The organism is Parabacteroides sp. HGS0025 (assembly GCF_000969845.1).
Lineage (GTDB): Bacteria > Bacteroidota > Bacteroidia > Bacteroidales > Tannerellaceae > Parabacteroides > Parabacteroides gordonii.
This window is the reverse complement of sequence record NZ_KQ033905.1, coordinates 1-57,671: the sequence shown is the minus strand read 5'-3', so window position 1 is coordinate 57,671 and position 57,671 is coordinate 1. Positions and strand designations below refer to the sequence as shown.

Genomic DNA, 57,671 nt, shown 5'->3' with positions numbered 1-57,671 from the left:
ACCAGGTCTACTACACCTTTGAAAGTTTCTTCTGCACCGATAGGGATCTGAATAGGACAAGGGTTTGCGCCTAATACAGCCTTCACCTGACGAACTACTTCAAAGAAGTTTGCGCCGGAACGGTCCATTTTGTTTACATAACCAATTCTGGGTACATTATATTTGTCAGCCTGACGCCAAACTGTTTCTGACTGGGGTTCTACACCACCAACAGCACAGAATGCAGCAACGGCACCATCCAAGATACGCAGTGAACGTTCTACTTCAACAGTAAAGTCCACGTGTCCCGGGGTGTCAATCAAGTTGATTTTATATTTATCATTAGCGTAATTCCAGAAAGTAGTAGTAGCGGCAGAAGTGATAGTGATACCACGTTCCTGCTCCTGCTCCATCCAGTCCATAGTTGCAGCACCGTCGTGAACCTCACCAATCTTGTGAGTCAGACCTGTGTAGAAAAGGATACGCTCTGAAGTCGTAGTCTTTCCTGCATCGATGTGCGCCATGATACCGATGTTTCTGGTATATTTTAATTGTTCGTCAGCTTTTGTTGCCATCTTTTTTTATTCTCCTAAATTTGCTAAATTAAAATCTGAAGTGAGCGAATGCACGGTTAGCTTCAGCCATACGGTGCATATCTTCTTTTCTTTTGAATGCGCCACCCTGGTTGTTGAAAGCATCTACAATCTCTGCAGACAGCTTGTCAGACATAGTCTTACCACCTCTCTTACGTGAGAAGATAATAAGGTTCTTCATAGAAATTGATTCTTTACGATCGGGGCGAATTTCAGTAGGTACCTGGAAAGTAGCACCACCTACACGGCGTGACTTCACTTCGACTTGAGGGGTAATATTGTCGAGTGCAGCTTTCCAAATTTCGAGAGCAGACTTTTCTTCGTTAGGCAATTTAGCCTTAACGTTTTCCAGAGCGGAATAGAAAATTTCGAAGGCAGTATTTTTCTTGCCATCATACATTAAATGGTTAACGAATCTCGTAACCTTAACATCACCGAAAACAGGATCCGGAAGGATCTGTCTTTTCTTTGGTTTTGCTTTTCTCATTTTGTTTTCAAAAATTTCGTTTTTGTCTTTGGTTGCCTTTTTAAACTTTGTCTTCAACGGTTCCGCTGAACCATTTACTCAACCTTGTAGCCTATCCAAATACTCAAACCAGCTTTAATACTTAATTTAAATTCTCAGTTTGAAGGGATGTAACTAATTACTTCTTCTTTCCTTTAGCTGCAGCAGCTGCCTGTCCTGGTTTCGGACGTTTAGCTCCGTATTTAGAACGTCTCTGAGTACGTCCGTTTACGCCAGCAGTATCCAAGGTTCCACGTACAATGTGATAACGTACACCAGGAAGATCCTTAACACGACCACCACGTACCAATACGATAGAGTGCTCCTGCAGGTTGTGTCCTTCTCCCGGAATGTAAGAGTTTACTTCTTTACCATTTGTCAAACGAACTCTCGCTACTTTACGCATTGCAGAGTTAGGCTTTTTCGGGGTTGTAGTGTAAACACGTACACAAACGCCACGTCTCTGAGGACATGAATCCAGTGCAGGTGATTTACCTTTTACCACCAAAGTTTCCCTTCCTTTTCTAACTAATTGCTGAATTGTAGGCATTTCTTTTCTTTTTTAAACTTTGAATGTGTTATAATTATATTTATATCTTTTCTATTTCAGGCTGCAAAGATACGCATTATTTCCGTATAACCAACGAGTTATAAGCATTTTCTGCATAATTCGCGCTAAAAACGGTGCAAAGTTACGCAATAGTTCCCGTTTGTTTCTGCTATGCAACATGCAAATTCATACTATTTATTATTATTTAACACGAAGCCCCGCCGGCTTGAAACCAACGGGGCTTGTCTTGTGTCTGCTTTCTCTTTTTACAAAAGTACGCGTACATACTATAATTAGGTAAATCATCGTTCATCCTTCAGCCCGCATAACCAGCTGATTTTCTGACAATACCACTGAACGATGATTTCTTTCTAAACAAAAAGCTTTTCCACTTGACTACCGGAAATGAACGCATTGGCTATCCTTCAGTCACGCACATTGTTTTACAAGACCGAAGGGTAGCTGAAACCTGAAACATAAGATATGCACTAAAGACTAGGGCATCGGCAGAAAACCTTCCGCTTTCACCTCCCAGCTTCCATCCTGCGGAAACCCGGGAACGTCGCCCGACGATCCGTCCCAACCGCCGGCCATCATAGCGACGGCAGTTAGCAAAGCACCGTTAGACGGGAAATAAGGGAAAGGGCCGCCTGTTGCCAACCCATGTTCATCAAACTGGAACCCGCCTGCCGGATGGAGCAGGAAGTCCACCGCTTTATCGGGTTGACCGCACCGGGCGGCAGCCATAGCCAACATCGGGAAATCCCATCCCCAGGTACGGTCGTAATTCCAGGTTGCATCGATCTTCGCCAGTGTACACGCAAGCGTGGCCTGATCGACACCATCCCCCGGTAACATACCGAAAGTGCCTATTAAAGCAGGATGTTCGAAAGCAAAGTTTGTCCACATATCCGGAATACCTTCATAAGTGATATAGACATCTTCTTCAACCGGTAGCGGAGACAGTTTGGCCAACACCTTTTCCCATGCTTCCGGCACCGGAAGCGACAGACGTTTATGCCATTCGCAAGCCATACGCAGACCATAACGCCAATAGCCCAGCTCAAAGGCAGGATTCAGTGTTGTTTCAGGTTGTGTATTTTCGGAAACAATAAAGACGGGTGGCCCTAATACATAGCGATCCTGTGCTTCGTCATACTGCGCATAGTCGGCCATAAAATCGGCAGTAGCAGAGACAACCGGTTCCCATTTCTCCAAGGTTTCGCGGGTAGGATGCAGGCGGTAGTCGAGATCGGCAAAATAGATCGGATGGGGTTGCTGCCAGATCAGGGTAGCATGGATGATATGAGGCCATTCACGGTCGAAGTCGGCGGTACACTTTGGCCAGCGGGCACCTTTATATCCTTGTTGCTCGGCACGTTTCTGCGAGGTAGGAAGAAAGTTACGGTAAACGGGCAGGCTCTTTTCCAATAACGGCCAGCGGTTCCATAAAGCATAATGCACGCCATGCCACCAGATCATTTCGAAATGAAAACGGCCATACCAACCATTATTCACCAACCCGCTTTCCTGCGGGGGAAGCGATCCGGCTTCGTTTACTTTCATCAGATATTGTGAAAGGACGATGCGGCGTTCCAGTTCTTTCCAGCGCGGGTCTTTACTGCCCGACAAATCGATAGCCGCCCCCGATTGCCAGAAAGACCGCCATTCCCTTGAACTATCGTTAAATATACGGGAAGCTGTCGGAACATCTGCCGCCTCTTCCCGCGAGAAAAGACAGGTAAAAGACAGTTCATCCGTATTTTCGGGATTCAGTTCAAAATGATGCGGATCTCCGTCACCGCCCTCTACGAAACTGGCCCGGGTATTCCACCGCAATGAAGTATAATAATGCGTTTTATCCATATCCCGTACAATCAGGGCTGCTCCGTTCTTCCGGTTCTTAACGACAGATTGGTGCAAATCCGGCTTATCGTACGTCCCTACATATTCTTTCATCTCTCCGCTCTCGGCATACGGAAAATCAAGAAAGACAGATACCTGTCCCTTGGCGAGCAACGGACTTTCCACCGTAACACCCACCGCATCCAATATAGGATGACAGGCCGTTTTTACAGAAACAGGAACTCCGTCCAACTTAAAACTACTATGAATGATGCCGGTCCACATATCCACTTCCTGACGGGTATCCGACAAATCACCGGCAGTTGCTGCCGAGCCATCCGCACGAAGCAACTTAAATCCGATACGTCCCAGGTTGAAGCGATGGGGATTGGCTGCCAGCCACGCCGATAACTCCGGCTGTTCCGGGTTAGGTATATCGTAAGGAATCTGCCTGCCGTATGTATCCATGAGCGGCTTTTTAAAATCCTCTACCTGCTGTCTTTCCGGCAACGGGAAACTATGCCAGCTCCATTGAGCCATCGTATTGAAGGGAACAAAGGTTTGTAGCCCCGTAATATCTACCCCGAAAGCAAACTCACCATTTCCCACCTGAGCCGGACTGCGGGGATCTGTTTTGGCGCTTACAATACGGTGCCTGTCCACCAAAGCCTTCCGGTCGATACGTGACTGATTACATGACACAAACAAGAATATGCTCCCTAAAAAGAGGATGATAACGGATGCCGGCTTTTTCATATACCAATGATTTAAATCTAACTGCCTCAAATATACAACATTTCCATCCTATCCGCTTTCCTTTCTATTCTCCTGTTAACAATATTTATCAACAAAAAGAATTACCATCTACTTAATTTAAGTAGATTTGCGAAAAGATAGTAGACTAAAATTCAAATAATTGAAGAGACATGGAAAGACTGACAGCACAAGAAGAAGACGTTATGCTCTATATCTGGAGACTAGGTCCCTGCTTTATCCGGGATATCCTGAACGAAATGCCGGAACCCCGTCCGCCTTATACCAGCGTGGCATCCGTAATTCGTAATCTGGAAAAGAAAAAATATGTCACACCGAAAAAGTTCGGTACTATCACACGATTCTCTGCCAAAGTTAAAGAGGCAGACTACAAGCGGACGTTCATGTCGAACGTCGTAGAGAATTATTTCACCGGCTCTTATAAAGAGATGGTATCCTTCTTTGTCCGCAACCGCAAACTGACGAAAAGCGATTTGCAGGATCTTATGAATCAAATAGAAAATGAAGAATAGGTAAATACGAATCAATATGGAAACATCGATACTGCCCTATTTCCTGAAGGTAAACCTGGCGTTGGCAATCCTTTATATCTGCTACCGCCTGTTATTCCGGAACGACACGTTTTTCCGGCTACGCAGGGCTGTCCTGCTTTCCGTTTACCTGATCGCATTCCTTTATCCGTTACTGGATATCAGTATCTGGCTATCCACCCGTGAAAGTGTAACGGAAATAGTGAATTACTATTCAACGATCCTCCCCTTGAAAACGGTTGTAGCGGTCGATGATACTCCACTTTCTACCGAAGCGGATTGGCTGACAATTGCAGAGAGTTATATGTTACTGATCTACTTGGCAGGGATAACATTATTATTCCTCCGTTGCATAATAGAATTATTCACTGTTATCCGACTCCGGCTCAGAAGCCCCAAACAACTGATAAACGGGACTACTATCTACGTATTACCCTCTCAAGAGGAACCTTACTCTTTCTTTGGTTGGATATTCGCATCACCGGAGTCACACACTCCGCCGGCTTTGGAAGAAATACTGGTTCACGAAAAGACACATGTCCGCCAACTTCATTCGATAGACATAGTACTCGGCGAGATCGTATGTATCCTGTGTTGGATCAATCCGTTTGCCTGGTTATTAAAAAAAGAGATCAGCAGCAATCATGAATACCTGGCAGACGAGCAGGTGATGCTTGCCGGATATAACAAAAAAGAATACCAGTACCACCTGATCGGACTGGAACACCCCGAAATGGCTATAGCAAAACTATATAACAATTTCAGTGTCTTACCATTAAAAAAGAGAATTACTATGTTAAACAAGAAAAGAACCGGCAGGGTTGGAAAAGTAAAGTACCTGACTCTGCTACCGCTGGCAGCCGGCTTATTGCTGCTCAACAACATCGACGCGATGGCACGGATCGTCAGCCGGCAAACGACAGTTCCTGTACCCGCAGAAAAGGCAATGATTGCACCTGCACCGGAAGCGGTTCCTGTCGAAGTTGCCACTCCGCTACCACCGGACGATGACAAAGTATATGAGGTGGTAGATGTGATGCCAGAATTTCCCGGAGGGGAAACTGAACTTTTAAAATACATGGCCAGAAATGTCAAATACCCGGCCGAATCCATAAAGAACAAAGAGGAAGGCAGTCTATCGCTTTCCTTCATTATCAATAAAGACGGTAGTCTATCAGATATCAAAGTAGTAAAAAGCCTGACTCCATTATTGGATGCAGAGGCAGTACGAGTGGTTAAAAACATGCCCAAGTGGACGCCCGGTAAGGTAAAAGGCAAAGTAGTACGGGTAGCCTATACCACTCCTATCACTTATAAATACCAGTAAATCGGTAGCTTAAACATACTAATTCCCTTTTTGAGACAGACACAAAAAAGGCATGAAACTTTCCCTAATGCTGGCAGGCGATCAGGAAAGTAACATGCCCATAGCCCTTCTCAAAAAGGGATATCTTTTTTCTCTTCCGGTTACTTAAACCGTTTCTCCAGTTCCTCGTCGGTCAACATCGAAACGATTGTTTTCCCGTCAGGTGTCAGGTTTGAATCCGGGCAGGAGAAGAGAGTCGCTATCAGGTGATCCATTTCATCGGCAGACATCACTTTCCCCGGACGGATGGCAGCGGCTTTAGCCAGAGCCAAAGCAATCGACTCACAAATCTCCTCGTGTACTTCGCAGCCTGTCTCTATGGCACGGCTGACAATATCCTTTATCAAAACGATCTGATCTACATTTTCGAGTCCCGCAGGCAGGCCATTGATGGCATAGCTGTTATTCCCCAGGTTAGAAAGATCGAAACCGATAAAACGCATATCCTCCAGCAATACCGGTAAGACAGCGGCCTCTGCTGCCGTAAACTCGATTATTTCAGGGAACAACACTTGCTGGGATGCTCCTTTCTGCTGACGGATATTATTCAGGTACTGGTCGAACAGGATACGGACATGCGCCCGGTGCTGGTCGATCAACGCTAAACCCGATTTGAGGGCTGTGATAATATAACGTCCCTTATACTGATAACAGGGTGTAGCCGTTTCTGCAAACAAAGTTTCTCCACCGACAGCCATTTTAACGGGTTCCGCCAACTCATCCTGTTCCGTGTCCAACACTTCTCCCATCATTTCAAGGTCTTTACGCACGGCATCCCGGTCGCTCTCAAACCCCTGATAGAGTTGAGACCAATCGAACTCCGACTTCTTTGGAGAAGAAGATGATCCCGAGGGAGTGTATGATGACGAAGAACTCTTGAACGGATTATAACCGGAATCGAGTTGCACGGAAGGCGCTTTGAAACCATCCGCTTCTTTTACCGGATTATAAACCGGTATATCGATCGCGTCCTCCACATCAAAATCGATGGTAGGGATGGCACTCGACTTAGCCAGTGCCTCACGGGTTGCAGCCATCAGTATCTGCCAGATAGGTTGCTCGTTCTCAAATTTAATCTCGGTCTTGGTCGGATGGATATTTACATCGATCGTAGAAGGATCAAGCGTGAAATAGATAAAATAATTGGGTTGTTCGCCGGGAGGGATCAACTGTTCATAAGCCTGCATGACAGCCTTATGAAAGTATGGGTGCTTCATGAAACGTCCGTTCACGAAGAAATATTGCAGGGCTCCCCGCTTCTTGGCAGAGTCGGGACGGCCTACAAAACCGGAAATGGTAACCAACGAGCTTTGTGCATCCACAGAAAGCAACTTTTGGTTCAGGCTTTTGCCATACACGTTTATAATACGCTGGCGCAAACCGGATTCCGGCAGATTAAATATCTCGGTATCATTATGATTCAACCCTAACGCCACCTGGGGATTGACCAATGCGATCCGTTCGAACTCATTGATTATATTACGGAACTCAGTCTCGTTCGATTTCAGGAACTTACGCCGGGCCGGCACATTAAAAAACAAATTCTTTATAGAGAAGATACTACCTTCGGTACAGGCATCGGGCTCGATATCCTGCAGGGTCGAACCTGCCATAGAAAGCTTCGTTCCCAGTTCGGAACCTTGCAGGCGGGTGCGCAACTCCACATGGGCGACAGCGGCAATCGAGGCCAGCGCCTCCCCACGAAATCCCATTGTATGCAAGGAAAAGAGGTCTTCAGCCGAAGATATCTTCGAAGTGGCATGCCGTTCGAACGCCATGCGGGCATCCGTTTCGGACATACCTTTCCCGTCATCGATCACCTGGATCAATGTACGTCCGGCATCCTTGATATTCACTTGTATATGACCGGCTCCCGCGTCGATCGCATTTTCAACCAGTTCCTTTACAACGGAAGCAGGCCGTTGAATAACTTCACCGGCCGCTATCTGATTGGCTATACTATCGGGTAGTAAATGAATTATATCGCTCATGACCAGAATAAATACCAGAATAATGCACCTAATACAGCAATTGCAACGATCAGCTTAACGCTCTTATACGTACGGCTACGTGCATTGTCACCCCTGTCCAGGCTTTTCTTCAGATGTGAAGTACCTTCGACAAAGGTTCCTTTTATCTGCGGCTTATATTCTTCCAGTGATTCCTCCACTCCCATCTCGCGTTTTATTTTACGCACGCGTTCCTCCATAGCCTCTTTATGGGGATCCCAATAAATCGGCTTATGCTCATATTGACGGGGCTTACGCATATTATAAAATGAGAAAAGTGCCATAACTTAACTAATTTAATAGTGAATACTATTGCTCATGCCTGAATTTACTGTTACCTCTAACCGGTGCATCTTCCACTTTCTTCTTCACTACATTATAGATATCATCTTTATTTTTCGGACGCAGGTAGTCATACCAGTAAAAATCCTTCAGTGTTTTCTGTTCCGGCTTCAGGTCGGGTATCGGTGTAAGATTACCTAGCGGAGTAGGCCATATCTTCAACTTCTCGAGCTTATTCTCTTTTACCCAGATCGTGAGGAATCCACTCTTGGTTTCATTCAGACCGATCTTGGCCCCATCACCTTCCAACGGGTAATAGATCGACTCCGCATTCCCCTCCACATCGATCTGCCGGACAGTCTGACCTTCAAAGTAAGCTTTGAGGTCATTCCCTTTCAGTTGATTATAATAACTCGAATCGAGATGCTGCACGGCAAACGCGAATTGTATAACGTGCGCATAATCGATCGTACTGTCATTCATATAAATTTCAATCGTATCTCCGTATAACTGATACTGCTCATTCCACAAAACCGGATTATCATACATATATAATACGGAATCGCGGGTATTGAACTGCATCGAGTCGCAAACGCCCTGCATATCGATACGGTAGAAACGTACACCGTGAAAAGCTTTTATCTCACGGGCTGTCGAATCGAGCGTCGCCATTTCAAGCGTATCGGCATGCAGATACAAAGTATCCCCCTGCGAATATTCCATGAAACGGGCACTATCGGTAGCAAAAGCGTACTCCGTCCGTTCATTATAAAAACCGTACTGACCTTCCAGGATAACCTTCTGTGCGGTATCCCGCAGACACATATTCCCGAATGCTTCCCCGAAACCGGCATCCTGATTATATGAGATCGAATCGCCGATCAGCACTCTGTTTCCCGAGTAGACTTCGGAACGATCCAGCAACAAGGATGTATTCGTTTCCGTGTTGTACCATCCGCGGGAAGAATGGATTGTTCCACTATCCGAAACGATAATGGAAGGCCCCAGTATGGTCGCAATCTTCGACTCGGTATCGTAATGAAGCGTATCTGAATACAACGTAAAATTCGGATTTTCCAGACGAACGCTATCATTGAATATAGCCAATTTGGTTGTCGGGGAGTACTGTCCGTAAAATGACGAAAGTTGATTCAGAGAATCTACGATCAGACCGCCATCGAAGTAATATCCGATATCCGGAATACGCTCATAGTTCAGACTATCGGTAAAGAGCGTTACCTGCCCGTTCTCCATACGAACGTTTTCACGCAGATAGGCGATCTGGGTATTTCCGTCGTAAAACAGATAGTTGCCATACACGAACAACGTATCCCCTTGCTCCATCCTTACATTACTGAAAGCTTCCAGCGAATTGGTCGTTTCAAAAAAGTAAGCGCTGTCGCAATACATATATGAACTGTCGTGACGAAAACATACATCGCCTTGCAAAAATTGCGCATCGGCTTTTACTTCCTTATCAAAAGACAATGTATTGGCATGCTCGAGGAATACCTTTGTTTTCTTCGTTGTGACAGTATCAGCCGTCAGTGTTTCTCCCTGCCTGACGGAAATAGAATCCTGCGTTTGTGCAAATACACAAACAGTCAGCAGACAGAATAGCCCTGTAAGAAAAAACTTATTTACAATTTTCATTCTTTCACCCAACCCGGATACTTGAAATCACAGTTACGCCATCCTTCAGCAATACGGACATACGTAGTCTTTTGTTTTTTCTTAATCCAGTCATTCAATAATTCTTCTCTTTTCTGTTGTTCCACCAGATTCTTCATAGCCTGGAAGTCATCAGAAAGGTTTGCTTTATGTTGTTCGGTACGGGACTTCAACTTAACAATAGCAACTACTTCCTTCTGCTTGTCGGTAATCATGGTAAACGGTTTGGATATCTCACCTACCTGCATGTTATAAATTACCTTACCAGCTTCCTGCGGAAGTTCCTGCATTTCGAACTTAGGCGTACCAAAGTTGTTTCCTTCATGATTCTGGTTCACCATCAACCCTTTGTTATTACGGGTATCCTTGTCGTATGATACGAATGTTGCCGCTTCCTCGAATGAAAATTTGTTTGCCTGCAGGTCGTTATATAAAGAATCCATACGAACAGTAGCTTCAGTCAGTTCTTTTTCTGAAACTTTCGGTTTCAGCAGGATATGACGGCAATTGATACGGTTACCACGTTTTTCGATCAACTGAATAATATGATAGCCATATTCAGTCTGCACGATCTGCGATACACGTTTCGAATCAGACAGGTTGAAGGCGACATTGGCAAACTCCGGCAGCAAGTCGGTCTTACTCATGAAACCCAGTTCACCGCCTCTGGCAGCCGAACCCGGATCTTCCGAATACAAACGGGCCAGGGTCGAAAACTCCATCTTGCCGCTATTGATCTGTTCGGTAAAGTCACGCAGACGGGCTTTAATAGCATCGGTTACATCGAACGGGATCTTCGGTTCGAATGTGATGATCTGTACTTCCACCGTAGTCGGGATAGTCGGCAAACTATCTTTCGACAACTGGTTATAGAACTTACGGATCTCCGACGGTGTAAGCTTGATCTCACCGATCAGTTTCCGCTTCATTTCATCGGTCACCTGTTGTTCGCGGATCATGTCTTTACGTTCATCCTTGATCTGTGAGATTTTCTTTCCGAAATATTCTTCTACTTTTTCTCTCGATCCGATCTGGTTGATCGCCCAGTTAACCCACTGGTCTGCAGCCTGGATTATCTGTCCTTCTCCCACTTCGATACTGTCGATCTTCGCCTGGTTCAGATACAGCTTCTGTATTGCCATCTGTTCCGGAATCACACAATAGGGATCGCCATCCAGCCGCTGGCCTTCGTTTTGCATATACAAACGTTGCGTCTCTATGTCCGAACGTAAGATCGCATCATCTCCTACCACCCACACTATTTCATCAATCACATTATCCTGTGCCATTGCCGCACAAGATAAGCAGGCAAGAAAGAATACAGTTAAAATCTTTTTCATCATATCTACCTTTATAAGTTACAAATTACGGTTCTGTATAAAATTTCACATCACCTCCTCTGACTGCATCATTATATAATTCTTCTTCAAACGTCTTCAAAAAATCTACTTTCCGCTGATTGATAAGCATTTCCATGATCTGTGGACTGGCATAATCATAAGGAGCGACACTTCCCACCGGCAATGACTCCTTGATATTCAGCAAATAGCAATAACTACTATCGGCTACTTCCACAAATTTGTTCGCTTTCAGATAAGCGTTCGGATCGGACACATGAACGGGGATATTATCCATCACCTCGTCGAAGTCCACCCATTTGTCGTAAAAGTAGTCATAAATAGTGGCATTTTGCACACTATACTTCTCAATTTTTTCCAAAGAGGCCTCAGAAGACGATTTGTACCACCCTTTTACCTCCGAAAGACCAGGCGCATCCACCGGTATCTTCAGGAAAAGACCTTTGATCAGGGCCTTATCGAGTGTAAACTTTTTCTGATTCTCTTCATAATAGTTCAGCTTATCGCTCTCGCGGATATTAGCCGACAGTTTTTCTTTTATCAACCGTTCCTGATAACGGTAACGGATCAGCGAATGGCGGTATTCTTCCACAAGCTTGTCGACCTCTTCCTTTTCATTCCCGAGGTTCCGCTGAGCGACTTCATAAACCAGGGCATCTTTCACCCACTTCTTTACAAAGCTTTCGGCTAATAACAAACTATCCGCAGAGGACGTCCCCCGCGGAATCAGACTAACCACTTCCGAACGTTTCAGCGTCCGGTCCTTCACTCTTACCAGCACATCCGCATCGTCTGTTTGCTGCGTCCGTTTACAAGAACACAGCAAAGATACGAATGCTATAAAAATGAAGCAATACTTCATAACCTTCTCTTTCTTATTTCTTTAGTTTTTTCAACAATTTCCAATTAATCGTAACAGGATACTCCTTCGCCAACTGTTTCACCCACTCTTCTTCGAGGGTGGTTTGTTCGGCGGCCGGTTTACTCCATACCTTCTGGTTGCTGATGTTGAATAACAAAATGCCGTCGCGGTATTCCTGCATCAAATGTGTGAATTCCGGGTGCTTTGTCATCAGATTTTTACGTTCGGCAGTCGTAACGATGTCGCGGATAAAAAGATCGAATACTTCCTGCATAAAATCACCCGCATACGTTTTTGTGGAGAACGGACAACGCTGGATGTAATAAGCGAACTCACTCTGCGGGAAATCCGTATCGGCCAGATGGAACAACGTTTTGTTCATATCCTTTGCCTTTTCGTAGAACTCCTTGTCAGTCGGGAAGTTATCATTACAAAGCGCGACCATTTCCTTATATGCTTCCGGATAGAAAACATATCCGTATTCTTTCTTCAAACGTTCGTCGAAAGCCTGATAATATTCAAAATTACGTTCACCCTGTGCCATTATTTTTGACCAGGTTTTCTTTTTTTCCTCGAAAGAAGGGATACCGCTCTTTCCAAGCAGTTTGATGATATGGTAGCCGAAACGAGTCTTTATCGGCTGAGACAATTCATTGGGAGTCGTCAAGGCAAAAGCAGCCTTTTCGAAAGGTTCAACCATTTCGCCAACGCCAAACCAGGGAAGTTCGCCTCCCTTTCTCGCGGATGCACCATCGGTAGAATATTCTTGTGCCAACTCACCGAAGTCTGCTCCGTTTTGTGCTTTTTTATAGACTTCTTCTGCTAAAGCCAGCGTCTCGCTATCGCTGCGTGTAACCGAATCCTGCTTAAACGGGATCAGGATATGAGCGACATGACGCATACCCGGATTCGGTTTGCGGCTAATCAGTTTTATCAGGTGGAAACCCAGGGTAGTACGTACAGGCATCGATAATTCACCCGGCTTCATCGCATAAGCGGCATTTTCAAACGCCTTTATGGTTTGCATCGGCAACAGGCAACGGGTATATTCATAACCTATCTGTTCGGGATCTTCCTTCGAGAGTTCGCTTCCAACGGCCGCGATATCTTCCCCGTTCTTAATACGTTCATATGCCTCCAAGGCCTTTTCATAAACGGCCACCGTATCTTTCGAAACAGTCTGAGCCGGCAAGCGGAACAGGATATGGCTTAATTCCAGTATTTCTCCCAGACGGTCGTATTCTACACGAACAGCAGCTTCCTCACCGTCTTTATCAGATAAATAACTTGATGTTAATTGTGCGCGGTATCCTTCCAGCTCATCAGTAAAGTCTTTTGTTTTATCAAGTCCGGCGGCTTCTGCATCGGCCACCTTCAGTTTGAAGTTCTTATACAGTTCCACATAATTCTCCAGAGACTTACGATCAGCCAAATTCACTTCACCGTTTTTCTTAGCCATAAAGACAAATTCCGCAAGGGGAACCTGTTTCCCGGCCACAGTCATCACTACAGAGTCAGGCAAATTACGCGCTTCTCCCGTTAAACAAGCGAATACCAAAGATAATACAAGTAACTTTTTCATCAAAAATCCGTTTATCATACTACGTAGACATTACAAAAATAACACTAATCTAACGGACAACATCCTCAAAAAGTATGCCATCTGATTAAATTAGTGTTTTTTATATAACGGTGATTACCCGCATTTATTATTCGCCCCGGCTATAATTGGGTGCTTCCTGCGTAATTGCCACGTCGTGCGGATGACTTTCCTGTACACCGGCATTCGTGATACGGGTAAATTTAGCTTTATGAAGCTCTTCAATATTATGCGCTCCGCAATAGCCCATACCGGCACGCAGACCACCTACCATCTGATAGATCACTTCAAACAAAGAACCCTTATAAGGAACACGGGCGGCAATTCCTTCCGGAACCAGTTTCTTCACGTCGTCTTCCACATCCTGGAAATAACGGTCTTTCGAACCTTTCTGCATTGCTTCCAACGATCCCATACCACGGTATGATTTAAACTTACGTCCGTTAAAGATAATCGTTTCGCCCGGTGATTCTTCCACACCAGCCAACAGAGAACCCATCATCACAGACGATCCTCCGGCTGCAATCGCTTTTACAATATCTCCTGAATAACGAAGTCCACCATCGGCAATCAAAGGAATACCTGTTCCATTCAATGCTTTTGCCACGTCATAGATAGCCGACAACTGGGGTACTCCCACTCCTGCAATCACACGGGTTGTACAGATAGAACCCGGCCCGATACCCACCTTAACGGCATCGGCTCCTGCATCAGCCAGATATCTGGCAGCATCTCCGGTAGCTATATTACCTACCACACAGTCGATACCCGGATATTGGGTCTTGATTTGCTTCAACACATCCACCACTCCTTTGGAATGACCGTGAGCCGTATCGATAACCAACGCATCGGCACCGGCTTCAACCAATGCAGCCACACGTTCGAATGTATTGAATGTCACACCAACTCCGGCAGCCACACGCAGACGGCCTTTGGCATCCTTACAGGCAGAAGGCTTATCTTTTGCCTTTGTAATATCTTTATAAGTAACGAGCCCTATCAGTTTATTATGGCTGTCCACAACCGGTAGTTTCTCGATTTTATGTTTCTGAAGGATCTGGGCGGCAGCTTCCAGGTCGGTAGACTGATCTGTCACCACCAGGTTTTCTTTCGTCATCACCTCATCGATCGAACGGTTCATATCTCTTTCAAAACGCAGGTCACGGTTGGTTACGATACCTACCAGATAACCGCCTTCGTCTACAACAGGTATACCGCCGATCTTATATTCCGCCATCATAGCCAGTGCATCGGCAACACGTTTTCCTTTCGTGATCGTTACGGGATCGTAAATCATTCCATTCTCTGCACGCTTAACGCTTTGAACCTGCTTGGCCTGTTCAGCGATCGTCATATTCTTATGAATAACGCCGATACCACCTTCGCGGGCAATAGCAATAGCCATCTTTGCCTCGGTAACCGTGTCCATGGCCGCCGATACCATCGGGATATTCAATGTGATGTTTCGTGAAAACTTTGTCGAAAGGTCGACATTTCGGGGAAGAACTTCTGAGTAAGCCGGGATCAACAATACATCATCGAATGTTAATCCATCCATAACTAACCTGTCTGCAATAAATGACATAAAACGTATGCTTTAAAAATTATTGCGCGCAAATATACGGTTTTTCCTGATATTATGCAACGATAAAAAACAAAAATGGCTTCCTTCCTGTTTGTTTCCGGGAAGGGAGCCATTTTTATTCAGGCGAAGACAGCGAATGTATTAATTAGCCATTTCCGACAAAAATTTAATACGTACCAGACGGATCTCTTCTTCGGTATAATCGTTACCCAGCTCTTCGATCGCATCTTCCAAGTCATCGGTTTCAGAATCTTTGAAGTATTCATAAATATCTTCAATATGATCTTCATCCATGACATCATTTAAGAAATAGTCGATATTGATACGCGTTCCCGAATAAACGATTGCTTCAATCTCATCCAGCAGATCGTTAAATTCAAGCCCGTTTGTCAAAGCAATTTCATCCAGGGCAACTTTACGGTCGATCCGTTGAATGATAGACACCTTCAGTTTCGACTTATTGGCGACAGTACGTACACGCAGGTCTTCCGGTCGCTCGATTTCATTTTCTTCTACATGTTTTTTGATCAGCGTAATAAATTCCTGGCCGTAGCGTTTTGCTTTTCCGGCACCTACACCCGGAATATTCTGCAATTCATCCAATGTTACCGGATAAGTGGTAGCCATTGCTTCCAGCGACGGATCCTGGAATATTACGAAAGGAGGTACTTCCAGGCGTTTGGAGAGTTTCTTCCGCAAATCCTTCATCATCGAGTACAGAATAGGATCGACTGCACAGGTAGCTCCACCACGTACAGGTACTTCTTCTTCCTCATCTTCAAACTCGTTATCTTTCGTTATCTTGAACGATACCGGCTTCTTCATGAAATCTTTCCCCTTCGGAGAAATTTTCAGCAAACCGTAATTCTCGATATCTTTAGTCAGATAACCGGCTATCAGCGCCTGACGGATAACGGCGTTCCATGTCTTTTCGTCTTCATCCGTACCGGAACTGAAGACTTCCAGGTCATTGTGTTTATAAGATTGTATTTCGGAGGTCTCATTTCCGACCAGCATATTGACAATATAATCTGCCTTAAATTTTTCTTTTAAAGTACTTATCACTTCAAGTACCGCACTCAACAATTCTTTCGCTTCCACTTGCTTTTGGGGGTTCAAACAATTATCACAATTTCCACAATTTTCTTCCAGGTACTCCTCTCCGAAGTAATGCAGCAGAACCTTACGGCGGCATACGGATGTTTCGGCGTAAGCAGCTGTTTCAAGCAACAACTGTTTCCCGATCTCCTGCTCCGCTACCGGTTTACCCTGCATGAATTTCTCCAGTTTCTGTAAGTCTTTGTATGCATAGAATGCAATACACTGGCCTTCGCCGCCATCACGGCCGGCACGGCCTGTTTCCTGGTAATAACCTTCGAGGCTCTTGGGTATGTCATAATGGATCACATAGCGCACATCCGGCTTATCGATTCCCATACCGAATGCAATAGTAGCCACAATAACGTCTGCTTTCTCCATCAGGAACGCATCCTGATTTCCCGACCGTTGTTGCGAATCCATTCCGGCATGATAAGGAAGCGCCTTGATCCCGTTCGCTTTCAGAATATCGGCAAACTCTTCCACCTTCTTGCGGCTTAAACAATAGACAATACCCGATTTACCTTCGTTGGCCTTAATATACTTAATAATCTCGCGGTCTATATTCGCGCCTTTCGGACGAATTTCGTAATATAAATTAGAACGGTTAAAGGAGGATTTGAAAACTGAGGCATCTATCATACCCAGGTTTTTCTGGATATCATGTTGTACTTTCGGAGTAGCAGTCGCCGTAAGCGCTATCAGCGGACGCTTTCCTATTTCATTAATAATAGGACGTATCCTGCGATATTCCGGACGGAAATCATGTCCCCATTCAGAGATACAATGAGCTTCGTCCACTGCATAAAATGAAATATTTACATTTCGCAGGAAATCGACATTATCTTCCTTTGTCAGCGACTCAGGGGCAACATACAATAACTTCGTCCGGCCTGCCATTATATCAGCCTTCACCTGGTCGATAGCCGACTTGTTCAGTGAAGAATTAATAAAATGAGCTACACCATCTTCCTCGCAGAAATTACGCATGGCATCCACCTGATTTTTCATCAGAGCAATCAGAGGAGATATAACGATCGCTGTACCCTCCATCATAACCGAAGGCAACTGGTAACAGAGGGACTTACCTCCACCGGTCGGCATCAATACGAAAGTATCATTCCCGGCCAGCACATTTTCAATAATTGCTTTCTGATTCCCTTTAAAGGTATCAAAACCAAAATGAGTCTTTAAATGCTCAGTTAAACTATCCTTCTTCGCCATACTTATTTATATTTTACAAACCGCCGGCATTTACGCTATCTGCAAACGGTTTACATCTGATTTTTCAAACTTCTCCTTCGCATACTCCAGTGTTACATGGAGTTTCTTTTTCTTTTCTGAAGGCATGCTGAACATAGCATCCATCATGATAGCCTCAACGATCGAACGCAGGCCACGGGCTCCCAGCTTAAACTCCAAAGCCTTATCCACGATATACTCGTAAACATCCTCATCGAACGAGAGTTTGATGGAATCCATTTCAAACAACTTGACATATTGTTTGATAATAGAGTTTTTCGGCTCTGTCAGAATGCTGCGAAGCGTGCTCCGGTCAAGCGGATTCAGATAAGTCAGAATAGGCAGACGACCGATAATTTCAGGAATCAGACCAAACGACTTCAGGTCGGTCGGCGTAATATATTTCAAGAAATTATTCCGGTCTACCTGGGCTGTATCTTTGCTGGCGGAATATCCTACAACGCGTGTATTCAGACGTTGCGCGATCTTCTTTTCTATACCGTCAAATGCCCCACCACAGATAAAGAGGATATTCTTTGTATCTACCGCTATCATTTTCTGTTCAGGATGCTTTCTTCCACCCTGCGGCGGAACATTCACAATCGAACCTTCCAGTAATTTCAATAACCCCTGCTGTACTCCTTCTCCACTTACATCACGGGTTATAGACGGATTATCACTCTTGCGTGCAATCTTATCTATCTCATCAATAAAAACGATCCCTCTCTGGGCTGCGTCTACATCATAATCAGCCGCCTGCAACAGACGAGTCAGGATACTCTCGATATCTTCTCCCACATAACCGGCTTCAGTCAGCACTGTCGCATCTACGATTGCAAACGGCACATGCAGCAACTTTGCAATGGTACGCGCCAGTAACGTCTTCCCTGTACCGGTGGCTCCGACCATAATGATATTAGACTTCTCGATCTCCACATCATCCGAGGTCACTTTCTGAAGCAATCGCTTGTAATGGTTATACACCGAAACGGAAAGATAACGTTTTGCATCATCCTGTCCGATCACGTATTGATCCAGAAATGTTTTTATGTCCCCAGGTTTCGGTAATTCTGTCTGCTCAAGTCCTAAAGCACTTTTCTTTGCAGGTTTTTGTTCTTTTACAATTTCGTACGCTTGCTGCGCGCATTCATCACAGATAGCACCGGATATTCCATTAATCAGCATGTTAACGTCCCGACTGCTTCGTCCGCAAAACGTACAAAAGTCGCCTGTTTTGGCCATAGAATATTTGTTTTTTTGATTGTCTAAAAAGACAAGGCCGAAGCCCTGTCTCTGTTTTTGTTATTTCTTCTTCTCACGAACCAGGATTTCATCAACCATACCATAAGCTTTCGCTTCTTCGGCTGTCATCCAGTAGTCGCGATCGCTATCACGCTCTACCTCATCGTAAGGTTTACCTGAATGGTCGGAAATAATAGTATACAGTTCCTTTTTCACCTTCAGGATTTCACGAGCTGTGATCTCGATATCCGAAGCCTGTCCCTGTACACCGCCCAGAGGTTGATGGATCATCACACGTGAATGCGGAAGAGCCATACGTTTACCTTTTGTACCGGCAACCAGCAATACGGCAGCAAAAGAAGCCGCCATACCTGTACAGATCGTCGATACGTCGCATCCGATAAACTGCATGGTATCATAAATACCATAACCTGCATAAACGGAGCCGCCCGGAGAGTTAATATAAATAGATATATCTTTGCCGGGGTCGCTTGAATCCAGATATAATAATTGCGCCTGGATCACGTTAGCCGAATAGTCATCGACCTGGGTACCCAGGAAGATGATACGGTCCATCATCAGGCGGGAAAATACGTCCATCTGCGCAACATTCAGCTGACGTTCTTCGATAATTGTCGGAGAAATATAACTGCTGGTGATATTCATATAACTATCCAGCGCATTGCCGTTCATCCGCAAATGTTTCGTTGCATACTTTCTAAAATCGTCCATAATCTATAATTTTTATATTACCGGAAGTCATAAAAAAAGGGATTCCCCTCTGACTTATCGGAATAACAAAGTTATAAATAAATTTCTGAAAGAAACAACTTATTTGCTATCCGGTAAGATATTTTTTAGAGAGAAAACCCTTTTTCTTGTTAAAACCATAGTGTTTACTATGGTTTCAGAAGGATAATATTATTCAAAGAGTTTGCCGAACTCTTCAGTTGAAACTTCTTTTACATCCAGTTCCACCTGTTCTTTCAACCATGCAGCCAGCTTTTCTTCTACTGCGCGATCGATAACGTTCTGCAAAGTCTGTTTATTTTTCAACATGTCTTTAGCATAGTTCGCCAATACATCTTCCGGAACAGAAAGCATTCCGTACTGTGCAAACTGAGCCTGTGCCACACGTTTTGCGAAAGCTTCGATATCTGCATCTTCTACCTTCAGGTTATTTGATTTCACCAGATTTTCTTTGATCAGCTGATACTTCAGGTCTTCAATCATCTTAGGGAAATCTTCTTCAACTTTTTCAGCTGTAGTATTTTCGTTAGCAGCAACCAACCAGCGTTTCAGCATATCGTCGGCAAACTTCATTTCACCGGCTTTCTGCACCAATACTTCACGAGCGTCCAACAGGAACTTATAGTCGCTCTGCGGAGTGAACTGATCTGTCAATGCTTCCTTGATCTTGTTCTTAAACTCTTCTTCGCTGGTAACTACACCTTCGCCAAATACCTTATCGAACAATTCCTGATTCATCTCAGCCTTTTGGTGACGGGTAATTTCTGTGATTTCAAAGCTGAAATCACCGGTAATACCAGCAACAGCTTCTTTATCAACTTTCAGGAAGGAAGCGATTTCAGCTTCTGCACCTTCATAAGCCTTGTTCGGGTTGAATACGACTACAGAGTTAACCTTTGCACCTACGAATTTAGCCTTTTCAGCTTCATCCTTCATATATGCCGGCATCAGTACAGCTTCTTCAACAACGATACCACCTTCTTTCGGAGAACCGTTTTCAAGTTCGGCTACAGTACCTTTCACCATATCCTTTTCTTCTACCTCTTCTGCTTTGTCGTACGTACCGAAGTTTGCTGTGTATGCATCGATCTGCTGGTTCAGCATTTCGTCATCGATAGCAACCTCATAATACGGAAGTTTGTCGCTCTTGCTCAGTGCAATATTGATTTCGGGAGCCAAAGCTACATCGAAACAAAACTCGAAATCTTCCTGCGTATCAAAATTAATAGGCTTTTGTTCTGATTCGTTAGGCATCGGTTCGCCCAGTATATTCAATTTATTTTCGCGGATATAGCTGAAAAGATTTTCAGAAACCAACTTGTTTACTTCTTCAACCAATACATGTTTTCCATACATCTTTTTTACCATACCCATCGGTACCATTCCTTTACGGAAACCCGGTACATTTGCTTTCTGACGGAAGTTGCGCAGGCTCTTTTCAACCTGTTCAGCATAGTCAGCCTTCACTATTTCTAATTTCACAATACCACTTACGGCATCAATGTTCTTAAGCGAAACGTTCATTCTGAATGATTTATTTAATTAATAGTCGTATCGAATTTTAGGCTGCAAAATTAGAGTTATTCTTTCAATCTCGCAAATTGTTTACTTAATTTGTTATAAGCAAGCCTAATTTAGACACGGATTATTTTTTTTATCGCAAAATGTTGTTTATCTAAAATTATTGTATTCCTTTGTAAAGTGAAAGGATCGCAAACTCCGGTTTACCACTTTCATAAGTAACAATTTTATTTTTTAATTATTTCTATTTTTATGAACATTTACATTGGTAACCTGAACTATCGTGTTCGGGAAGAAGATTTAAAACAAGTAATGGAAGAATACGGAGTTGTAGATTCTGTAAAAATCATTATCGACCGTGAAACCGGAAAATCTAAAGGTTTTGCATTCGTTGAAATGCCGGACGATGCCGCAGCGAAGAAGGCTATCGCCGAATTGAACGAAGCAGAATATGAAGGCCGCCAGATGGTAGTAAAAGAAGCCAGACCGAGAGCATAATCTACATTATCCTGGAAGAAATAAAAACTTCTGCTATCTTTGGCAGAAGTTTTTTTATGACTGTACATATGATATTAAAAGGTATATACGCCGGTAAACCGGCCACGTTTCAATTATTGCTTCTGTTACTATTCCTGTTGTTCGGGGGCATTCTATCATCCCTGATCGGAACGGGGAGTTGTTTCCTGTTGTACGGTGCATCGGGTAATCTCATGCAAAATCCGGATGCGATGCGGTTCATGCAATTGATTTCCGCGATCGGAACATTCCTGTTTCCTTCACTTGCAGTAGCCTGGTTATGCAGCCCCACCCCGGGAGAATATCTTTGGATGAAAAAAAGCCCGGATATCAAGATACTGTTCCTGGTGCTTATCAGCATGTTCCTGATGTCGCCAGCAATCACTCTGACTGCATTATTCAACAAACAGATGGTTCTGCCCACCTTTATGGCTCCTGTCGAAAACTGGATGAAAGCACAGGAAGCACTTGCCGAACAGCTGACGAATATGCTTCTATCCGGCGACGGTTTGATGAACCTGTTAGCGAATCTGCTGGTGGTAGCCGTCATGGCAGGTATTACCGAAGAGTTTCTTTTTCGCGGCGCCCTGCAACGGATCATCGGGAAATGGACGTCGAACCATCATATTGTGATCTGGACAGCAGCGATCATATTCAGCGCTTTCCACATGCAATTCTACGGATTTCTCCCCCGCATATTGCTGGGGGCCTATTTCGGATATCTGTTATATTGGAGCAGAAATATCTGGATCCCTGTATTTGCCCATTTCGTCAATAACGCCTTTGCCGTTATCAGCATGTCGGACGACCGCCTGAAAGAAAATGAGTTTATTACAGGAGATATTTCAGATACGTACCTGTTGCCATACTCGGCATTGGCTATCGTAACCCTGTTGTTATTTTACCTGTGTACCCAACAGATCAAAAGGATGGCAAATTAAAGATCCTTTTTTCTCAGAACGAAGTCTTTACCCAGGTACTTTTCACGAACGATCTCATTTTCGGCAAGCTGTTCGGCCGTACCCTGGAAAAGAACCTTTCCTTCAAACAACAGATAAGCGCGGTCGCAGATACTCAGGGTTTCATACACATTATGGTCGGTGATCAGGATACCGATATTCTTATGTTTCAATTTGGCTACGATTGTCTGGATATCTTGTACGGCGATCGGGTCTACACCGGCAAACGGTTCATCGAGCATGATAAACTTCGGATCGATAGCCAGACAGCGGGCAATCTCGGCACGGCGGCGTTCTCCCCCGGACAACTGGTCACCCAGGTTCTTTCTAACCTTATTCAAACCGAACTCGGCAATCAGGCTTTCCAGTTTATCCTTCTGGTATTCGGGAGTAGTATCCGTCATCTCCAATACCGAACGGATATTATCCTCTACCGTCATTTTCCGGAAAATGGAAGCTTCCTGGGCCAGATAACCGATACCATTACGGGCACGTTTATAAACCGGGAACTTGGTTATCTCCATATCATTCAGAAAGATCTTCCCTTCATTAGGAGTAACCAGACCAACAGTCATATAGAATGTCGTTGTCTTTCCCGCCCCGTTAGGGCCGAGCAATCCTACAATCTCCCCTTGCTTCACATTAATGGAAACATGGTTTACCACCGTACGTGTTCTATATTTCTTCACCAGGTCCTCCGTGCGGAGCACCATCTGTTGTTCGTCTGCCATATCCTACTTATTTACGGGTACAAAGAAACGGAATTAATTAGTTTTCCACAAGACTATTATCATTTCTTAAATCAACCTCATCCAAAGAATAGAACCAGACAAATACTAATAACTCATTCCAAATTGCCAAAGCGGAACAATATTCGCATAACCAAATTCTATACCATCCTTTACCACGAAACCCTTTTCTACACCTTGAAGTTGCTTCTGCCCCTTATTTTTTCCCCCGACTTCAAAAGTCATTTCATCAATCTGAAAATCCGAAATATCAGAAGTTATAACATCATAATTTACCCTCATCTGATTAAAAAAGTATGTCTCCCTAATATTTCCTATATTTGGAATATCCTGAACCAGATTATAAATTAAATTCGTATTATCCAGAAATATTTTATCCACCTTGCCTAATCCACGAATTCCCCCCGTATTATCACGCAATTGAGAAATTAAGCCAGCTTCTTCTATATAGAGACAATAATCAGCAATATTATTTCGACTGGCTCCAAGCATGATTGCAATACTACTAAAATTCGGTTTAAACGGAACACTTTTTGATATAATAGCAAGTAATTGTTTCAATTTACGCCCTGTTGAGACATTCATATCTGCATATTGAGGAATATCCGACTCCAACGTCTGATTGATAATTTGACGTAACCTGATATCATAACCATCTTCCATCGAAAACGGATAATAGCCTTTTTTCAAATAATCCTCGAAAAAAGGTAACGGATGTTCTAAACCGGAAACCTCAACCTGATGGGTAATAATTTCATTCAGCGTATAAATAGTAGCCGGAATATGATGAAATAGTTGTAAATACTCTCTAAATGATAAGCCTTGCATCCGATACATGACTGCCCTCCGACTCAAATCTGATGCTCCTTTATTTATATCCAGGACAGACGAACCAGTAAATCGGACCTTCAACTCTGGGTGATAATCATAAATCAGCTTTAGTTCTTTCGACCAATCTTTATATTTATGGATTTCATCAATAAATAAGTACTTAATACCTTTTTTCACCAATTCATCAGCTAAATCTAACAGCTTATTATCTGCAAAATAAAAATCCTCCGCTGTAACATAAATAGCTTCATCCGGATTCAGGTCCTTTTTTATATGCTGAAGGATCAATGTAGTTTTCCCTACCCCCCTGGGACCGGTTAAACCAATCATCCGGCTATTCCAATCGATTTTAAAATAGATGTAACGCAAAAAATCGGAATGCAACTCACGTAACAACTTATAATAATAACTCAATAACCTGTCCATATCCATACAATTTATTGGACAAATATAATAAAAAATGCACTCTCGCAGTGCAAAATAAACAGAAAATTGCACTCTCATAGTGCAAAACAAGCAAAAGAATCTAAAAAGACAACTTCACTCACCTAAGAACCTATCTATTTTATCCGTCGTAATTTTCGTTCCAGACAGACTAAAATGATCAAACCTGGAATTAATACCCACCAGACAATCCGATTCGTTTTATGCTTTATCACTTCCTGCCGAACAGAGACGGATGAAGTAGCACGCTGCCTGGTAACTGTATTGGCAGAAACAGATAACAAGTCTGTCGAATCAGCCATTTCCCATTCTTCAGCAGCATAAACAATACGTTCCACAAACTGACGCCCCACACTGTCCGGTGGTGAAAATGAATATTCCTTCAACCTGGAGCTGATGCGTAAATGCGTATTCCGGTTAAATTGCAGACAGGATGTATCCAACTGTGTATGCGAAACAGAATCGGCATATGTGTAATATTGCTCCCGACTCCCGGGATTACGCGATGCACAACCGGACAACCCTGCTACAATAATCAATAAAAAAATAGCGGCTCTCATTTAATTATTACTTGACGACGGTTCTTACCTTTCACTTTCAACGACAAATGAATAAAACCGCGACGGCGGTAATAAATAGCCTGATCGAAATTCAGCCGGCTTTGCTGTAGAGCTTCCAGCAAACGGCAACTGCCGAACGTATAAATATCTGCCGCCTCACCTGTCAGATGCTGCGAATTTTCGACACCGCCCACCAGGCGATTCAGTTCGTCACTGCGATATCCGCTCGATATATGCATCCCGGTAGCAACACCTGCATGTTCCCTGAGTGGCTCCAGTAATTTAGTAACCAGGTTTCTGATCGCCTTCTGTGCTTCTGGCGGCGGCGTATTATCCAGTCCCCGCTCAACAGCCACCGCACTGTAAATAAACTCTCCCATATAAAAATGATCACTGATCCAATCCGGATGCTTTCCTCGCCATGCACGCTGTGCCATTGTCAATGACCTGTCTATCATTGGAAACTCACACTCTTTCATTTTCATTCTTTTTTATTTTATATGAATAATCTACTCCAAACAATGCTCCGGCAAACGTACTGATCTCCCCGAAAGCTACTAACACACTGTTGTGTATTTCACCGGCCGGAGCAACCCAGAAACCGGAAAAGACCAGTGTAAGGCCGGCTGCACAAAGCAGCACGGCCATTACCAGTTGGATGTTCACCCTTTTCATCCTCCGATCGTTTACTCGATTACAGGACGGTCATCCTCTCCGCTTCCACCTCCGGGATTCTCGCTCTTTTCCTTCTCCGGGACGATCAATGAATACCCCATTGTCTTTTTTGTCTCGCGCAAATCAAAGCCGGGAGTGAACACAATTTTAGGAGCACGGATCATTGAAGCAGTAAACTTCTTCGTATCTTCCACCCCTTCGCTGCCGACGGTAATACGAAAATTGCCGAATTCCCCTAACTGTACGATACGCCCATCCTGCAACTCCAGATCCAGGATATAATTCAGGTTATCGAGTACAGCTTTCACATCAGCACTCGAAACCGTACTTCGAGCGGCAATCAGTTTACACAAACGTCTCAAATCGGTAAAACCGGTACTTTTCGACACAGCATAATACAACTTCTTTGACTCCTTGTTTCCCGGTTCCGACGGACGCAGAACCAACTTATACCCTTGTGCCATAATTAAAAATGTTTTAAGTGAATAATTAAGTACACTGCAAAGGTATGGTAGCAGAAAAGGGACAAAAAGCAACGATATCATAGACGAATAGACTGATTTTCAAAACATAAGATTCGACAGCCTACCGATTTTCACAATCTCGTTGCTTTTCTGTAATCTAAGCTTTTAACATCTTATTCTATCGAGATTTTCTGAAACAACTCATACAAATCATCGGTTTCCGCTCTTGCATATCGAATTTTATCCGATAAAGATTTAACTTTCAAAACGATATTAAATCCAAGTTCAACAGAAAAGGCCAGATTCGTATAAGATGTTTTACGCTTTTTCTCCGGTTGTTCCAACAAATTCAAGATACGGATAAACAAAGCCTCATCCTTCACATCGTAAAGAAACTCTCCTAAAACAGTGTCATTGCGCACGAAATCGATAAAACGCTGACGCTCACTTTTGATCAGGCTAACAAAAAAATCATGATACGCAGGACTCAGATTTCTCCAATCAGAGAAAGCCAAAGCAAAGGAATCCTTATAAAAGACCTCCTTTTCCTCCGGCAACAAATTATTCACATGTTTCTGATAAACACAAAGAGCTGGTTGGGCACCCAGCAATGCCATTAATAACTTTTTCATAACATTTAGAGAAGGCTGATTACTCCTTCCGGCCCCAAAGCCACTATACAAGATAAAGTGGCAAGAACACAAGACCCCGAAGAACTTAATCCCCGGGGCCTGCTTTTTTTGTCTGTTTTTGCTCTTCACAGAGATCGAACAGAAGAACTTTATTTCATTACTTTAGTATTAATATCGACCGCTTGTTCACCTGTCGCAGGGTACTTGGTTGAATTAACGTATAGGGCATCAACCGCGCAGTCAAATTTAAATTTATTGATTATAAATAGTTACTTATTTTACGATTGCTTTTACAGCTGCTTCACCTTCTACGGCTACTACTACGATACCTGCAGGAGCAGAGATAGTAGCGTTGTCGGAAGAAAGAACTGTGTTAGCGATTGTCTGGCCAAGAACATTCGTGATCACTACTGTCTTGCCTGCTGCACCGTTGATAACAACTTCACCTTCCTTAGCAATTACTGATACTTCAGATGTGTTGATACCTTCGTTGGCTGTCGGGATTGAGTGTTCTGCTGCCAGATCAAACTTGTCACCTGCTTCGTAACCCTTAGCTACAACTACTACACCGTTGATGTTCTTCAGGTAACCGTTGTTTGCTACTTCAGGCTGTTTCTTACCTGCGATGTAAGAATCATAGTCGTAGTAACCTGTCTGGATCTTGAATGAACCGTCAGATTCGTGGTTGATCGGGTTGATGTAACGGAAGGCGAACTTAGCGGTGTTGAAGTCGCTTGTGCCCAGGTCGATTACATCAGAAGCTTTCGCACTCTTCTTATAGTTCTTGTCGGTGATATACAGTTTGTCGGCTGTGCGGAAACCATATACGAAACCTAACTTAGCATAGGGTTCACCAGCTTCAGCATCGTTGATATACTTGTTGGTGTGGATAGCACCCTTTGTATAAGCTACATAAGCTGTATCGATCAGGTTCACCAGGAAGCGTCCGTAAGTTGTATCCGGATGAACTGTCGGGTGACCGGGGATTGTACAAGGTTCAGCAGGAACATATTTCGGATTAACAACCAGCAGATACTGATAACGGTTGTTGTGACCACGTTTCACATAAGCAGTGTCGACATACAGGGCAGGAGCCATAGTTGTCAACTGAGCTTTGTTACCCAGATTCAGGAATTCACCGTTTTCATACATCTGATCGTAATCATTTTCCTGACGGAAGATGCGGATCGTATCACCCATGCTCTGCAGACGATATTCAGGAGCACCCACTTTCTGTACTTTGAACAGGTCGTTAGAGTTGATTTTAGAATACATACCATCTACTTCTACAGCACCCTGTTTTGTCAGCGTTGTTGCGCCATACAGTTTGCTAGAACCCAGTGTGAACGGATTTGCATTCGATCCTTCTGGATATCCATCCTTATCATACGTAGCGCCACCATTTACACTTACGATATTGTACAGATCAGTAGCTTTTTCTTTCAATACGAAACGATAAGCATTAGAGACATCTTTCGTAGTCTTGAATGACTTGAAGTTCGGATCACAGATCATAGACAAAGTTGTTGTAGTCTGCGGATTTTCGTAAGTCAGATATTCGTCGTTAGCCGTATTTTGCAATGCATAACCGATGATAGCGATTGTATCGTTCTTGCTGAACAGTTTATCATCTTTGAAATACTGCGGATAACGGAGTTCATAGATTGAGTCGGAAGCCGTTTTGAGGAAGCCGTCCTTATCAAATTCGCGAGCACCTGTCAACGGAACGATTCTCCAATTCACTGCTGCTTCTTCGTTGTGAGACAAGCCCAGGAAGTGACTCTTAGCTGTATGGTTTTCACCTACATAATAGTCTTCTTCTGTAGAAGCAACCAACAGACGGAACTGTTCGTCCTGTACATCCGATGCTTTCAAGTCTGCATAACCGTCACGCTGCAGGGTACCGGCTTTGAGATCTTTAACTCCTGTGATGATCATAGTATCACGAGTTGCAGGGTAATTAGCAAAAATACTAGGAGATACTGCATACTTGTTATCGCCTAAGTAATACATAGCATTAACAGTAAACTTCTTGCCACTTTCACGGTTTACGAATGTGAAGTTGGTTGCATCTTTCAGACCGGCAACACCCTTCTTATTCAATTCACCGCTCTGGCCACCTACATTTACGATCCACTGACCTTCCGGTTTGTTGAACAGCATTTCTGATTTGTCGGCTGTATTATAAACGGAAGCACTCGGTACACGACCGTTCAGCACCTTACTGTCACGGTCACGACTCATGACTGACGGATGGTTAGCGAACTCAATATTTACATAAGTATAGTTCAACGGACTGTTGTCACTCTTTGCTTTAACTAAGTTATTCAAGCCCAGTTCAGCAGCCACCCAGTAAGCTGGATCAGTTGTAACAGTCAGGTAAACACCCTTCTGTGCACCTGTCTTCACTTCGAAAGAAGAGATGAAAAGCTTTGTAGCTAAAGAAGCCTGGTTGTAATCTTTCACTTCAATGCTATAAACAGCTTTGCCTTTACCACCTTCGTTCTTCACGTTGTCATAAGAGAATGTGAAATAAGGAGCGTAATCACCTTTATTGAATGTACCGTCTGTCAGGATTTCAAGCATAGCCTTTTCACTTACAGTTGTGAATTTATAGCCACCATTCTTCAAATCAGTCTTGATGCTTGTCCATTCAGAATCCTTTGTAGTTTCCAGAACAATGTAGCGGCCGCCACTCTTCAGAAGGAATGTACTTTCATTGCTATTATTATCATCTGTAAGTTCAACTAATTTCTTACCGTCAGCAGCATATTTATCATACTTAACCGGTACCAGATCAGCATCAGCAAATACATTACCTGTTGTGATAGCCTTAGTGGCAGCATCGCCATCTTCATCAATGTACTTATGTCCCAAAGCAACGCCGAAGCTTACTCTTGAACCGAAGTCGTTCAGAAGCTTATCAACGGTGAATGGTTTTGCTTCAGCCTGCACATCGAATTTGAATAGTGTTAACGGAGTCTGAACATTATTGCTTACCAGCACACCATTTTCCACTTTCAGGAATGAACCGTTCTTGGTCTGCAAAGAGAACGAACCGTCATACATCTTACCGATAAAGTCTGTTTCTCCGCCTACTTTCAAATAGGCTTTTGGAGATACTTCCTGGCCGTTTCCATTGCATTCGAGGAAAGAGTAGCTATAATTGTCATTTGACAGAGCAGAGATAACGATCTTCCATTCGTTGTTTACTGAATTTGTACCATCAGAAATCGTTACGATATCACCCGAGCTGACAGAAGTCAACTGACCTGTCATAACCAAAGCAGGAGCTTCGGCGGTTGTCGACAGAGTAGCAGTTGTAGCAGTTCCGGCAATAACCAGGCCTTGAGTTGCATTGTAAGTTACTGTCAGAGCTTTGTCTTTTACAACCAAAGCATAGGCATCTGCTTTTGACGGAACACCTAAATACATCGCATTTTCGCCTGCTTTTTGAGCTGCTAGGTTCACCAGTTTGCTCTCCATCAGGATCCATGAGTCGGGAGTCGTCACTTCGTTTGCAGCTGTCCAACCTGTAGTTTGCAAATACTTGCCATCAGTTGATTTAACCGTGAAAGGAGCAGGAATTGCAGTTGCTTCGGTGTTACCCGGAATAAATGTAATCTTGCCATTCTCAACACGTACACCGGCCTCTGTCATACCTGCTACATTAGCACCTGCCTCTTCAGCCGTCTGTGGAGTTGTAGTGACGCGGTCGCCCGGAACTGAAGCGGCATCAGTTATTTCAGCAAATACGTATTGCTTGCCTGCTTCCAATGAGGTGGCGGCGAAAGTGTTTACTGTGCCGTTTACAATTTCGTATGCGGTGAGTTTCTTATTGCCAGGATTGCCAGCAACAGCTGTTTCATTACCTACACTTAAAGCGTTGGAACTATTTGCAGAATATAAGAAATCACCACCATTTTGTAATTTCAGAGCCCCGTCTGTTCCAATTATGAAAGCGGCAGCATTTTTAACATCAGCATCCCAAGCAGCAGCATTTGTCAAATATGCCTTTGTTGATTTGCCTTCAAACATTACGGTGTTGTTATCACCGATGGTCATCACAACATTAGTATTGTTATTGGCTTCAGAGATGTCCATGCTTGCAAAACTGCCACAAGCCTTCTTCACAATCGTTTCTGGGTCAAACTCGATGGGAGAGACGTCCGTATCACTGTATACTATAGTACTAGCCAAGTTAGCATCCGGTACAGCACCTAAATAACATACAGCTCCTACTTTTAAGCTATTTAAGTCTTGAACAGCAGCTAACGGACTAGCCTTAGCGAAAAGAGCGACTTTCTGTCCTCCGGTAATCGAACCTGAGTTAAGAACTATAACGTTAGTTCCTGGATTATCTATCGCTATTCCAGCTAGTGTAACACCGGTCGCTGATGTTTCAACCTTACATAGTTCCAGAGTCGGCTCAGTTACCAAGTTAACCGCAGCGCCAGTAACGTTACTTGCAGCACCCAAATAATAAGTAGTTCCGTTTATTGTATAAGATAACGCGTAATAGTCAACTTCATCTTCTGTTAGCTGTTCTAACACAAAAGGTATAGCAGCATCCCAATCAGTTATATCAGCTGCTGTTGAAGCTGTCACATCAGCTTTCGTAAAGGTAACAGTGGCAGCCTTCTGTACAGCAGGATCCAGCGCAGCATGCCCTTCACCAATTACACAAAGCGCAACTTCGTCATCTGCATTAGCAGAGCCACTCTTTACAGTTCTATCACCACCAAACAGCCCAACATAATTGAAATCTGGTGTATCGTTAGCACCTGTTGTTGCAAACTTACCTGCTCCATCAAGACCCAGCCAAGTGTCTGCGGCAGCATCAGTAATCTTTAACTTTTTAGTGTCAAACGTCAGCATCAATGCATCCGCTGGTGCATTAGAACCGGTTGCTTTCTTTACAGTATAATCCGTAGCCAAATACCATACTTCGCCTGAGGGAGCATCTTTAACAACCAGATACTGATTATTAGCAGCTCCTTTTACGACCCAGTTCGTAGCATAGTTATCTGTGGCATCAGCTACCCCCAGCAGATATCCGGTAACCGTACCGTTTGCAGCGCGAGTCACAGTCGTCATAATTGTTTGAGCCACCCCGTCACCTGCAGGCAGGATCATTGCGTCTACAGCGTAGAACAATCCACCCGAAGCTAACAGTGCAGCTACTAACGTAGAAAACTTTTTGTTCATAATTCTTTAATTTAATATTAATAATAGTGTTTCTAAAAAGCCTGTTTGTAAAGGATTACTTAGTGTTGTCAAATGTTAAATGACTAGCTAAAACGTTCCTTTTTTTTAGTCACTTTTTGGGAGGCGGTTTGCTTTCGTGTAAAAAAGCTCTAATTTCATACTCGGTTTTCTATCCTGTTGATAAGAAAGCATATAGGTTGGTAAAAATAATTCAGAAAAGGATTGCAGATTAAAAATTAAGCTATACCTTTGTATGACTAAAAAAAAGGAACGATTTTTCTAGTCAGTCAATTATCACTATCTATCCTTTATTATTCAATAGATAATATCCAATTTTCAACTATCCCCATTTATATATATATGTACCCGCGCGCGTTTCCTAATATACTGTGTATCAATACTCATTTTTTCGAGTTTTCTCAGGGGAGTGTTAAAAGGCGATATTTAGCCTGCTTTTAAGCAATATGTAGCGACCGTTCCGCACCCTGGCAAGGGTTGAAAAAAGGAGAGCCGGAGCAGAAGATCCAGATGTTAATAAGGAGCTTGTAAAAGATCTTGGTAGAGATGGATGTTTCAATTATTGGCAGTTTTGAGTCTGATGATAATGTCGTAGGCGGACCCAAAGGGTTCGTACTATGTTAACCCCCAGTGCAACTGGGAGTCATGTCGATCATCACCCGGTGAGCCTCGAAGAGGTTCAACCATAGCGTGTTGTTCGCCCCCCTTGGGGACGCACCATCCGGCAGACACCCTAACCCACGGTTGCACCGTGGGTTAACATAGTTCGAACTCTTCGAGCCCGCTGACGTCGCTAAATAGTTCATCTTTTTCTAGAGATGAATCTTTAAACCCTTGCAGGTTTTTGCACCGTCGCTAATATCTTCTTCTCCTTCTTCTTTTTTTCTTTGGCAAAACAATGCCATTTGCTAAAGCTTCACGTTTGTATTCTGCTTTTCTTTGAGCGTTTAGTGCACATTTCACCTGACGAGTCATACTGGTATATGCACTTCTTACAAGACTGGCTAAGATTCTATTTTCATGATTACATAAATCTTCCGTACTTAATCGGTTTATCTTATTTCCCCAACGTTTCCAGAACAGGATCAAACGTTTTCTTATGACGTCTTTAGCTGACCGAGGTTTCTTTGACTTACAAAGAAAGCAAACCGGCCGGGTCTCTTTCCAGGTCTTTATACCAGCAATAAGACTCATTATCATATAAAGACAATAAAACTTTATCGCATTGTTCTTCAAGCAATTCCGACAAATCGACTACAGGTATTATTGAAGCTTTCATACTAGTGACATTTGAGATTAAAAATATAAATTTTACTTGAATTTAAGAATCCTGACTACCGGATTATCGTCCTCGACAAGTGTCTTCGCAATTTTCGGCCCATTTCCTTTCAATCGTTTTCCTTTATAGGCATCTATCACAGATGATGCCTGAATAAATTCGGCATACATATTCTTTGCGATAGCAGGAGATCCGCTTGGCTCCCATCTACCCTGACTCCAAGCTCTCGTGTCATATTCTGCATCCAAAATCGATACTTTATTTATTTCTCCGGTTTTAATATCGTACATAAATGCAGGAGTTTTTCCTCCTGTCGAATTAAAATCTAAAAGAAACGTACCTATCAGCAGAAATTTATCAGTTGTTACAAAGGGGAACCATATATTCCGAGGTTCAGAGGCATGAGTTGACGGTGTACGGAGCATTAGAGGGATTAATTCTTTGTCCGGAGATAATTGATATAGCGTATCAGACGATATATCTGCAATCATTAAATTCTGACCATAATGCATGTTCTGTGGATAATAAAATTGAAAAGATCTCCATTTATTTCCTTCTAATTTTTGAGGTATAGCATTTGAATATCTTTTCGGAAAATGAAGTCCCAACATGGCAATCAAACTGCCGTCTTTTTTGGAAACAAGACGATAAGGATCTTTTTTAGTCTTGCTTTCACGCCCAGGTTCAACAATTACATCATCGTATATAAATAAGGATTCATCATCAAAATTGAAAATTTTCATATCATTATCAAATCCATTTATTTTCAACGTTCGCTTATATTCTCCCTTTAGTGAATAAACCAGAATAAATTGAGAACAGACATATATCTCCTCCTTCTTTTCATCCAAAATAGTACCATTTTTAATCCAAGTATACTCCATACCTCCTTGTCCTTTGTGATTAAAATGAGAATAGAGCTTTCCCGTTTTACGATCGAAAACAAATATATCACCTAGTCGAGTCTCGTGAACGAGAATATATTTATCAGTAATAGCCGAGAGTACCGATGAACCGCCTAACAAAATATCATCTGTCGTCTCCAACGGCACATACTCAATATCTGCCATATCCTGAAGACGTAACTTTTTTTGAGGATAGTCTTTTGAAAAATCAAAGATCGGTAAGTCCCCTGTTTTCGATTGAGAACTTATTAATTGAGTCCCTATTAAAAAGATGGAAAGTAATAAGATGAGTTTTTGTGTCTTCATGATTTTTTGTTTTTATATATTATGCTTGCATTGAATCTTATTCGATTTCGAAAGATACGTATTATTACGAGAGTTACGTAACAAAGAGAGCCAAAATTATTTAATCACGAAATTTCTACTTATATGCAATTAGTGCGCAAAATATACAAAAAGATACCGTCTGCCGGAACAATTCCTTCCTTTCTGCCTTATATTTGTATTCAAACCTTTTTGCATTTGATATATATCAAACGAATAAAGCACATATATGCTTCTTCCATTTGATAATTGATCTCTTTTCATTCGATATTAGCAGAATGAATTTTTGTTTGGGACAAAAAATAGCTCCGACTGGTATTAATTTAAATAAAGATAGCAATGAGTATAAAATTCGGATGGTACAAGACCCCTGTCCCGGGAGACAGGGAAGACAAACAGGTTCCGCATGCACGGATCATTTCGCAAGGGACACTCGACACTAAATATATGTGTAAGATGATCTCGATGTCGAGCACCATTTCATCGGCCGATGTAAAAGGGGTATTGGAAGCACTGAATTTCTGGATGGGATTTTATCTGTCGGAAGGGAACAGTATCGAACTGGATGGACTGGGGTACTTTACCCCTACCCTGAAAAGTAAAATAACCACCGATGAAAACGGTAAAAACAAGGTGGAGGCAGAAGTAGATTCCGTCAGTTTCCGTTGTGCTACCTCCCTGAAAGAACAGGTGCGGGAAGCAGGATTGGAACTGGTGAAAAAAGTGAATACAGAAAAACTCACGCAAGAACAACGCCTGAAGAATATCATGACTGAAGTGGAAGAAAACAAATGCATTAACCGTAGTACCTGCATGAAGCTGAACCGTTGTAGTCAGTTCATGGCGCTAAACGACCTGAAACAGCTGATAGACAGCAAACAACTGATACAGATTGGTGCCGGCAAACAGACAATGTATATACGCTCATTGTAAATCTGAAATTTCGCAGCGGCGAAAATAACCGCCGTGAAATTTCAGATTCAAGGTAAAATAGCTTTATTCCCATACATTTGATTTATCCACATAGAAAATAGTTTATCAGTCACGGAAAATACTTTGTTTATCTCCGTTATTATATCTTTTTCAAGTAGTTTCTTTGTCGCAGACTGTACCGAACTTGCAGAAGTCAGGCTATGTTGTTTAATAAACTGCGCAGATGTAATACGCTCCGCCTCGCCGTCTTTTGCAATAGCGTAGAGTAACTCTTTCTGCTTCTCCGGAATATTGGATAGTATTTCACGGAAAATGGTATCGTTTGCCGCGATCATGTTGTTGATAGCGGTTCGTATCGTTTCCAGCGTACATGTCTCCCCCGCCGGGGTATCGGCGAAGGCTTCGTTAAAAGTCTTCTGAATATAGAAAGTATGGCCTTTGAACAAGGTATAAACCCGTTCTACATCCACGACATCGATTTTGCGGTTACATTTCACGAAATGTTCGATGATGAAAGGGATATATACATCCGGAGCAATTGCATTCAACTCAAGTATATCCGCACTATGATAAAAGGGACGGGCAGCAGACAGAAACATCTCTTGCATCATATGTCGTTCGCTACCTGCAAAAATAAAATGACTGTTCCGGATTTTCTGAATGTGAGTACGCAACAATGCTTCGATGTTTTTTTCAGGATATTTACCGATCTGTTGAAACTCGTCGATTGCCACGATACAAGGTTTATCCGCTGCTTCCAAATAACGAAATATCTCGTCCAGTGTATATTCGGGACGATCTATATCCCCCAATTCTATATTAAAAGTAGGCGTACCGGAAAGAGGGTCGAACCCAAATTTATCACTTTTGCCATATACATAGTCTTTTCTGCAAATATAATTATTCCATTTGAATTATTCGATTTGAATAATTCAAATTTAACCGTATTCATCCCTATTCTTTTTAATTTTGCAAAAATGTTTCGTTACATTTGTATTATTACAAATCCGACAATACAAATATGATCCTACTCTCAAACATAGACTTCACCCTGCCACTGGCAGATCCGGTATTGAAATTCTTACTGATCCTGCTTATTATATTGGCAGCCCCACTCCTATTGAATAAACTTCGGGTGCCTCATTTGCTTGGCTTGATCATTGCCGGAGCCATTATCGGGCCGAATGGGTTTAATCTCGTTTTACGCGATAGCAGCATTATTTTATCAGGAACAGCCGGATTGCTCTATATCATGTTTCTGGCAGGACTGGAAATCGACATGGGAGATTTCAAGAAGAATAGCGGGAAAAGTCTCGTTTTCGGGATGTACACGTTCCTTATTCCTATGATATTGGGAACAGCGGTAGGATTGTGGGTACTTAAATTCAGTATGGAGACATCTGTATTGCTTGCCAGTATGTTCGCTTCACATACCCTGATCGCCTACCCGATCATCAGTAAACTGGGGATCAGCAAGAATAATGCTGTGAGTATTACCGTCGGGGGAACGATGATCACGGATACACTGGCTTTGCTTGTGCTGACGATCATTGTCGGCATGGCGACAGGCAATGCGGATGATGCTTTCTGGATACGTCTAGGCATATCGGTCGTTGTTTTCGCTTTGTTCGTACTGCTTGTATTTCCTTTTATCGGACGCTGGTTCTTTAAAAGGGTACACGATAATATTTCACAATATATTTTTGTGCTCTCGATGGTTTTCTTTGGAGCCTTCCTGGCACAGTTGGCGGGGATGGAAGCTATTATCGGCTCTTTCCTGGCAGGATTGGCACTGAACAGGCTGATCCCGCAAAGTTCGCCGTTGATGAACCGCGTGGAATTTGTCGGTAATGCCATCTTTATTCCCTTCTTCCTGCTGAGTGTCGGAATGCTGATCGATTACCGGGCTTTTTTCACCAGCTTTGAAACGATTAAAGTCGGAGTAGTGATGATCATTGTGGCAACAGCCGCCAAATATGCGGCCGCATGGCTGACCCAAAAAACGTTCCGGCTCTCGGTAGATCAGCGAAGCGTTATTTTCGGACTTAGTAATGCACAGGCAGCCGCCACACTGGCCGCAGTGATGGTCGGTTATAATGTCATACTGGGAACAACACCGGACGGCGAACCGATCCGCCTGTTGAATGAAAGTGTCCTGAACGGAACGATCCTGATGATCCTGGTGACCTGTGCGGTTGCCTCTTTCTCCGCCCAGAAAGGAGCTCACAACATTGCCATGAAAGAGTCGGAAGAAGAAAAAGACGACAATGAGGCGAAAGACGAGCATATCCTGATCCCTGTCAGCAATGAAGAAACGGTGGAAGAACTAGTACACCTCAGCCTGGCCATCAAATCGAAAACCAATACCAGCGGGTTATATGCGCTTAAAGTGATAGACAACCATAATAACTCGGACGAGAAAGCGCTGAAATCATCCAGGCGGGTACTGCAAACGGCCGTCGATACGGCAGCCGCCACAGACACACGTTTGAAAGGGCTGCTCCGGTACGACCTGAGCATCTCCAATGCGATCACCAGCGTAGTCAAGGAGCGTGAAATAACCGACCTCGTCCTCGGACTACATAAGGAGAAGGATATCCCGGCAGCCTTCCTGGGAAATATCGTGGAGAACGTGCTGCAACACAGCAGTGTGACGACATTTATTTACAAACCGGTACAACCGCTTTCAACCATCAAACGCCATCTGATCATCATCCCTGATCAGGCCGAGAAAGAGATCGGTTTCATACAGATCATGAACCGGGTATGGAATGTATTGCAGAACACCGGCGCAAAAGTGGTCTTTTATGGTTCCGACAACACCTTAAAAGCTATCAAAAAGCTGTTCGCCAAAAGGGCGGGAGAAATATCCTATACCCACTTCAGCGATTGGGACGATTTTCTGATCGTTTTCCGGGATGTGAAAGCGGACGACAGCATGTGGGTGATCTTCAGCCGGAAGGAAGGTTTGTCGTATGACCCTGTAATGCCCCGTATTCCGGGATATCTGAATAAATATTTCCAGTCCAACAGCTTCATCCTCTCCTACCCGATACAGGCGAGCATGGATGAAAGTACAAGGTATCTGACATAAAAATAGGATTTTCATACGCATTCGATTAAGCTATAAAATCATAAAGCGTGAACAGTTGTTGACATATTTCAGTTATATTTGCAGACTGGAACAGATAAGTACTTCAAAAAATGATGAATAAAGCATTACATAGAATGGGAGAATATGTCATGTTGATGGGGAAATCCATATCAATACCTGACAGATGGAGCATGTTCTTCAAACAATTGATAAAAGAGATCTATAAACTGGGAGTCGATTCCCTCTGGATCGTAATAATCATTTCAGTCTTTATAGGTACGGTCATCGCTATTCAGATATCGCTGAATATCAGTTCTCCGTTGATCCCTAAATTTACAATCGGATATACGACCCGTGAGATTATCCTGCTTGAGTTTTCATCTTCTATCATGTGTTTGATCCTGGCCGGTAAGGTGGGAAGTAATATTGCTTCCGAGATCGGTACCATGCGCGTAACGGAACAAATCGATGCGATGGAAATCATGGGGGTAAATTCGGCTAATTTCCTGATCATGCCGAAAATTGCCGGGCTGATGATCTTTATTCCGGTATTGGTTGTATTCAGTATGTTCACCGGTATGCTGGGGGGTATTGCAGCCAGCCACTCGACGGGAACGGGAATGACCCCCGCTTCTTTCGAATACGGATTGCAGTTCTATTTCAATGAATTCTATATTTGGTATTCTATTATAAAATCAGTGGTTTATGCCTTCATTATCTCATCGATAGCCGCTTATTTCGGTTACTATGTAAAAGGAGGTGCGCTTGAAGTTGGTAAAGCCAGTACAAACGCTGTAGTAATGAGCAGTATCATGATCCTGCTGGCAGACGTAATAATGACCCATTTAATGCTTACGTAAGAAATGATAGAAGTAAAAAATATAACGAAATCATTTGAAGGTCGTACCGTACTGAATAATATCAGTGCTGTCTTCGAAACGGGTAAAACCAATCTTATCATCGGACGAAGCGGTTCCGGTAAGACGGTTTTGATCAAAAATATTATCGGGCTGATGAAACCGGATTCAGGTGAGATCCTGTATGACGGCCGCGATTTGACTTCAATGGGGAAATTAGAGCTTAATATGCTCCGCCGGGAAATGGGTATGTTGTTTCAGGGTTCGGCCCTGTTCGACAGCATGACGGTTCTTGAAAACGTAATGTTCCCCCTTAATATGTTTTCTAAAGACTCTTTTAAAGAAAGGGAAAAGAGAGCGATGTTCTGCCTGGAGCGTGTAAACCTTTCGGAAGCCGAGCATTTGTATCCGTCCGAGATCAGTGGTGGTATGATGAAACGTGCAGCTATCGCCCGTGCCATTTCATTAAATCCGAAATATCTCTTTTGTGATGAGCCGAACTCAGGCCTCGACCCAAAGACTTCTTTGTTGATAGACGACCTGATCCACGATATTACGACTGAATATAAGATGACGACCGTCATTAACACCCACGATATGAACTCGGTGATGAATATCGGAGAAAATATCATCTTCATCAAGGAAGGTGTCAAAGAATGGCAGGGGACAAAAGACCAGGTCATTACTTCTAACAATAAAGCACTGAATGACTTTATCTTTGCATCCGACCTGTTCCGAAAGGTTAAGGAGGTGGAGATGCAACAGGAAGAAGGATAAAAAAAAACTCCGGTCGGTCGACCGGAGCTTTTTTATTTAGTACCCGAACAGTTCCTCTTTACTTAGTTTAGTGATCGGCCCATACTCGGAAAGGGCTTTCAGATCCAGATCTTTTTCGTCACCAAGCACGCAATAGGTATACTTACGACCTTTCACCCATTTTTCCTGGAAAGCTTTAATCTCGTCCAAAGTCATGGATGGTGCCTTTTCGTAAAGCTCTTTACGGCTATCTACGTTCAGTCCCATATCCTGTGCATTCATATACGACCATAACACATTCGATTTTGTGATACGATCCGTACGCAAACGCGTGATCAACGCATCCTTAGCCAGCTCGAAAGCTTTTTCCGATTCAGGCATATTATTGATTATATCATCAAAAGCTTTCATAGCATCAATCATCTTGTCATTTTGAGTCGCGATGAACGTACGATATACATACGGATATTTTAATTTGGAAGGGGTAATAAGGAACGCCCCGGCGGAATAAGCCAGACCGCGTGCTTCACGCATTTCCTGGAATACAATAGCATTCATTCCTCCTCCAAAATACTCATTATACATATTCAACGTAGGCTGGATAGCCGGATCAAATTTCTCACCCCGGTTAGAGACAGCAGAGAAATAGATCTGTTTGGCATCGTATTGCGCCAGTAAGACTTTATTTCCGGCTGTTTCCTGTTGCTTAAAGTCTGCGGCTGCCGGAACCGGATTCAACGTTGCAGGAACATTGTGGTATTTCTCAATAATATCCAGCAATGCCTGTGTTTTCTCCGGGCCATAATACATGATAGTATGTTCGTATGAGTTTATCTTACGGATACGGTCTACGAGTTCCTGCGGATCCATCTGTTGCAACTCGGCAGTTGTCAGCACATGAGTAGCAGAAGAGTTAGGCCCCCAAATAGCATATTGAATCAGTTTATTGAAATTCTGTCCCTGATTCAATTTTGCATCAGCTCTTTTCTTCAAGATATCATCTGTCAGATTTGCGTATGTATCCTTATTAACCTGGGCATCCGCCAGTAGTTCTTCAAACAAAGCCATTGCCTGCGGCATCTTTTCCTGTAAACCCTCCAACATCACATAAGTGCGATCGGAACCGGGGAATACACTGAAATAACATGCCAAACGATAGAATTCTTCATTTATCTCCTTCAGGCTTTTCTTTGATGTTCCGAGATATTTCATGTATTCAAAGGCTGTACCCATTGCCTTATCATTATCATTCCCCATGTCAAATACATACATTAACGAGAATATATCGTTCGTTGTATTTTGCTTGTAAAGAACGGGAATACCGGATTTAGCGGTCAGTTTCTGCAGGTCTTTATCATAATCCAGGAATACTGGTTCGATAGGGGTCACATTTGAAGCCTGGATCTCTTTCAGGAAGACACTTGAGCTGTCGCGATTCATTACGATCGGAGTGATCTTCGGTTTATCTATTTTCTTTTCATTCGGGTCTTTGCCTTCCCGTTTATAAATAAGGGCATAGTTGTCACCGAAATATTTATTCGCAAATTCAACGATCTGGGGTTTGGTGATCTTGCTCATCCTATCCAACTGAGCAACCTCATCTTTCCAGTCCACACCATTAATAAATGAAGAGACAAACATATCGGCACGACTGTAATTATTATCCAGACGATACATCTGCATCAGTTTATAATTGTTGATGGCAGCTTCCAACAGCCCTTCATCAAAGTCCCCTTTTTTCAATTTATCGATCTCAGCCAGGAAAAGATCCTTCACATCGTCAAGGGTCTGTCCTTGTTTCGGACGGCCACTCATCACAAATGCGTTATAATCAGCCATACCATACGTACCGGCATAGCAACTGAGCACTTTCTGCTGTTGTACCAAGTCGATATCCATCAGGCCTGCCTTTCCGTTCTGAACAATCTCTCCCGTCAGATTCAACAAATCTTGTTCCGGAGATGCTGCTCCGGGAAAACGCCAGCCTAGTGTCACATTTTCAGCATCCAGCCCTAGTACTTCCTTTACAACCGGAGCCTTGACGGGAGATTCATGTGTCACCGGCAATTCCGGCAGATTCGGATTCGGCTGTAAATGGTTGAAATATTTATTGATTATGGCAATAGTCTGGTCGGGATCAAAATCACCGGACATACAAATTGCCATATTATTAGGTACATACCAGGTCTTATGATAATTTTTTATATTAATGATAGAAGGGTTCTTCAGGTTCTCCTGCGTTCCCAAAACGGTCTGTGTCCCGTAAGGATGATCAGGGAAAAGGGCGTTCAGAACAGCTTCATACACCTTACGTCCATCACTCGTCAGAGACATATTCTTTTCTTCGTAAACAGTTTCCAGTTCGGTATGGAAACCACGTATCACATTATTCTCAAAACGGTCTGCCTGTATTTTAGCCCAGTTATCGATCTGGTTCGAAGGTATGTCTTCGGTATAGACAGTCATATCGAAGCCCGTATACGCATTTGTCCCGTTTGCCCCGATGGCCGACATCAGTTTATCATATTCGTTCGGAATGGCATATTTCGACGCTTCATAAGAAATACTGTCTATCTGATGATAAATAGCTTTCCGTTCCCCTTCATCCGTAGTCTTCCGGTAGACTTCAAACAGCTGCTCGATTTGATCCAGCATCGGTTTTTCCATCTCATAATTCTGAGTACCGAACTTCTGCGTACCTTTAAACATCAAATGTTCAAAGTAATGTGCCAACCCGGTCGTTTCAGCCGGGTCATTCTTCCCGCCAACCCTTACTGCAATATAAGTCTGAATACGCGGAGTCTCTTTGTTTACGGTCAAATACACTTTCAAGCCGTTATCCAGCGTATAGATACGTGCTTTCATGGGGTCATTAGGGACTGTCTCGTACTTAAACGGGGAAGTCTCCTTACATGCTGCAGCCAGTAAAATAACTACAGCCAAAGAAAAAAGCTGAACAATTCTACGCATAAGATTTAGATTTAGGGATTACTTAGGAGCCAAATATATGAAAATATAAGTAAATAAGCCTCCATAAAAAAGTAATTTCTTGGTTATTAGACAAAAAAAGCGATTATCGCAACAATATGCAATAATCGCCTTCCTATACTTATTCCGGATATCAGATGCCGAATGCTTCTTTCACTTTATCTACATAATCCAGTTTTTCCCAGGTAAACAACTCAACTTCGCAGATGGTTGGTTTCGGGTTATAACGAGAGGTAAATGTTTTTGTTACCACTTCCGGCTTACGTCCCATGTGTCCGTAAGAGGCTGTTTCCAGATAGATCGGGTTACGTAACTTCAAACGTTCTTCGATCGCTTTCGGACGCATATCGAAAATATCCCAGATCTTTTCTGCGATCTCGCCATCCGTCATCTTCACATTCGAACGACCGAATGTGTTTACAAAGATGTTCATCGGTTTAGCTACGCCGATCGCATAAGAAACCTGTACCAGCATTTCATCTGCAACACCGGCAGCTACCAGGTTCTTTGCAATATGACGAGCTGCATAAGCGGCTGAACGGTCTACTTTCGAGGGGTCTTTACCGGAGAAAGCACCACCACCGTGTGCACCCTTACCACCATAAGTATCTACAATGATCTTACGGCCAGTCAGACCGGTATCGCCATGAGGGCCACCGATCACGAACTTTCCGGTCGGATTTACATGATAAATGATATCATCGTTAAACAATGCCTGTACATGAGCCGGATACTGTGCTTTCACACGAGGTACGAGGATATTCTTTACATCAGCTGCAATCTTTTTCTGCATGGCGATATCAGCCTCTTCCTGGCTGATGCCCTTCGGGCCGATAAATTCGTCATGCTGGGTAGATACAACGATCGTATCGATGCGTAACGGTTTACCATTATCATCGTATTCAATAGTAACCTGGCTCTTTGCATCCGGACGGAGATAAGGCATCAGGTCATTTTCATTCTTACGAATTCCAGCCAGTTCCCACAACAAACTATGTGAAAGATCCAGAGCCAGAGGCATGTAATTTTCAGTTTCATTTGTAGCATAGCCAAACATCATACCCTGGTCGCCGGCACCCTGGTTATAAGGGTCTTCGCGTTCAACACCACGGTTAATGTCGCCACTCTGTTCGTGGATAGAAGAGAACACACCGCATGATTTCGCTTCAAACTGGTATTCACTCTTTGTGTAACCAATCTTTTCGATCACGCTGCGTGCTACGTCCTGCACATCTACATAAGCACTTGATTTAACTTCTCCAGCCAAGACAACCTGTCCGGTTGTAACAAGGGTTTCGCAAGCAACTTTCGAGTTCTTGTCGTAAGCAAGAAACTCATCCAGCAAAGCATCCGATATCTGATCGGCTACTTTATCGGGGTGCCCTTCGGACACCGATTCGGAGGTGAATAAATAACTCATTACTTTTAAATTAGTTGACAGGTGACAAGTGACAGTTATAAAAACTATAAACCGGAACCTGATACTGACAATTGATTATTAATAACGAATTGATAACGGAAGGATCATGTATGCCGAACGGCTAAGAAAAGTATCTTGTTTTTAGCATTTTTTCCTGTGGTTGCAAGCAATACAAATCTATCCACATCAATTCGGTTGCAAAGATAAGAATTTATTGACAATTCAAAATTGAAAATTGAAAATTATTTTTTCTTCTTTGTGTTACGAAGTGCCTTTTTGTACTTATACTCAGCCTTCATTTTGGCAGAGCCTGATTTGTGAGTACCTTTCAGAAAATCAGAGTATTTGATTTTCTTTTCTCCGGCATTTTCATCACTGGCCTTTTTCTTGAAGACCATACCACCACCTGTCAGGATTTTTTCTATATCGTTCATTGTTTTATCTTTATTTGATGTTTAAAAACAGCAGGAAAGCACAAAATGTTGTGCTTACATGAGAGAGACCACAGGCTTTTTGAATACCGGATGGATCACATTCGGAGCAATCTCAGCCAGCGGTTCCATTACAAACTGACGCTCATGCATCAACGGATGCGGTAAGGTCAGCTCAGGAGTCTGTAAAATAAGATCGTCATACAGCAAAATATCGATATCGATAATACGGTCGTGATATGCCCCGTTGCTCTTCTGCGTACGTCCCATCTCCAATTCGATCTCTTGGGTTGCCTTCAGTAATTCCAACGGCGGCAAACCTGTTTCCAGCTGCAAGGCTGCATTCAGGAATGTATTGTCAGACTGAAATCCCCAAGGCTCCGTTTCGTAAAAACCGGAAAGGGCGAGAACGTCTCCCACCCTTTCGGCTAACAGCGCTGCGGCTGTTATCATATTCCGTCTTTTATTTCCTATATTCGTACCTAAAGCAAGGTATGCAATAGCCATAATCTACGTTTTTATAAGATCAGCATAGCGTCACCGTAAGCACCGAAACGGTACTTTTCCTTCAATGCCACTTCGTAAGCATCCATGATCAGATCATAACCGCCGAATGAAGCTGTCATCATCAGAAGAGTAGACAAAGGCATATGGAAGTTTGTGATCATACTGGTTGCCACACTGAAATCATACGGCGGGAAAATGAACTTATTCGTCCATCCTTCGAATTCTTTCAGGTGTCCGTCCGTACTTACTGCCGTTTCAATAGCACGCATCACAGAAGTACCCACGGCGCAGATCTGACGTCCGTCGTCTTTACCTTTGTTTACGATATCAACAACATCCCCGTTTACGATCATCTGTTCCGAATCCATCTTATGCTTGGTCAGGTCTTCCACGTCGATTTCACGGAAATTACCCAGTCCGGAATGAACTGTCAGGAAAGCGAAGCGACAATCCTTAATTTCCAGACGTTTCATCAGCTCGCGGCTGAAGTGCAGACCGGCAGCAGGAGCAACAACAGCACCTTCTTCCGTAGCAAATATGTTCTGATAACGATCTTCGTCATCCGGTTCAACCGGACGGTCGATATATTTAGGCAGCGGGGTTTCACCCAATGCATATAATGCTTTTTTAAACTCGTCATGGTTTCCGTCATACAGGAAACGCAATGTACGGCCACGTGAAGTAGTATTGTCAATTACTTCAGCAACCATCGAGTCATCTTCTCCGAAATAAAGCTTGTTACCGATACGGATCTTACGGGCCGGATCAACCAGTACATCCCAAAGACGCAAGTCTTCATTCAGTTCACGCAGCAAAAACACTTCAATACGTGCACCGGTCTTTTCCTTGTTACCGTATAAACGGGCAGGGAATACCTTTGTGTTATTGAAGATGAACACATCTTTTTCTCCAAAATAGTCCAACAGGTCTTTAAATACTTTGTGCTCAATTTCTCCGGTGTTACGATTAACAACCATCATGCGGGACTCATCTCTGTTCTTTGCAGGATGAAGAGCGATCAAATCCTCCGGTAAATTAAATTTGAATTTAGATAGCTTCATAATGTTACTTTATTTATTTTCTTTCATTTTTATCATTTGTCAGAGGATACTGCTTCAACTTCACCAGCCGGACAGTCCCCCACCGCTTCCTCCAGAAAAGCATCGATATCTTCCGGATTCATGCATTTATCCAATGTTATATCTCCGATCCGGGTACGTTCCAACCCGATCAGATGAGCTCCCGAATGTAAGGCTACACCGATATCACGGGCCAATGCACGGATATAAGTACCTTTACTACATACCACGCGGATCTTAATGATCGGCAGGTTATATTCCAGCAACTCCATTTCGTCGATCACCAGTGTCTTCGACTTCAACTCCACTTCTTCACCCTTACGCGCCAGTTCATAAGCACGCTTCCCATCGACTTTACAAGCAGAAAAAACCGGGGGGATCTGCTGAATAGTACCTACAAACGAGTTCAGCACCTCTTCCACCATCTCCCGGGTTATATGTTCTGTCGGATATACAGCATCCACTTCCTTCTCCAGATCGAAAGAAGGCGTCGTTTCACCCAGTTTCAGCGTAGCAACGTATTCTTTAGTCTGATACTGGAACTCATCGATCCTTTTTGTTGCCTTGCCGGTACAAACGATCATTACCCCGGTAGCCAACGGATCAAGCGTCCCTGCATGTCCGACCTTTATCTTTTTTACTTTTAGTTTCCGCGACAACTTATACCGGAACTTGTTTACCAGATCAAACGAAGTCCACGTCAGCGGCTTGTTAAAATATAAAACCTCTCCTGCTATAAAATCCATTCTATATTACTTCATCAATGTACATGCAATAGTAACCAAACCGGCTATTGCACAATAAATAGCAAAGTAGATCAACTTTCCTTTTTTCACAATATTGATCATCCACTTACAAGCCAGACAACCGGAAAGGAAAGCAGCTACAAAACCAACGACCAGCGAAAGTGTCGGAATATCTCCGGCAATATCTTCGCCCTTCACCAACTTCAGTATATCCAGCAAGGCTTCTCCCAAAATCGGAGGGATCACCATCAGGAAGGAGAACTGAGCCAGTTTCGCCTTATTATTACCCAATAACAAACCGGTAGCAATCGTTGTTCCTGAACGTGAAAGTCCGGGTAAGACCGCACAAGCCTGTGACAAACCGATAATAAAGGCATCTTTCATCGAAATATTCTCTTTCTGACGGGGTTTTGCATAATAAGAGAATGCCAGCAACGCCGCCGTCACCAGCAACATACAACCGACAATAAGCAATCCCGAGCCAAAAATAGCTTCGACCGTATCTTTAAAAAACACTCCGACAATACCGATCGGTATCATCGAGATCAGGATATTGATCGCATAACGTGTTTCGCTATTCATCTCAAATTTGAACAACCCGCGGAATATCCATTCGATCTCTTTCCAGAGTATAACTAATGTACTAAACACCGTAGCCACATGGACTACGATCGTAAATGCCAGATTCTCTTCTCCTTCAATACCAAACAGAGCCGATCCGATTGCCAGATGACCGCTGCTGCTTACAGGAAGATACTCTGTCAGTCCCTGTACGATTCCCAGCACTAAGGCTTCTAACCAACTCATTCAGCTACTTCTTTGCCTTTACTGTTCTTCAGGATTCCTACAATCATCAGACCGAAACCGATCACAGTTACCACCGGTGCAACAACAATACGACGAGTACTGAATATTTCCGGATTAAAACTGGTTGTATCGCCTGATCCACCACCACTCATCAACACAAAACCAATAATGATTACTGCTACCGCAGCTGCAATCAGGATAAAATTTTCTTTACCGAATGCAAAATCTCTTTTAGCCATCTCTCTTTGTTTATTTTAGATATAATACAACTTATCAACACCCATACGGAGGTACTTGTTTACAGCAAAAATGGTAGCCGTAATCGACAGCAAGATCCCCAACAGGAATACAGCCGCATAAACCACCAGTAAAGCCTTCATATCCAATAATTGAATAAAGCCGTCCAATTCGTGTTGTAAATAATATAACGAACCGGTCAGCATCAATATTGCAAGGATAGAGGCAAAAATACCACTTACCACATTATAACGGACAAAAGGCCGGCGTATAAAACCGGAAGTAGCCCCTACCAATTTCATGGTATGGATCAAAAAACGTTTGGAATAGATCAATAACCGGATCGTATTACTGATCAGTACAAATGATATGGCCATCAACATAACAGCCAGCGTAAGCAATATAATACTTACACGTTTCATATTATCATTCACCATCTGCATCATATCCTTACGATATAGCAAGTCGGAAACAGAAGTATATGTTTTAATTTTTTTCTCGATGTGCTGCAAACTGTCCGGGTTTGCATATTCGGAATGCAGTTTTACTTCGATTGAGGCTTGCAGAGGATTAAAGCCCAGGAATGTTTCAGGGTTCTCTCCCAATTCTTCTTCCAGTTCTTTTGCCGCTTGTTCTTTAGATATATATTCGGTAGATTTGATAAAGGGAAGCGCATCCAGGCTTTTCTGCATTTTCTTAATGTCAGCCTCTTTCTGGTTATCCTTTAATACAATTGAAAATGAAATGTTCTCCTTGACATAGACCGATAACTTATTCCCCAGCAACCCCATCAGTAAAATCAAGCCCAGCAGAAAGAGCACCAGAGCAATACTGATAATAGACGTAAGACGAGAATTAAAGAAAGAAACCGAGCTAACCTTATTATTTTCAGCCATCAGACGTAACCTTATTATTATTCAACAAATTGAGGAGATATGTACAGAGCACATACCTCCCAATTTTTCTGCAAAAGAACGAATAAATTGTGAGACAGTCAGCAGATTACAATTATTTAACTATATCAGGATCTGCCGATTCACCCAAATCATTCTATCGTTTCGCCAAATAAAGTAGCGGAAGAAGCACGGGTGATCCGTACTTTTACAAACTGACCGACTTTATAATTCTTCTTATCGAAGATAACGACTTTGTTCTGGCTGGTGCGCCCGAATAACTGCTCGCGAGAACGTTTGGAAAAGCCCTCCACCAGCACTTCAAACTCTTTACCGACATCCCGCAGGTTACTCTCTTCGGATAACTGGTTCTGCAGATCGATCATTCCCTGCAAACGACGTACTTTTTCTTCTTCCTCAACTGTATCGGGAAGATGCTTGGCTGCGTAAGTGCCCGGACGTTCAGAATATTTGAAAAGGAAAGCGGCATCATATTTCACTTCACGCATCAATGAAAGCGTTTCCTGATAGTCTTCTTCCGTTTCGGAATGGAAACCACAAAACAGGTCGGTAGCGATAGATGCTTCAGGAACGATACGGCGGATAGCGGCAATACGATCCAGATACCACTCGCGGGTATATTTACGGTTCATTACTTTCAATATTTTCGAACTGCCTGATTGTGCCGGAAGATGGATATACTTACATATATTATTATGTGCAGCGATCACACGGAGTGTATCGTCACTCATATCTTTCGGGTGAGAGGTTACAAAACGGATGCGCATATCCGGAGCTTCCAGTGCGACACGCTCCAACAACATCGGGAAAGTAACCGTTTCCCCCTCCTTTTCAAAAGCATACGAGTTTACATTCTGCCCCAGCAGGGTCACTTCCTTATACCCTTGATCACGCATGTCCCGTATCTCATTCAGGATACTTTCCACATCGCGGCTGCGTTCGCGACCACGCGTATAAGGAACGATACAATAGGTACAAAAATTATTGCACCCGCGCATGATCGACACGAAACCGGAGATATGCACACCTCCCAGCTTCAAGGGGATCACATCCTTATAAGTCTCCTGCGTAGACAACTCCACGTTGATTGCTTTTTCTCCATGCTCGACTGCTCCCACCAGGTTAGGCAGATCCATATAGGAATCAGGCCCAACTACCAGATCGGCGTGATGCACGTTGATCAACTCCTCCTTCACCCGTTCGGCCATACATCCCAGTACGCCCACGATCAGTGACTTTTTTTTCCGTTTCAACGATTGGAAATACTGAAGCCGTCCGTAAATTTTCTGCTCCGCGTTATCGCGTACCGAGCAGGTATTTACAAAGACAGCATCCGCCTCTTCGATCTTGTCGGTCATGGCATATCCATCCATCTTCATAATGGAAGCCACCACTTCACTGTCCGCTACATTCATCTGACATCCGTAAGTCTCGATGAACAATTTCTTCTCCTCATTTCCGGCAGCAGATTTTAAGTCTGCGCCACTTTCCTGATTCGTCATTTTGTTACCGTTAATAAAATTTAAATACACGTATTCTATAAAAATAAACCGCCAAAGGCTTGCACAGTTCAAATTCGACAATTATATTTGCATACGAAAAACGTAAATTTTTTCATAGTTAAGGTTTTGGTTAAATCGAATAAGGGTGGCTGTGAAGTTACCCTTATTTACTTTTATACCCTTTATAATTCTTTCCTCTTTCACTATTCAATAATTCTTCGTACATTTGGAGTGCAAAAATAATCAAAGTTATGGATAACCTGGGTGATTGGATATATATTGTTTTCCTGGTAGTTGCAGCATTGAGCGGTTTATTCAGTTCTAAGAACAAGAAAAAACGTCCGACTCAGGTGTTGGGACAACCCGAATACGATTCAACACAAGAGGAGCAGACTCCCTCTGGCAAAGGCTTTTGGGAAATTCTCGAAGAGGTTACCACCGAACGCCCCAAACCCAAAAGCATAACGAAAACGCTTCCCGACAAGAAAAAAAATAAAAAAGAGATACAACATCCTAATCCTTTCCTGACAGCCGAGCAGGAAATCCGTCAATCAAAAATAAGTTCGTCCCGGCCAATGAATTTCCCGACCGAAGATGAACACTCTCTTTTAGAGGATATTGAGTTCAACAACGCCGAAGAGTTAAGAAAAGCTGTTATTTACTCAGAAATACTTAACCGCAAGTATTAATCTACATTCTTTTTTAATACCTTTGCAGCCGTTTAGCTGACCAATAAGTATTTATCTAATATAAAACAGTATAATATCATGGCTTTAAAATTCATTACAGCTGAAGAAGCTGCTTCGTTCGTTCATCACAACGACAACGTTGGATTCAGTGGTTTTACACCAGCCGGATGCCCGAAGGTTGTTCCGGGTGCCATTGCTAAAAAAGCGATGGAAGAACACGAAAAAGGTAATCCTTTTCAGATCGGTATGTTTACGGGAGCTTCCACCGGTGATAAACTGGATGGCGAACTAGCTCGCGCCAATGCTATTAAATTCCGTACGCCGTATCAATCCAACAAAGATCTGCGCGCATTGCTGAATGCTCACGGAGCACAGTATTTCGATATGCACCTGTCTGAGTTGGCACAGGACTTGCGTTATGGTTTTCTGGGAAAGATCGATGTAGCGATCGTTGAAGCTGCCGATGTAACCGAAGACGGTGAAATCATCCCTACCAGTGGTGTGGGTATCGTTCCTACCGTTTGCCGTATGGCCGACCGCATCATCATCGAGTTGAATAGCAGACATCCGAAAGAAATCCGCGGTATGCACGATATCTACGAGCCTGCCGATCCTCCTTACCGTCGCGAAATCCCTGTATATACTCCGTCCGACCGTATCGGTACTCCTTATATTAAAGTAGATCCGGCTAAAATCGTCGGTATCGTAAAGACTGAAGAACCGAATGAAGGCGGTAAGTTCTCTCCGCTGGATGACGTAACGATGGCTATCGGTAAGAATGTTGCCGACTTCCTGGTAAGTGAAATCAAAGCAGGTCGTCTGCCGAAAGAATTCGTTCCCCTGCAAAGCGGTGTAGGTAATGTAGCCAACGCTGTTTTGGGTTGCATGGGTGCAAATAAAGAAATTCCTGCATTCAATGTATATACGGAAGTTATTCAGGATGCAGTTATCAGCCTGATGAAAGAAGGTCGCGTGAAATTCGCCAGCGGTTGTTCATTATCTGTAAGTAATGAAGTGATCCGTGAAATTTACGGTAACCTGGACTTCTTCAAAGATAAGATCCTTCTTCGTCCGCAGGAAATTTCCAACAACCCGGAAGTTGCCCGCCGTTTAGGACTGATCGCTATCAACACTGCTTTGGAAGCCGACATCTTCGGTAACATCAACTCTACACACGTATCAGGAACAAGAATGATGAACGGTATCGGTGGTTCGGGCGACTTTACCCGTTCTGCGATGTTGTCGATCTTCACAACTCCTTCTACAGCAAAAGACGGAAAGATCAGTGCTTTCGTTCCAATGGTATCTCACCTGGATCATAGCGAACACTCTGTAAAGATCATCATCTCTGAATATGGTGTAGCCGACCTGCGCGGAAAATCTCCGATCGAACGTGCCAACTGCATCATCGACAATTGTGTTCATCCGGATTACCAGCCGTTGCTGAGAGAATATCTGGCAATGGGCGTAAAAGGCCATACTCCGCAGAACCTGAAATGTTGCTTCGCATTCCACGAAGAACTGGCAACAAGCGGCGATATGCACAATGTAGACTGGAGCAAGTATAATAAGTAAGTTTGTTTAAATAAAACAAAGGAGCCTGGAGTGATAATGAACACTCCAGGCTCTTTTATTTAGTTGTTTCATGATGACATTGATTATAACACTAAGAAAAACTGCTGTTCTCTTCTAAAAGTTTCGTTTCAGCCACAAAGTAAAGAAACGATCATAAACCATATAATACGCGCCTTCCTTAGTTACAAAATCTTTCTCCAGCAGTCCTTTCTTTACCGGATGTCAAAGCCGTATCTTTTCCCTCCTTACAAATGGATTATTTACTATATATCATACCATTATCTTATGATAATTATTCTTACCTAATCATTTATTCTTTAGAACCAACAAATTATGACACCATAAAAGAGTGAAACTCACACAGAAACTTGTTTTCAATGGCCATATGAAAAACAGGACTAGAATTTGACGATTGATTTACCTTAGTAAAGGCATGATACTTACTTTCTACCTTAGCATAGATTTGAAAATTCAAAACCGTAACAGAAAACCACATAAACCATACAGCGTAATATACTGATAAACAACAATTATCCTTATAAAGAAACCTGGACACAATATAAAAAAATCGACACCATGCAATGCTGATAGATCTATTAAAAAGGATTAACATATGTACTATTAATCTCCTGCTTTCAATAATATATAATACAACTGTTATTGTTGTTGATGAAAAGTAACTGACGCCAAGGAAGTTATTAGACCTTCCATTGAATTACATACAGAGTCTTTGAAGAACTCTGCTAATTTGTTATTGTACTAATAATTGTTTTCTGTAAAATACTGTTTTCGTAATAATCTCACTGAATAAACTTGATATTTAGTGTAGCTCTAAAGTACCAACCGACTTAAATTTAAAAGATTGACGATAATAATCGCTGCTTTTCATAGAGATTTTTTACTACAAAATTAAAACTGTCGCAATTTAAACAAAAATATCATAATTGCAATATATATTCACACAAAAAAGCATTATTATGAAAAATAAAATTCTAACAAGGAATATATATTGATTGAATTTGCAGATATTTTTGAAAAAGACCAACCCGTCCATATTTCATAAAGATACATATTTCATCAAAAGCAAATCAAATAGACAACATACTAGATATATGAATTTCATTTTTCAGAACAAATGAGAATCCACGAAACAATTAAACACAAAGCAAAAAAGATATATTACACATAAAATAATTGACGTAGTTCTTCAAAGACTCTGGTGAATATATTCTTTATTAATAAAAAAAGATGTCTATGATGAAAAAGTTAACTTTAGCAATGCTATTCCTATTTATGGGGATAAGTATGGTAATTGCTCAGATGAGGCAAGTAACAGGTACTATTATTTCGGCAGAAGACAATGAACCCATTATTGGTGCTTCTGTAATAGTAAAAGGTACCACTATCGGTACAGTATCGGATCACAATGGGGCTTTCTCTTTAGAAGTGCCTAATACAACCAAAACATTGATGTTTTCTTATGTGGGGATGGTAGGAAAGGAAGTCCCCGTTCAAAACATTATGCATGTTGTATTGAATACAGCTTCAACCGAATTGGATGAAGTAATGGTAGTTGCTTACGGGACGGCCAAAAAGTCGTCATTTACAGGTTCTGCAGCAAATATCAAAACGGATAAGCTGGAAAATCTCCAGGCAGCGTCATTAACGAAAGCACTGGAAGGAGCTGCCCCTGGTATTCAGGTAACAGGAAGTACCGGTATGCCTGGCGATAATGCAAAAATCCAGATCCGTGGCGTAGGCTCTGTAAATGCATCGAACGATCCGTTGTATGTAGTGGACGGTGCACCTTTTGATGGTGATATCAGTACAATCAACACGGAAGATATTGCCAGCATTACCGTTCTGAAAGATGCAACTTCGGCTGCTTTGTATGGAGCCCGTGGTGCAAATGGTGTGATAATGATCACAACTAAAAAAGGTACATCCGGTAAAGTTCAATTGAACGCAAAAGTTAATTTAGGTGTCGTTTCACGTGCTATTCCCGAATATAATCGCGTAAGTACAGGTGAATACTATGAATTAATGTGGGAAGGCTGGCGTAATGCATTGGTGAACAACAATGGTTACACACCTGAACAAGCTGCAGCAACAGCCAGTGGAGGTGATAAAAATGGTATCATCGGTAAGTTGGGTGGCTACAACAGCTACAATGTGGCGAATGACCAGTTGATAGGAACAGATGGGAAACTGAATCCCAATGCCCGTCTGTTGTATAACGACGACTGGAATAAAGAGCTCGCACGTACAGCTTTGCGCCAGGAGTACAACGTTTCTGTAAATGGAGGGACACAGAACTCGACATTTTTTGCTTCCGCCTCGTATACGAATGAAGAGGGAATGGTTAAATGGTCGGATTTCGAACGTTTCACCGGACGTGTCGGTTTAACGAGCCAGATTAATTCATGGTTGAAAGTTGATGCAGGCTTATCCGGAGCCACTTCCAATCAAAGCGGTTTTTTGGCGGAAGGGACTTACACTACCAACCCATTCTATTACGGACGCATGATGGCCCCCATCTATCCGATTTACCAATATGACGGTAACGGACAAATCGTACGCGACAGCAATGGTGATGTGATGTATGATATGGGGGGCGGAAGTTCTCCTTACGCCTGGGCCGGCCATACCCGCCAATATGCTCCTAATTCTAACTTAATGGTCACATTGCCACTCGACGACCGTTCAACAGAGCGTAATATGATTTCAGCACGTGTATCTGCTGAAATTAAATTCCTGAAAGATTTCACATTGAAAATTTCAGGCAACACGGATATCAGTAACGATTATAAAACCACCTATCAGAACAACATGTATGGTGATGCGGAAGGTGTATCCGGACGTTCCACTAAAAATTATATCAAAAAGAATTCATATACATTCAATCAGATCTTAACCTGGAACAAGTCGTTTGGTGACCACAGTCTGGCATTACTGGGAGGACACGAAAACTATATGTACACATATCGTTATCTGGAGGCTACCCGTACAGGATTCACCATTCCGACAACAGAGATCGTTGCCGGTTCCGTAGCCGAAGGATCTACTTCTTATACGAACGAATACAGCTTGGAAGGTTATCTGTTTCAGGCAAATTATGACTACGCAAATAAATACTATTTGTCCGGTTCATTCCGTTACGACGGAACATCACGATTCTATAAAGACTCCCGTTGGGGCACATTCTGGTCGCTAGGTGCATCCTGGCGCTTGAGCGAGGAAGATTTCATCAAAGACTACAAATGGATAGACAATCTGAAATTGAAAGCGTCTTACGGACAGCAGGGTAACGACAATATCCTGGATGAGTGGGGAGATCCGATCTATTTCGGATGGCAAAGCCTGTATTCGTTCGATGACAAAAATAACGGAAACCTGAATGGCGCTGTTCATAGCCAGCTTTTGAACAAAGACCTGGAATGGGAAAAGAACTCAAACCTGAATGTTGGTGTAGAACTGGCTTTATTCGACTTCTTCCGTGGTGAAGTAGACGTATTCAACCGTGTATCCAGCAATTTGCTCTTCAAAGCTCCAAGACCACAATCTACCGGCATTGAATATATGTGGCAAAATATCGGAACAATGCGTAATACAGGATTGGAACTTACATTAGGTTTCGATATTTTCAAAAAATCAGATTTTCGGTGGAGCCTCGACCTGAATGCAACATTCTTTAAAAATAAGATCACAAAGATGCCGAAAGATTCTGACGGTAAACCACAGGAGATCATTAACGGTACAAAGAAACTTTCCGAAGGACACTCTATTTATGATTTCTGGCTACGGGAATATGCCGGTGTCGATACGCAAGACGGTAGTGCACTGTATTACAAAGATATCGAGGATGAGAACGGCAATGTAACCGGTCGTGAAACGACTAAAGACCAGAATGCTGCCAGCTATTATTATATGGGGGATGCTATTCCTGATTTGTATGGTGGTTTTACCAACAGCTTTAGTTATAAAGGTTTCGACTTGTCTATATTCTTCAGTTATCAGATCGGAGGAAAGATGTACGATTCTAATTACGCTGGTTTAATGCACCCCGGATCGTTCGGCACACATTGGTCTACAGATATACGGGATCGTTGGCAAAATCCAGGTGATGTAACAAATGTTCCCCGCTTGCAGAATAACTATACAGCAGCCAGTGCTGCTTCTTCACGTTGGCTGACCAATGCCAGCTATCTGG

The 57,671-nt window shown here is 42.9% G+C and carries 46 protein-coding genes and 1 pseudogene (1 of these 47 running past the window's edge); 11 read left to right on the top strand and 36 right to left on the bottom strand.

Annotated features, from left to right (window positions below; genetic code table 11):
* The 4 genes from fusA to HMPREF1212_RS24235 form a co-directional block, all read right to left on the bottom strand.
* Positions 1–554, bottom strand: partial view of an elongation factor G gene (gene fusA / locus HMPREF1212_RS24250; RefSeq protein WP_028730652.1) — the beginning only. It extends 1,576 nt beyond the left edge of the window; the window shows 554 of its 2,130 coding nt (coding positions 1–554); the start codon lies at positions 552–554; its stop codon lies off the left edge, out of view.
* A gap of 28 nt (positions 555–582) precedes the next feature.
* Positions 583–1,059 carry a 30S ribosomal protein S7 gene (rpsG, locus tag HMPREF1212_RS24245; protein ID WP_028730651.1) on the bottom strand — a complete coding sequence of 159 codons (477 nt, stop codon included), beginning with the start codon at positions 1,057–1,059 and terminating at the stop codon, positions 583–585.
* A 157-nt stretch (positions 1,060–1,216) separates the two neighbouring features.
* A complete protein-coding gene (gene rpsL / locus HMPREF1212_RS24240; RefSeq protein WP_028730650.1) occupies positions 1,217–1,627 on the bottom strand; it encodes a 30S ribosomal protein S12 in 411 nt (136 codons plus the stop codon).
* A 495-nt stretch (positions 1,628–2,122) separates the two neighbouring features.
* Positions 2,123–4,228, bottom strand: coding sequence for a hypothetical protein (locus tag HMPREF1212_RS24235; RefSeq protein ID WP_046151491.1), 2,106 nt, complete (start codon positions 4,226–4,228; stop codon positions 2,123–2,125).
* 170 nt (positions 4,229–4,398) lie between these two features.
* Here HMPREF1212_RS24235 and HMPREF1212_RS24230 point away from each other — a divergent pair, with 170 nt between their 5' ends.
* Entirely contained in the window at positions 4,399–4,758 is a 360-nt protein-coding gene (locus HMPREF1212_RS24230; RefSeq protein ID WP_028730648.1) for a BlaI/MecI/CopY family transcriptional regulator, read from the top strand.
* Positions 4,759–4,774: 16 nt separating this feature from the next.
* A complete protein-coding gene (locus HMPREF1212_RS24225; protein ID WP_046151490.1) occupies positions 4,775–6,103 on the top strand; it encodes a M56 family metallopeptidase in 1,329 nt (442 codons plus the stop codon).
* A gap of 140 nt (positions 6,104–6,243) precedes the next feature.
* On the opposite strand, the gene mutL is transcribed toward HMPREF1212_RS24225, so the two are convergent.
* The 11 genes from mutL to tig all read right to left on the bottom strand — a co-directional run bounded on the left by mutL (position 6,244) and on the right by tig (position 21,365).
* Positions 6,244–8,133, bottom strand: coding sequence for a DNA mismatch repair endonuclease MutL (gene mutL / locus HMPREF1212_RS24220; RefSeq protein WP_046151489.1), 1,890 nt, complete (start codon positions 8,131–8,133; stop codon positions 6,244–6,246).
* A complete protein-coding gene (locus HMPREF1212_RS24215; RefSeq protein ID WP_028730645.1) occupies positions 8,130–8,435 on the bottom strand; it encodes a hypothetical protein in 306 nt (101 codons plus the stop codon). The genes mutL and HMPREF1212_RS24215 overlap by 4 nt, the downstream gene beginning before the upstream one ends.
* 25 nt (positions 8,436–8,460) lie before the next feature.
* Positions 8,461–10,086, bottom strand: a complete 1,626-nt coding sequence (locus HMPREF1212_RS24210; RefSeq protein ID WP_046151488.1) for an OstA-like protein — start codon at positions 10,084–10,086, stop codon at positions 8,461–8,463.
* The gene (locus HMPREF1212_RS24205) at positions 10,083–11,447 is read right to left on the bottom strand and encodes a peptidylprolyl isomerase (RefSeq protein ID WP_028730643.1); all 1,365 of its coding nucleotides are present in this window, start codon (positions 11,445–11,447) and stop codon (positions 10,083–10,085) included. The genes HMPREF1212_RS24210 and HMPREF1212_RS24205 overlap by 4 nt, the downstream gene beginning before the upstream one ends.
* A 22-nt stretch (positions 11,448–11,469) precedes the next feature.
* Positions 11,470–12,324 (bottom strand): hypothetical protein, encoded by an 855-nt coding sequence (locus HMPREF1212_RS24200; protein WP_046151487.1) that lies wholly within the window; start codon positions 12,322–12,324, stop codon positions 11,470–11,472.
* A 13-nt stretch (positions 12,325–12,337) separates the two neighbouring features.
* Positions 12,338–13,924 (bottom strand): peptidylprolyl isomerase, encoded by a 1,587-nt coding sequence (locus HMPREF1212_RS24195; RefSeq protein ID WP_028730641.1) that lies wholly within the window; start codon positions 13,922–13,924, stop codon positions 12,338–12,340.
* Positions 13,925–14,033: 109 nt separating this feature from the next.
* Positions 14,034–15,509 (bottom strand): IMP dehydrogenase, encoded by a 1,476-nt coding sequence (gene guaB / locus HMPREF1212_RS24190; protein WP_046151486.1) that lies wholly within the window; start codon positions 15,507–15,509, stop codon positions 14,034–14,036.
* 141 nt (positions 15,510–15,650) lie between these two features.
* Positions 15,651–17,831: a DNA helicase RecQ gene (gene recQ, locus HMPREF1212_RS24185; protein WP_046151485.1), complete on the bottom strand. Its 2,181-nt coding sequence runs from the start codon at positions 17,829–17,831 to the stop codon at positions 15,651–15,653.
* Between the two features lie 30 nt (positions 17,832–17,861).
* Complete coding sequence (gene clpX, locus HMPREF1212_RS24180; protein ID WP_028730638.1) at positions 17,862–19,091, bottom strand: ATP-dependent Clp protease ATP-binding subunit ClpX; 1,230 nt, start codon at positions 19,089–19,091, stop codon at positions 17,862–17,864.
* Positions 19,092–19,151: 60 nt separating this feature from the next.
* Positions 19,152–19,823, bottom strand: coding sequence for an ATP-dependent Clp endopeptidase proteolytic subunit ClpP (gene clpP / locus HMPREF1212_RS24175; protein WP_028730637.1), 672 nt, complete (start codon positions 19,821–19,823; stop codon positions 19,152–19,154).
* 189 nt (positions 19,824–20,012) lie between these two features.
* Positions 20,013–21,365 (bottom strand): trigger factor, encoded by a 1,353-nt coding sequence (tig, locus tag HMPREF1212_RS24170; RefSeq protein WP_046151484.1) that lies wholly within the window; start codon positions 21,363–21,365, stop codon positions 20,013–20,015.
* A 249-nt stretch (positions 21,366–21,614) separates the two neighbouring features.
* Between tig and HMPREF1212_RS24165 the strand changes: the two genes are divergently transcribed.
* The gene (locus HMPREF1212_RS24165; protein ID WP_028730635.1) at positions 21,615–21,860 is read left to right on the top strand and encodes an RNA recognition motif domain-containing protein; all 246 of its coding nucleotides are present in this window, start codon (positions 21,615–21,617) and stop codon (positions 21,858–21,860) included.
* A gap of 68 nt (positions 21,861–21,928) precedes the next feature.
* Positions 21,929–22,819: a CPBP family intramembrane glutamic endopeptidase gene (locus HMPREF1212_RS24160; protein ID WP_046151541.1), complete on the top strand. Its 891-nt coding sequence runs from the start codon at positions 21,929–21,931 to the stop codon at positions 22,817–22,819.
* Here HMPREF1212_RS24160 and lptB read toward each other — a convergent pair.
* The 10 genes from lptB to HMPREF1212_RS24110 all read right to left on the bottom strand — a co-directional run bounded on the left by lptB (position 22,816) and on the right by HMPREF1212_RS24110 (position 34,908).
* Positions 22,816–23,568: an LPS export ABC transporter ATP-binding protein gene (lptB, locus tag HMPREF1212_RS24155; RefSeq protein WP_028730633.1), complete on the bottom strand. Its 753-nt coding sequence runs from the start codon at positions 23,566–23,568 to the stop codon at positions 22,816–22,818. The genes HMPREF1212_RS24160 and lptB overlap by 4 nt on opposite strands.
* Before the next feature lie 105 nt (positions 23,569–23,673).
* Positions 23,674–24,843 carry an ATP-binding protein gene (locus tag HMPREF1212_RS24150; protein WP_028730632.1) on the bottom strand — a complete coding sequence of 390 codons (1,170 nt, stop codon included), beginning with the start codon at positions 24,841–24,843 and terminating at the stop codon, positions 23,674–23,676.
* A 134-nt stretch (positions 24,844–24,977) separates the two neighbouring features.
* Positions 24,978–25,421, bottom strand: a complete 444-nt coding sequence (locus HMPREF1212_RS24145; RefSeq protein ID WP_046151483.1) for a hypothetical protein — start codon at positions 25,419–25,421, stop codon at positions 24,978–24,980.
* Complete coding sequence (locus HMPREF1212_RS24140) at positions 25,418–25,906, bottom strand: D-Ala-D-Ala carboxypeptidase family metallohydrolase (RefSeq protein ID WP_082099983.1); 489 nt, start codon at positions 25,904–25,906, stop codon at positions 25,418–25,420. The genes HMPREF1212_RS24145 and HMPREF1212_RS24140 overlap by 4 nt, the downstream gene beginning before the upstream one ends.
* Positions 25,887–26,096 carry a hypothetical protein gene (locus tag HMPREF1212_RS24135; protein ID WP_028730629.1) on the bottom strand — a complete coding sequence of 70 codons (210 nt, stop codon included), beginning with the start codon at positions 26,094–26,096 and terminating at the stop codon, positions 25,887–25,889. The genes HMPREF1212_RS24140 and HMPREF1212_RS24135 overlap by 20 nt, the downstream gene beginning before the upstream one ends.
* An 11-nt stretch (positions 26,097–26,107) precedes the next feature.
* The gene (locus HMPREF1212_RS24130) at positions 26,108–26,560 is read right to left on the bottom strand and encodes an HU family DNA-binding protein (RefSeq protein ID WP_028730628.1); all 453 of its coding nucleotides are present in this window, start codon (positions 26,558–26,560) and stop codon (positions 26,108–26,110) included.
* Positions 26,561–26,733: 173 nt separating this feature from the next.
* On the bottom strand, positions 26,734–27,192 hold the full coding sequence (locus HMPREF1212_RS24125; protein WP_232430216.1) for a hypothetical protein: 459 nt from the start codon (positions 27,190–27,192) through the stop codon (positions 26,734–26,736).
* A 273-nt stretch (positions 27,193–27,465) separates the two neighbouring features.
* Positions 27,466–32,400 carry a DUF6383 domain-containing protein gene (locus HMPREF1212_RS24120; RefSeq protein WP_046151480.1) on the bottom strand — a complete coding sequence of 1,645 codons (4,935 nt, stop codon included), beginning with the start codon at positions 32,398–32,400 and terminating at the stop codon, positions 27,466–27,468.
* 1,150 nt (positions 32,401–33,550) lie between these two features.
* Complete coding sequence (locus HMPREF1212_RS27060) at positions 33,551–33,697, bottom strand: hypothetical protein (RefSeq protein WP_157317132.1); 147 nt, start codon at positions 33,695–33,697, stop codon at positions 33,551–33,553.
* A 32-nt stretch (positions 33,698–33,729) separates the two neighbouring features.
* Complete coding sequence (locus HMPREF1212_RS24110) at positions 33,730–34,908, bottom strand: 6-bladed beta-propeller (protein WP_046151478.1); 1,179 nt, start codon at positions 34,906–34,908, stop codon at positions 33,730–33,732.
* A gap of 357 nt (positions 34,909–35,265) precedes the next feature.
* Here HMPREF1212_RS24110 and HMPREF1212_RS24105 point away from each other — a divergent pair, with 357 nt between their 5' ends.
* Entirely contained in the window at positions 35,266–35,859 is a 594-nt protein-coding gene (locus HMPREF1212_RS24105) for an HU family DNA-binding protein (protein ID WP_046151477.1), read from the top strand.
* Between the two features lie 47 nt (positions 35,860–35,906).
* Here the strand turns inward: HMPREF1212_RS24105 and HMPREF1212_RS24100 are convergent.
* Positions 35,907–36,725: pseudogene (locus HMPREF1212_RS24100) on the bottom strand (ATP-binding protein); the annotation flags it as partial.
* A gap of 155 nt (positions 36,726–36,880) precedes the next feature.
* Between HMPREF1212_RS24100 and HMPREF1212_RS24095 the strand changes: the two are divergent.
* The 3 genes from HMPREF1212_RS24095 (at position 36,881) to HMPREF1212_RS24085 (ending at position 40,587) form a co-directional block, all read left to right on the top strand.
* Entirely contained in the window at positions 36,881–38,953 is a 2,073-nt protein-coding gene (locus tag HMPREF1212_RS24095; protein ID WP_046151540.1) for a cation:proton antiporter, read from the top strand.
* 113 nt (positions 38,954–39,066) lie between these two features.
* Positions 39,067–39,813, top strand: coding sequence for an MlaE family ABC transporter permease (locus HMPREF1212_RS24090; protein WP_028730620.1), 747 nt, complete (start codon positions 39,067–39,069; stop codon positions 39,811–39,813).
* Between the two features lie 3 nt (positions 39,814–39,816).
* Positions 39,817–40,587, top strand: coding sequence for an ABC transporter ATP-binding protein (locus HMPREF1212_RS24085; RefSeq protein WP_028730619.1), 771 nt, complete (start codon positions 39,817–39,819; stop codon positions 40,585–40,587).
* 36 nt (positions 40,588–40,623) lie between these two features.
* Here HMPREF1212_RS24085 and HMPREF1212_RS24080 read toward each other — a convergent pair whose 3' ends face one another.
* The 10 genes from HMPREF1212_RS24080 to miaB all read right to left on the bottom strand — a co-directional run bounded on the left by HMPREF1212_RS24080 (position 40,624) and on the right by miaB (position 51,197).
* A complete protein-coding gene (locus HMPREF1212_RS24080; protein ID WP_046151476.1) occupies positions 40,624–43,536 on the bottom strand; it encodes a M16 family metallopeptidase in 2,913 nt (970 codons plus the stop codon).
* Between the two features lie 151 nt (positions 43,537–43,687).
* Positions 43,688–44,974, bottom strand: coding sequence for a methionine adenosyltransferase (gene metK / locus HMPREF1212_RS24075; protein WP_028730617.1), 1,287 nt, complete (start codon positions 44,972–44,974; stop codon positions 43,688–43,690).
* A 242-nt stretch (positions 44,975–45,216) separates the two neighbouring features.
* A complete protein-coding gene (locus HMPREF1212_RS24070; RefSeq protein WP_028730616.1) occupies positions 45,217–45,408 on the bottom strand; it encodes a hypothetical protein in 192 nt (63 codons plus the stop codon).
* A 54-nt stretch (positions 45,409–45,462) separates the two neighbouring features.
* Entirely contained in the window at positions 45,463–45,912 is a 450-nt protein-coding gene (gene folK, locus HMPREF1212_RS24065) for a 2-amino-4-hydroxy-6-hydroxymethyldihydropteridine diphosphokinase (protein ID WP_028730615.1), read from the bottom strand.
* Between the two features lie 11 nt (positions 45,913–45,923).
* The gene (queA, locus tag HMPREF1212_RS24060; RefSeq protein ID WP_028730614.1) at positions 45,924–46,973 is read right to left on the bottom strand and encodes a tRNA preQ1(34) S-adenosylmethionine ribosyltransferase-isomerase QueA; all 1,050 of its coding nucleotides are present in this window, start codon (positions 46,971–46,973) and stop codon (positions 45,924–45,926) included.
* 32 nt (positions 46,974–47,005) lie between these two features.
* On the bottom strand, positions 47,006–47,737 hold the full coding sequence (truB, locus tag HMPREF1212_RS24055) for a tRNA pseudouridine(55) synthase TruB (protein WP_046151475.1): 732 nt from the start codon (positions 47,735–47,737) through the stop codon (positions 47,006–47,008).
* Positions 47,738–47,743: 6 nt separating this feature from the next.
* Positions 47,744–48,544 carry an undecaprenyl-diphosphate phosphatase gene (locus HMPREF1212_RS24050; protein WP_028730612.1) on the bottom strand — a complete coding sequence of 267 codons (801 nt, stop codon included), beginning with the start codon at positions 48,542–48,544 and terminating at the stop codon, positions 47,744–47,746.
* Positions 48,541–48,783, bottom strand: a complete 243-nt coding sequence (locus HMPREF1212_RS24045) for a DUF3098 domain-containing protein (RefSeq protein ID WP_028730611.1) — start codon at positions 48,781–48,783, stop codon at positions 48,541–48,543. The genes HMPREF1212_RS24050 and HMPREF1212_RS24045 overlap by 4 nt, the downstream gene beginning before the upstream one ends.
* A gap of 15 nt (positions 48,784–48,798) precedes the next feature.
* Positions 48,799–49,677, bottom strand: coding sequence for a cell division protein FtsX (locus HMPREF1212_RS24040; RefSeq protein ID WP_028730610.1), 879 nt, complete (start codon positions 49,675–49,677; stop codon positions 48,799–48,801).
* Positions 49,678–49,826: 149 nt separating this feature from the next.
* A complete protein-coding gene (miaB, locus tag HMPREF1212_RS24035) occupies positions 49,827–51,197 on the bottom strand; it encodes a tRNA (N6-isopentenyl adenosine(37)-C2)-methylthiotransferase MiaB (RefSeq protein ID WP_046151474.1) in 1,371 nt (456 codons plus the stop codon).
* 251 nt (positions 51,198–51,448) lie between these two features.
* On the opposite strand from miaB, the gene HMPREF1212_RS24030 reads away from it, so the two are divergent.
* The 3 genes from HMPREF1212_RS24030 to HMPREF1212_RS24020 all read left to right on the top strand — a co-directional run.
* On the top strand, positions 51,449–51,886 hold the full coding sequence (locus HMPREF1212_RS24030; protein WP_028730608.1) for a hypothetical protein: 438 nt from the start codon (positions 51,449–51,451) through the stop codon (positions 51,884–51,886).
* Between the two features lie 78 nt (positions 51,887–51,964).
* Positions 51,965–53,461, top strand: a complete 1,497-nt coding sequence (locus HMPREF1212_RS24025) for an acetyl-CoA hydrolase/transferase family protein (protein ID WP_028730607.1) — start codon at positions 51,965–51,967, stop codon at positions 53,459–53,461.
* A gap of 1,254 nt (positions 53,462–54,715) precedes the next feature.
* The coding region (locus HMPREF1212_RS24020; RefSeq protein WP_046151473.1) for a SusC/RagA family TonB-linked outer membrane protein at positions 54,716–57,671 on the top strand (2,956 nt) is incomplete at its 3' end.

Bases quoted from the DNA above. Each gene is read 5' to 3' on its own strand.
- rpsG (WP_028730651.1), bottom strand. From the start codon at position 1,059: ATGAGAAAAGCAAAACCAAAGAAAAGACAGATCCTTCCGGATCCTGTT.
- rpsL (WP_028730650.1), bottom strand. From the start codon at position 1,627: ATGCCTACAATTCAGCAATTAGTTAGAAAAGGAAGGGAAACTTTGGTG.
- HMPREF1212_RS24235 (WP_046151491.1), bottom strand. From the start codon at position 4,228: ATGAAAAAGCCGGCATCCGTTATCATCCTCTTTTTAGGGAGCATATTC.
- HMPREF1212_RS24230 (WP_028730648.1), top strand. From the start codon at position 4,399: ATGGAAAGACTGACAGCACAAGAAGAAGACGTTATGCTCTATATCTGG.
- HMPREF1212_RS24225 (WP_046151490.1), top strand. From the start codon at position 4,775: ATGGAAACATCGATACTGCCCTATTTCCTGAAGGTAAACCTGGCGTTG.
- mutL (WP_046151489.1), bottom strand. From the start codon at position 8,133: ATGAGCGATATAATTCATTTACTACCCGATAGTATAGCCAATCAGATA.
- HMPREF1212_RS24215 (WP_028730645.1), bottom strand. From the start codon at position 8,435: ATGGCACTTTTCTCATTTTATAATATGCGTAAGCCCCGTCAATATGAG.
- HMPREF1212_RS24210 (WP_046151488.1), bottom strand. From the start codon at position 10,086: ATGAAAATTGTAAATAAGTTTTTTCTTACAGGGCTATTCTGTCTGCTG.
- HMPREF1212_RS24205 (WP_028730643.1), bottom strand. From the start codon at position 11,447: ATGATGAAAAAGATTTTAACTGTATTCTTTCTTGCCTGCTTATCTTGT.
- HMPREF1212_RS24200 (WP_046151487.1), bottom strand. From the start codon at position 12,324: ATGAAGTATTGCTTCATTTTTATAGCATTCGTATCTTTGCTGTGTTCT.
- HMPREF1212_RS24195 (WP_028730641.1), bottom strand. From the start codon at position 13,924: ATGATAAACGGATTTTTGATGAAAAAGTTACTTGTATTATCTTTGGTA.
- guaB (WP_046151486.1), bottom strand. From the start codon at position 15,509: ATGTCATTTATTGCAGACAGGTTAGTTATGGATGGATTAACATTCGAT.
- recQ (WP_046151485.1), bottom strand. From the start codon at position 17,831: ATGGCGAAGAAGGATAGTTTAACTGAGCATTTAAAGACTCATTTTGGT.
- clpX (WP_028730638.1), bottom strand. From the start codon at position 19,091: ATGGCCAAAACAGGCGACTTTTGTACGTTTTGCGGACGAAGCAGTCGG.
- clpP (WP_028730637.1), bottom strand. From the start codon at position 19,823: ATGGACGATTTTAGAAAGTATGCAACGAAACATTTGCGGATGAACGGC.
- tig (WP_046151484.1), bottom strand. From the start codon at position 21,365: ATGAACGTTTCGCTTAAGAACATTGATGCCGTAAGTGGTATTGTGAAA.
- HMPREF1212_RS24165 (WP_028730635.1), top strand. From the start codon at position 21,615: ATGAACATTTACATTGGTAACCTGAACTATCGTGTTCGGGAAGAAGAT.
- HMPREF1212_RS24160 (WP_046151541.1), top strand. From the start codon at position 21,929: ATGATATTAAAAGGTATATACGCCGGTAAACCGGCCACGTTTCAATTA.
- lptB (WP_028730633.1), bottom strand. From the start codon at position 23,568: ATGGCAGACGAACAACAGATGGTGCTCCGCACGGAGGACCTGGTGAAG.
- HMPREF1212_RS24150 (WP_028730632.1), bottom strand. From the start codon at position 24,843: ATGGACAGGTTATTGAGTTATTATTATAAGTTGTTACGTGAGTTGCAT.
- HMPREF1212_RS24145 (WP_046151483.1), bottom strand. From the start codon at position 25,421: ATGAGAGCCGCTATTTTTTTATTGATTATTGTAGCAGGGTTGTCCGGT.
- HMPREF1212_RS24140 (WP_082099983.1), bottom strand. From the start codon at position 25,906: ATGAAAATGAAAGAGTGTGAGTTTCCAATGATAGACAGGTCATTGACA.
- HMPREF1212_RS24135 (WP_028730629.1), bottom strand. From the start codon at position 26,096: ATGAAAAGGGTGAACATCCAACTGGTAATGGCCGTGCTGCTTTGTGCA.
- HMPREF1212_RS24130 (WP_028730628.1), bottom strand. From the start codon at position 26,560: ATGGCACAAGGGTATAAGTTGGTTCTGCGTCCGTCGGAACCGGGAAAC.
- HMPREF1212_RS24125 (WP_232430216.1), bottom strand. From the start codon at position 27,192: ATGAAAAAGTTATTAATGGCATTGCTGGGTGCCCAACCAGCTCTTTGT.
- HMPREF1212_RS24120 (WP_046151480.1), bottom strand. From the start codon at position 32,400: ATGAACAAAAAGTTTTCTACGTTAGTAGCTGCACTGTTAGCTTCGGGT.
- HMPREF1212_RS27060 (WP_157317132.1), bottom strand. From the start codon at position 33,697: ATGAAAGCTTCAATAATACCTGTAGTCGATTTGTCGGAATTGCTTGAA.
- HMPREF1212_RS24110 (WP_046151478.1), bottom strand. From the start codon at position 34,908: ATGAAGACACAAAAACTCATCTTATTACTTTCCATCTTTTTAATAGGG.
- HMPREF1212_RS24105 (WP_046151477.1), top strand. From the start codon at position 35,266: ATGAGTATAAAATTCGGATGGTACAAGACCCCTGTCCCGGGAGACAGG.
- HMPREF1212_RS24095 (WP_046151540.1), top strand. From the start codon at position 36,881: ATGATCCTACTCTCAAACATAGACTTCACCCTGCCACTGGCAGATCCG.
- HMPREF1212_RS24090 (WP_028730620.1), top strand. From the start codon at position 39,067: ATGAATAAAGCATTACATAGAATGGGAGAATATGTCATGTTGATGGGG.
- HMPREF1212_RS24085 (WP_028730619.1), top strand. From the start codon at position 39,817: ATGATAGAAGTAAAAAATATAACGAAATCATTTGAAGGTCGTACCGTA.
- HMPREF1212_RS24080 (WP_046151476.1), bottom strand. From the start codon at position 43,536: ATGCGTAGAATTGTTCAGCTTTTTTCTTTGGCTGTAGTTATTTTACTG.
- metK (WP_028730617.1), bottom strand. From the start codon at position 44,974: ATGAGTTATTTATTCACCTCCGAATCGGTGTCCGAAGGGCACCCCGAT.
- HMPREF1212_RS24070 (WP_028730616.1), bottom strand. From the start codon at position 45,408: ATGAACGATATAGAAAAAATCCTGACAGGTGGTGGTATGGTCTTCAAG.
- folK (WP_028730615.1), bottom strand. From the start codon at position 45,912: ATGGCTATTGCATACCTTGCTTTAGGTACGAATATAGGAAATAAAAGA.
- queA (WP_028730614.1), bottom strand. From the start codon at position 46,973: ATGAAGCTATCTAAATTCAAATTTAATTTACCGGAGGATTTGATCGCT.
- truB (WP_046151475.1), bottom strand. From the start codon at position 47,737: ATGGATTTTATAGCAGGAGAGGTTTTATATTTTAACAAGCCGCTGACG.
- HMPREF1212_RS24050 (WP_028730612.1), bottom strand. From the start codon at position 48,544: ATGAGTTGGTTAGAAGCCTTAGTGCTGGGAATCGTACAGGGACTGACA.
- HMPREF1212_RS24045 (WP_028730611.1), bottom strand. From the start codon at position 48,783: ATGGCTAAAAGAGATTTTGCATTCGGTAAAGAAAATTTTATCCTGATT.
- HMPREF1212_RS24040 (WP_028730610.1), bottom strand. From the start codon at position 49,677: ATGGCTGAAAATAATAAGGTTAGCTCGGTTTCTTTCTTTAATTCTCGT.
- miaB (WP_046151474.1), bottom strand. From the start codon at position 51,197: ATGACGAATCAGGAAAGTGGCGCAGACTTAAAATCTGCTGCCGGAAAT.
- HMPREF1212_RS24030 (WP_028730608.1), top strand. From the start codon at position 51,449: ATGGATAACCTGGGTGATTGGATATATATTGTTTTCCTGGTAGTTGCA.
- HMPREF1212_RS24025 (WP_028730607.1), top strand. From the start codon at position 51,965: ATGGCTTTAAAATTCATTACAGCTGAAGAAGCTGCTTCGTTCGTTCAT.